The following is a 56,364-nucleotide window of genomic DNA, read 5'->3' on the forward strand; positions in this document are numbered from 1 at the left end:
GGCCTCCGGCGATCCGGCACTGCACGACAAGGTGCTGAAGCTGCTGAACCGCTGACCGGCCGCAATCTGGGCGGTCCTTTTTCTCAAGCCGCCGCTTCGTCGAGCCCCATGTAGGCGTCGAAGGCTGCCCAGAAACGAAGCCGGATTGAATCCGCCTCCTGCAGGATCTCGTGGCGTGCCGACGGCAGCAGAACATGCGTGCCAACCTTGAGGCCTACCGCGAAATCCTCGATGGCGCGCGACGAGACGATCTCGTCCTTGCCGGCCACGAACACCATCATCGGCACCCGCACGGACGCGGCGTAGCCGTCCGCCGATACGAGCCCCATGGACCTGTATGCCGCCCGCAGCCAGCCTATGGTGGGGGAGCCCAGCGCGAGGCTCGGGTCCGCATCCAGCACCGCCTTGTTGCGGAACCAGCGCTCACGATCGGAGGTCAGCTGGTTGCCTTCGAACGGTCCCTGCTCCACCACGTCGTCCGACCCGCCCTTGATGTAGCTGCGGCTGAAACCGAACAGGCAGCCAGCCTCGGCGTAGGCGCGTGCCAGCGTCTGCGGATAGCCGACCTTGGCGTCGGCAAAGGCGATCATGGGAGCGCAGAGGATCATCCTGTCGAACCAGGAGCCGGGGCGGGCCGCATTGCGCAGGAGGATGTTGGCGCCCATGGAATGGCCGAGCGCCATGAACGGCGGCGGACAATCCGGCAGCACGACCTCCTTCATGAAGAGCGTGAGGTCGCTGTCGTACTCGCTGAAGGAGTGGACATGGCCTTTGCGGGGATTGGCGAGAGGACGCGAGGACCCGCCCTGGCCGCGCCAGTCCATCGTCGCAACGGCAAAGCCGCGACGGCGCAGGTCCGCGACCACCTCGAAATACTTTTCCGCGAACTCACCGCGGCCGCCGAACAGACAGACCGTTCCACGCCGGGGACCACGCGTCGCCTCCCAGCGCACGAATCTCAGCCGCGCGCCGTCCCGCGTTTTAAGCTCTCCCGGTACAGCGCCGCCGGGCACGGGATTCTTGGCCAGCGCAACAAGCTTCATGAGAGACCCCGCTTCGCAAATCACCGGTGCGAACAATAGCACGGAGCGGCGTCGGTCGAGCGCGCGACGGCAGGTGAAAGCCGGCAGTGCGGCAAGCGGGTGATCCGAAATCGCGCCCGCCTGCCGACTGCCGCCTTAAGGAAATCAGTAACCGCGCTGCACCCAGCGCCGCTCAGGCCAATATCTGTCGCGATGGGCGAAGGTCCTCAGATAGTGCGGACGTGCTGCCAGGATCTCGCCCGAGCAACGATCGACGCGCAGCATGAACACCCGCCCCGAGTCGACGCGGCGAGCCCGCACGCCGACCTCGCGGCCGTCACCACCGACTGGCTGCAGATCGACCCAGCCGTCGCGGCGCAACTGGCGCTTGATCTGCCAGCGCTCGAGGCAGGCATACCGGCCGGGGCGCACGTCGCCATAGCGCGGGGGCGGCATGGGAACAGGATAGCCATCCTTGATGGATCCGCGCGGCGGCTCGATTGGCGGAGCGCGGTCGTAGGGCGCTGAATACCGGTCAGGAGGAGGCGCCTCGCTGTAGCGGCCCGGAGGCGGAAGGTCCTCGTCATCGTAAGGCCCGGGATCGCGCTCTTCGGCGTATCCTCGCTCGTCGTATGGCGGCTCGCTACCGTAGCCGTCCCCATAAAGGTCCGCAGCGGACGCCGCGCGCGACCCGACAACGTGTGACGAGGCAAGGACGAGGGCCGTCATCAGGCTCGCCGTGATGAATGACGCTCTCATAAATCTACTCCCGTGTTGGCCCGACTGGCGCCGGGTTGCACAGGGTCCGCCTTCGAACATGAATGCGAGATGAAGGGCCGCTATTTTCTCTTTTGAGAGCAGAGTTTGGGCGAAACGCCTGTGGCGGATTTCTCACGTTCACTCGCCCCCTCTTGAAGCCGCCTGAAGCGCTCCTAAATGCTGGAGTGCGCACGCCACGGAGTGGGTGCGCGTCCGGGGCTCGGACATCCGCGCCCCGGGAAAGTGAGGCTTTCGGCCATCGCTTCTCGAAGCGTGGCCGGGAGTTGCAGCCGGAGATCCGGCCCATTGCGGGCGGGTCCCATCAGTCGCTTCTTATGGAGGACTTAAGTCATGCGACACTTCGATCTTACTCCCCTTTATCGTTCGACCGTCGGCTTCGATCGCCTCGCGCAGCTTCTCGACAGCGTGACCGGCGCGGAGGTCGATGCGCCCTATCCGCCCTATAACATCGAGCGTCTCGGCGAGAACGAGTACCGCATTACGATGGCGGTCGCCGGCTTTACCGCCGATGAAATCCACGTGGACGTGAAAGAGGCCACTCTCTCCGTTCGCGGCGAGAAGAAAGCCGAAGCGAATGAAGGCGAACGGCGTTTCCTGCATCGTGGAATTGCCGCACGCAGCTTCGAGCGCCGCTTCCAGCTCGCCGACCACGTGGAAGTGAAGGGCGCCGATCTCAAGGACGGCCTCCTCAACGTGGACCTCGTCCGTAACATCCCCGAGCGGATGCGGCCGCGTTCAATCCCGATCGGCACCGGCTCCGAGCCGAAGCAGATCGAGCAAGCTGCGTAACTCCTAGACCTTCCCAATCCCTCCCAACGGCGGCGGCGGCTTTCGGGCCGCCGCCTATTTTTTAGGCATATTCTCTGCGTCGCATTGTTATCTTTGAGAGCTTCTAATCGCACTTGTGTTGCAGGGGAAAATCTGCAACATTTGATCGAAAGGTCAGCATTGCTGTCCTTTATGTCCAGTCCTTGCTTCCGACGCTACGAAAGCGAGGATGGGTTTTTTTGGCTTGGCGGCAGCCGACTGCGCGAGGATCGCGGGTCTGCTACTGTCGGCGGAGATCAATTGCGGTGGTCGCAAAGCTGTCACGTCTCGTGAGTGGGTGCCCCCCGGATGCCGGGGCGGCTTGCTTTGCGCAGGCTCTCGTTCAGCGCCGCTAAGTTCGGCGCGGGCGCACACGACCCGAAAGCATCGCCTACACGCTTATTGCGGCCCACGGCCCTGAGGCGATGCGTTACGATGCCGGCATTGCGATGCCGGTCCGGCGTTGACACCCGAGGACCAATTCCATGACCAACGACACGCCATTTCATGGCAGCTATGAGCGTCCCCAAGCGCAGGGTCTGTTCGACCCCAGCTTCGAGCGTGACGCCTGCGGCGTCGGGTTCATCGCGAATCTCAAAGGCGAAAAATCGCATCGCGTCATCTCCGACGCGCTCAAGATGCTGTGCAATCTGGAGCATCGCGGCGCGGTCGGCGCCGATCCGCACGCCGGCGACGGCGCGGGCATCCTGATCCAGATTCCGCACGACTTCTTCAAGGAGGACTGCGCGAAGTTGGGCTTCAAGCTTCCGGATCCGCGTTTCTATGCCGTGGGGCAGCTGTTCCTGCCGCAGGACGAGCGCCTTGCTGCGCATTGCGAGCGCGTGTGGGAACGCATCCTGCGCGAGGAAAAGCTAGACCTCATCGGCTGGCGCAGCGTTCCGGTGGACAGCTCGTGCCTTTCCGAGCTCGTCCGGGCGACGGAGCCCGTGCAGCGGCAGGTGTTCATCGCCCGACCCAAGGGCATGAGCGAGGACGACTTCGAGCGCCGCCTGTTCCTGGTGCGCAAGATCGTCTCGAACGCAATTCACAACGCCTACAAGGGGCGCGACATCGGCCACTACACCGTGAGCCTCTCGTCGCGCACCGTGGTCTACAAGGGGATGTTCCTCTCCTATCAGGTGGGCGACTACTACAAGGATCTCTCCGATCCGCGCACCGTGTCGGCGATGGCGCTCGTTCACCAGCGCTTCTCGACCAACACCTTCCCTTCGTGGAAGCTCGCCCATCCCTATCGCATGGTCGCGCACAACGGCGAGATCAACACGCTGCGCGGCAACGTGAACTGGATGGCGGCCCGTCAGGCTTCTGTCTCGTCTCCGCTGTTCGGCGGCGACATCGAGAAGCTGTGGCCCATCTCTTATGAGGGCCAGTCGGACACGGCCTGCTTCGACAACGCGCTCGAATTCCTGACCATGGGCGGATACAGCCTGGCGCACGCCGCCATGATGCTGATCCCCGAAGCGTGGGCCGGCAATCCGCAGATGGATGCGAAGCGGCGCGCGTTCTACGAATATCACGCCTGTCTCATGGAGCCGTGGGACGGCCCAGCCGCCATGGCCTTCACGGACGGGCGCCAGATCGGCGCCACGCTCGACCGCAATGGCCTGAGGCCGGCGCGCTATATCGTGACCAAGGACGGCATGGTGATCATGAGCTCCGAGGCCGGCGTGCTGGTCGTGCCGGAGGAGAACATCGTCAAGAAGTGGCGTCTCCAGCCCGGCAAGATGCTGCTCATCGATCTCGAGAAGGGCTGCATCATCTCCGACGAGGAGCTCAAGGCGGAAATCAGCGCAAAGAACCCTTACGAGACGTGGGTCAAGCGCACGCAGATCATGGTTTCGGACCTGCCGCTTTCCAAGAAGAAGGCGGAAGCGCGCCGGAGCAACGTGTCGCTGCTCGATCTGCAGCAGACGTTCGGCTACACGCAGGAGAGCCTCAAGTTTCTCATGACGCCGATGGGCGCCAGAGGCGAGGAGGCCGTCGGCTCCATGGGCAACGACACCCCGCTGTCTGCGCTCTCGTCCAAGCCCAAGCTGCTCCACACCTACTTCAAGCAGAACTTCGCCCAGGTCACCAACCCGCCGATCGACAGCATCCGCGAGGAGCTGGTGATGAGCCTCGTCTCGTTCATCGGGCCGCGGCCGAATATCCTGGATCTCGAAGGCACGTCGAAGGTGAAGCGGCTCGAGGTGTCTCAGCCCATCCTCACCAACGAGGACCTGGAGCGCATCCGCCAGATCGGCGAGGTGCCCGACAATCACTTCGCGTCGATCACGATCGACATCACCTTCCCTGTCGATGCAGGCCCGTCTGGCATGGCGTCCGCGGTGGACGTGGTGTGCGCGGAGGCCGAGGAGGCCGTGCGCTCGAAGGAATACAACATCATCATCCTTTCCGACCGGCGCACGGGTCCAGACCGGATTCCGATCCCGTCGCTGCTCGCGACGTCGGCGGTTCACCATCACCTGATCCGCCAGGGCCTGCGCACGTCGGTCGGTCTCGTGGTGGAGACGGGCGAAGCGCACGAGGTGCATCAGTTCTGCACGCTCGCAGGCTACGGCGCGGAGGCGATCAACCCTTACCTTGCGTTCGACACGCTCGCCGGAATGGCCCCGCAGCTCGGCGCCGGGCTCACGGCAGAGGACGTCACCAAGAAGTACATCAAGGCCGTGGGCAAGGCGCTGCTCAAGGTCATGGCCAAGATGGGCATCTCGACCTACCAGTCCTATTGCGGCGCGCAGATCTTCGACGCGGTTGGCCTGCGCTCGACGTTCGTCAAGAAGTACTTCACGGGCACGCACACGCCGGTGGAAGGCGTCGGACTGCGCGAGATCTCGCGTGAGACGTTCGATCGCCATGCGGCTGCTTTCGGCGATGCGCCGGTGCTGGCCAATGCGCTGGACGTGGGCGGCGAGTATGCCTATCGCGTGCGCGGCGAAGCCCATGTCTGGCGGCCCAACGTGGTGGCGGACCTGCAGCATGCCGTGCGCGCCACCGAGAACGCGGACGCGATGAGCGGCAAGATCCCGCAGAAGTATCGCGACTTCGCGAAGGCGATCAACGAACAGTCCGAGCAGCTTCTCACGCTGCGCGGCATGTTCCGCATCCGCTCGGCCGAGGGCATGGGGCGCAAGCCGGTGCCGCTCGATGAGGTGGAGCCCGCCGCCGAGATCGTGAAGCGCTTCTCGACCGGTGCGATGAGCTTCGGATCGATCTCGCGCGAAGCCCACACCACGCTCGCCATTGCCATGAACCGCATCGGCGGCAAGTCGAACACGGGCGAGGGCGGCGAGGAGGCGGATCGCTTCAAGCCGCTTCCCAACGGCGACAGCATGCGCTCGGCGATCAAGCAGATCGCCTCGGGCCGCTTCGGCGTGACGACGGAGTACCTCGTCAACTCCGACATGATGCAGATCAAGATGGCGCAGGGCGCCAAGCCCGGCGAAGGCGGCCAGCTTCCCGGCCACAAGGTGGATGCCACCATTGCGAAGGTGCGCCACTCGACGCCGGGCGTGGGCCTGATCTCGCCGCCTCCGCATCACGACATCTACTCGATCGAGGATCTCGCCCAGCTCATCTTCGACCTCAAGAACACCAATCCCGAGGGCAAGGTCTCGGTGAAGCTGGTGTCGGAGGTCGGCGTCGGCACGGTGGCCGCGGGCGTCGCCAAGGCGCGCGCCGATCACGTGACGATCTCGGGCTACGAGGGCGGCACGGGTGCTTCGCCGCTGACGTCGCTCAAGCACGCAGGCAGCCCGTGGGAATTCGGCCTCGCCGAGACGCACCAGACACTGGTGATCAACAGACTGCGCGGACGCATTGCCGTGCAGGTGGACGGTGGCCTGCGCACAGGCCGTGACGTGGTGGTGGGCGCGCTGCTGGGTGCCGACGAGTTCGGCTTCGCGACGGCGCCTCTCATCGCGGCTGGCTGCATCATGATGCGCAAGTGCCATCTCAACACCTGCCCCGTGGGCGTCGCCACGCAGGACCCTGTTTTGCGCGCGCGCTTCACCGGCAAGCCCGAGCACGTCATCAACTACTTCTTCTTCGTGGCCGAGGAAGTGCGCGAGTACATGGCGCAGATGGGCTACCGCACCTTCGGCGAGATGGTCGGCCAGACCGAATGGCTCGACAAGGACCGCGCCATCAACCACTGGAAGGCACGCGGGCTCGATTTCTCGAAGGTGTTCCACGTGCCGCACGTTCCCAAGGGCGTCGCGATCCACCATTGCGAAGAGCAGGATCACGGCCTCGAAAAGGTGCTCGACAACCAGCTCATCAAGGTTGCGCTGCCTGCGCTCGAGTCCAAGAAGCCCGTCAAGCACGAGGTCTCGATCAAGAACACGGATCGCACCGCGGGCACGATGCTCTCGGGCCAGATCGCCAAGCGCTATGGCCACGCGGGCCTGCCCGAGGACAGCATCTGGATCACGTTCAAGGGCACGGCGGGCCAGAGCTTCGGCGCGTGGGCTGCGCGCGGTCTCACGCTCGATCTCGTGGGCGAGGGTAACGACTACGTCGGCAAGGGTCTCTCGGGCGGCAAGATCATCGTCCGTCCGAACGCGGTCTCCGGCATCGTGCCGGAGGAGAGCATCATCGTCGGCAACACGGTGATGTACGGCGCGATCACGGGCGAGTGCTACTTCCGGGGCGTCGCGGGCGAACGCTTTGCGGTGCGCAACTCCGGCGCCTACGCGGTGGTGGAAGGCACGGGCGATCACGGCTGCGAGTACATGACGGGCGGCTGCGTGGTGGTGCTCGGACGCACGGGGCGCAACTTCGCGGCTGGCATGTCGGGCGGTGTCGCCTACGTGCTCGACGAGGCCGGTGATCTCGAGATCCGTCTCAACAAGGAGATGGTGGAGATCGAGCCGCTCACGGGCGATGCCGCGCTGATCGAGAAGCTCGCCAAGGGCAACGGCGAGACGACGCGTCAACTCGCCGAAGTGATGCTCGACATGCGCGAGCAGGATCTCGAGCGGCTGCATGCGCTGATCGTGCGTCATGCGCACTACACCAACTCGACCAAGGCGAAGGCCATCCTCGCCGATTGGGCGAACACCGTGCCGAAGTTCAAGAAGGTGATGCCGACCGAATACCGGCGCGCCCTCACGGAGCTGGCGAAGGCGAAAGCGGCCGCCGCGGCTGTCGGTGCGCAGGCGTAAGCCACCTCAACTCATGCTCGCCCCGTCATTGCGAAGCGCAAACTTCTCGATGACGGGCGGGCGACGAAACCACGAGGCAGCGAGGGGCTGCCCTTTACCCTGACCCCTCCTCTGTCGGAGCGACGGAGAGGGAAGCAAGATGGAAAGAAGAGTCCACGATGGGAAAGCCGACGGGATTTCTTGAGTTCGAGCGCGCAGACCGCAAGTACGAGCCGGTCGAGACACGCATCAAACATTGGCACGAGTTCGTCGTGCCGCTGTCGGAGCCCGACGTCAAAACGCAGGCTTCGCGCTGCATGGACTGCGGCATCCCCTATTGTCACAACGGCTGCCCGGTCAACAACCAGATCCCGGACTGGAACGACCTCGTCTATCAGGGCGACTGGAAGACGGCAGCGGAGAACCTGCACTCGACCAACAATTTCCCCGAGGTCACGGGGCGTGTGTGCCCGGCGCCGTGCGAAGCCTCGTGCACGCTCAACATCGACGACGTGCCGGTGACCATCAAGACCATCGAGTGCACGATCGCCGACAAGGCTTTCGAGGCCGGATGGATCACGCCGAAGCCTGCCGAGACCAAGACCGGCAAGAAGGTCGCGATCGTGGGCTCAGGACCCGCCGGCCTCGCCGCGGCCCAGCAGCTCGCGCGCGCGGGTCATGAGGTTCACGTCTACGAGAAGAACGCGCGTCCGGGCGGCTTGCTCGTGTACGGCATTCCCGACTTCAAGATGGAGAAGAGCATCATCGCGCGCCGCCAGGCGCAGATGGAAGCCGAGGGCGTCGTGTTCCATTGCAACGTGAAGGTCGGCACGGACGTGTCGCCGCGCGATCTCGAGGAGAAGCACGACGCCGTGCTGCTGGCGATGGGCTCCGAAACTCCGTTCGACTTCTTCGCAACCTCGCCGGGGCGCGATCTCGACGGCATCCACTACGCCATGGATTTCCTGACGCAGCAGAACCGCCGCGTCGCGGGCGAGGCGCAGCTTCCAGGCACGAAGGAGATCTCCGCCAAGGGCAAGCACGTGATCGTCATCGGCGGCGGCGACACCGGCTCCGACTGCATCGGCACCTCGATCCGGCAGGGCGCGAAGTCCGTGACGCAGTTCGAGATCATGCCGAAGCCGCCTGTGAAAGAGGACAAGGCACTCTCGTGGCCGAACTGGCCGCTGAAGCTCCGGATCTCGTCCTCGCAGGCCGAAGGCGCGCAGGTCGAGTACTCGGTTTCCACCACCGGCTTCTCCGGCGAGGGCGGCAAGGTAAAGAAGCTGCATTACGTGCACGTCGATCAGAAGCTCGCACCGGTTCCCGGCTCGGATACGACGCTCGATGCCGATCTCGTGCTGTTCGCCATGGGCTTCTCCGGCCCGAGCGACAACGGCGTGCTCACCGGTCTCGGGCTCGACGCCGTTGCACGCGGCCGCTTCAAGGGACTCAACGCGACCGAGCGTGACTACCGCCTGCCCGGCAACGGCAAGCTGTTCGCTGCAGGCGACGTGCGGCGCGGACAGTCGCTCGTGGTGTGGGCGATCCGCGAAGGCCGCCAGGCTGCCTCCTCGATCGACAAGTTCCTGATGGGGAAGACCACCCTGCCGCGCTGAGCGCGCAGACGGCGCTTTCTAAACACCGCTTTCGGGCGATGAGACTTTTAAGGGCGTGCCGGATGGCGCGCCCTTTTTCTGTCTCCGGCATCGGCAAGGCTTCCCTAGGGGCAAGGCGGGAGGTTTTGCGTGACGCTGGACTTGGCATTTGAGTTGGATCAGCTTGGTATCGGGTCGAAGCGCCTACCCTTGACCCGGGACCTCACGATCCCCAGCTCCTTGAATGGGGGCCTAGAAACTAAACAACTTGGCTAACCAACTGGGAAATCAAATGAACACACCGCTCGAGATCTCGTTCAAAGGGCTCGATAAAAGCCCGGTCATCGAAGCAAAAATTTCGGAGCGGGCCGCCAAGCTCGAGAAGCATTTCGATCGCATGACCCACTGCCGGGTCGTGGTGGCCGCGCCGCATAAGCATTCTCACAAGGGGAAGACTTACGAGATCAAGATCGACATCGGAATCCCGGGAGCCGCGCCGCTGATCGTCACGCATGAGTCTGCGGTTGGTCAGGCGCAGGAAGATCTGAAGATTGCGCTCAGGGATGCGTTCGATGCCGCGGACCGTCGCCTGGACGAGCTGATCGACAAGAAGAACGGCGCGGCCCGCGCGGAGCGCTCGCGGCGCCGTCCGGCTCGCACCTCCGACGAGGAATAATCGTAAACCCGGGCGTTCGAGCCGAAAGCGGTTCGGGCGCCCGGAGTCCGTCAGGCTGCAGAATTGCCGGATCCGCGCGGCCGATCTACTCGCGCGATTTACGCCGGTCCGAGTTCGCCGGCTGGCGCGGCGCGTCGGGCTTGGACGTGGTGCCGGTCTCGACCGGATCGGCCTCGGCCGGAAGGTAGGCTGCTTCCGGCGGCGGCGCGGGGCGCGGCCATGAGGCATCATCCGCCCTGCCCGGTTTCGGCGGCAGGCGCTCGCCCTTGAACAGGACCCTGAAGTACGGGGCTTGCGAGGGCGAGAGGCGGCGTCGTCCTCCGCCCGCCTGACCGCTGCCCGTGGCCAACGCCACCGTGCTCATGACGGTGAGCCCGCCGGAGATCTGATCGATGATGGCCTCGCCGAGCTGCGAGGGCCGATCCGGGCTTTCACGCCGCGTGACCAGCGCAATGACAGACGCCGGGATCGCCGGACGCACGATGTCGAGGGCCACCACTTCCTCGCGGCCTCCCTCGCTCACGATACGCAGGTTGATCTTGCCGTTGTCGGCCTTCTGGTCGCCCGCGCCATCGGTCTCAGCGTTCTTCGCCTTGGCAGCATTGGCAGCCGTGTCCGCGCTCTTGGCGGCAGGCCCTGCCGTGCCGCCCGCGGCGGGCGGCGAGAATTTCACGCTTTCCGGATTGATCTTCGCCTGCTCGGCCTCGCTGCCGTCCAGGGGTATAGCGCGATCGGCCTTGGCTTGCGTGATGTCGCGGCGCAGCTCGCGATCGACGAAGTAGGCGAGCTTGCGGTTGCCTTCCGCCGTGAAGTAGACGCCGTCGCCCGCGCGCAGCAGGCGGATTTTGCCGGTCACGTCCGGACCATAGGCGCTATAGCCGCCGTTCTCGTCGGCGAAGCCCGCGTAGGTATCGATGTACTTGGCGCCGTTCAGGTACACGCGCTCGCGCAGGATGTTGTTCATCATCTGCACGTCCTCGTTGGCGTCGTAGCGGCGCACGTTGGGGAGGCCGAGCCAGTAGACGGCGATGTTGCGCTTCTTCAAGAGCTTCAGCAGGCGGTCCGCGCGGGAGGCGTACTCTCGGCGCCAGCCCTCGGTGCCGACCAGCACGCGTTTGCCGGATTCGTCGCGCACGGATACGCGATCCCACGCGCCCAGCATGACGATGGCGATCTGCGGCGCCGCCGCCTTCAGCTCCTCGTCGAGCTCAACCATGCGCTGGTGGTACTCGTTGCGCATGAGCCCGCCGACGGAGATGTGGGTGTTGCGGATGATGACGCGCGGATCCTTCTGGAAGATCTCGAGCGCTCCGCCCAGAAGTCCTTCGGCGAGATCGTCGCCGATCATCACCAGGTTGTAGGTGTCGCCCGGGGGGAAGGGCGTGATGAAGCTCGTGCCGCCGGTATCCTCCTGCGCAAAGCCCGGCGCGGCCGCAGCGAAGAGGGCTGCGAGCAAAGCGATGAGCGGCAGAGTGAAACGAGCGTGCATGCCTTCCCGGCTCATGTGTTTCGACTTCGGCCGCCAGACGATCGGAAATCCGGATCCTATCGCGTGCCGGCTTTGCGTATGTGCTCAAGAACGGTATCGGACGGCCAGCAGTCAACCTTCAGCTTGTTGGCTCTCTCATAGAGACCAATCACCTTGCGGGTGTTCGAGCCGACCTTGCCGTCGATCTTCTCGACATCATAGCCCAAGGCCCTGAGTCGTTCCTGGATTTCCTCGATGTTCCGCGTCTTCTGCGGACCGGTGCCGCCCCACGGCGTCACGAAATCGCCGCCGCCTGCGATGCGATCGGCGAGATTGCCGACAAAGACCGCATAGAGATCCGACATGTTGTAGCGGCGGATCACCTTGTAGTTCTCGAGCACCAGGAACGATGGGCCGTAACCGCCGGCCGGGCTCATGAGATAGGCGCTGAGGCCGAGTTGCGCGTCCGTCCATGGGCGTCCGTTGGCCCGTTTCAGGCCGAGCTTGGCCCATTCCGAGATGGGGCGCTCCTGAGTGGGGCCTTCGTAGCCGCAGTCGGCCTTGCTGGTGAGGATCACCTCGTAACCCCAGGTCTGGCCCGCAACCCAGCCCTTGCCCTTGAGCTGGCTCGCCGCGGAGGCCAGCGCGTCGGGGATCGAGTTCCAGATGTCGGTCTTGCCGTCGCCGTCGAGATCGTGGGCGTGCTTGAAGTATTCGCTCGGCATGAACTGCGTGAGGCCCATGGCGCCCGCCCAGGACGCGCGCATCAGGCTGCGCGGCACGCCGGATTCGAGCATCTTCAACGCCGCGATCAGCTCCGTGCGGAAAAGCTCCTTGCGGCGGCCGAGATAGGCTTGTGTGGCGACGACATTGATTGCGTCGTGGGGGAGCTTGTGATGACCGAAGGCGGTCTCGCGGCCCCAGATGGCCAGCACCGAGTAGCGGTCCACGCCCAGCTCGCGCTCGATCTTCTCGAGGGTGGCCTTGTGCTTGGCGGCCAGTTCCTTGCCGGTGGTGGCGAGGCGGATGAGATAGGCGCGATCCAGGTATTCGGCCGGTGCGCGGGTGAACTCGGCCTGGCCGGTCGAATCGTTGGAGGGGCGGCCGGGCAGATCGAGATCAGGGAGCTTGAGGTTCGGAGTGAAGTCCTTGAGCGCCTTGTCGAAGGTCGCCCGGGAGACGCCGGCCGCCTCTGCTTCCGGCCAGAGGCCCTCGATCCACGCATCGAGCTTGGCGTCGGCGGCCGCAGTGCCCGGCAGAGCCACGAGCCACGCCGCCATGGCCGTCATGCAGGCGAGAAACAGCGCAACTTTGCGAAAGGGCATCATTGGAGGCCGGGCGTAGACGGTTGGTTCATACGGTAACTTCACGCCCACCCCGAAACTCCAGTACCTCGCGCCTCGGCCGGACCGGACCGCCAAGCGGGGGGCGGTGCTATCCACCCATTAACCGATCCCGGAGAATATCGCTCCTTCCCGTGTCTGCGATTCGGGGCTTTTTTACGACCCCTGTGCTCATTCTTCGCCGCTTTCCGGGGAACACTTTGGCTCCCCGCTCATTGTCCCGTCGCAATCGCACGGCACCCCTAGCAGGGCACGCCCGTGCGCGCTCCGCGATCGGCTATAATCGCGGTTCATCTTCTCGCCTTCCCTCCGGCTTATCCGGCCGGCCTCTCCACAATCATCGGTGTCCTGATGTCGAAACCCAACCGCATTCGCAAAGCCGTCTTCCCTGTGGCCGGACTCGGAACCCGTTTCCTGCCGGCCACCAAGGCCGTTCCCAAGGAAATGCTGACGGTCGTCGACCGGCCGGTCATCCAGCATGTTGTGAACGAGGCGCGGGCGGCGGGCATCGAGCATTTCGTGTTCGTCACTGGCCGCGGCAAGGCCTGCATCGAGGATCACTTCGATCATCAGTTCGAGCTGGAAGCGACGCTCTCCTCCAAGAAGAAGACGCGCGAGCTCGAAGACCTGCTTTCCGAGCTGCCCGACGCGGGGCGGACGAGCTTCACGCGCCAGCAGGCTCCGCGCGGGCTCGGACATGCCGTCTGGTGCGCCCGTGACATCGTCGGCGACGAGCCGTTCGCGCTGCTGCTGCCGGACATGCTCCACCACGGAAAGACGCCGTGCCTCGCCGAGATGATCGAGGCCTACGACAAGACCGGCGGCGGTAACTTCGTGGCTGTGTCCCCCGTGCCGGAGGACCAGACGCATCAGTACGGCATCGTGGGCGTCGAGGATGCGAAAGCGAAGGTGAGCCGCATCACGCAGATGGTGGAAAAGCCGCCGAAGGGCACCGCGCCTTCGAACCTCCACATCACCGGGCGCTACATTCTCGAACCTGAAATCTTCCCGCTGCTCGCGCGGCAGGAAGCCGGTGCGGGTGGGGAAATTCAGCTTACGGACGCCATGATCACCCTGAGCAAGGATGCCGGCCATCCTTTCCATGCCGTGCGCTTCGACGGCGAGATCTACGACACCGGCTCCAAGATCGGGTTTCTTGTAGCCAACATCGCCTACGGCCTCGAACGCGAGGACCTCGCACCCCAGCTCAGGGCTGCCATCAAGGACCTTCTCTAATGACGGCTGGCGCACAAAGCGCCGCCCTTCCACCCGCCTAAAAAAGGCCCCATTCCCCGAGCTTTGGCATCATGTTGCCGGTTTCCGGTGGCATGGCGTTCCGCTATGGTCGGGCGCGCGACGCTGCGCGCACGATCGACAGTGCATGGCCGGAGACTTTTGGAATGGCACGTAAGCGACCCGACCCGACCTCCGCCTCAGTGCACAAGTCACTGACGCCGCCCGGCGTTTTTCTGATCCGCATGCTCGTGTTCCTGACGCTGGTCGCCTTTCTCGCGGCGATCCTTCACGAGCAGCTTCTGGTCTCGCTGATGACGAACCCGGGCCTCAACGGCCTCATCATCGGCGTTCTGTGTCTCGGCATCATCTACGCCTTCCGCCAAGTCATCCGGCTCTACCCCGAGATCCGCTTCGTGAACGCGTTCCGCATTTCCGATCCGGGCCTCGTCGGCGCGCATCAACCCGTGCTGCTGGCCCCGATGGCGACCATGCTGCGCGACCGCACCGGCGCGCTTTCTCTCTCTACCGTCTCGATGCGGACGATCATGGACAGCATCGGCTCGCGCCTCGACGAAGCGCGCGACACGGGACGCTACATGGTGGGTCTGCTGGTGTTCCTGGGCCTGCTCGGCACCTTCTGGGGCTTGCTCGAAACCATTCAATCGGTGGGTCTCGCCATCAACACGCTCAACACGTCCGGCGAGACGGTCGCGGTGTTCGACGAGCTTAAGCAGGGCCTCGCAGCACCCCTCAAGGGCATGGGCACGGCGTTCTCGTCCTCGCTGCTCGGCCTTTCCGGCTCGCTGGTTCTCGGCTTCCTCGAGCTGCAGGCGAGCCACGCACATAGCCGTTTCTACAACGAGCTCGAGGAATGGCTCTCCGGCATCACCGAGCTTACGCCGGGCTCCTCAAGCGCCACCGAGCAGGCGAGCCGCCAGCTCATTTCCGCCGTCTACGAGATGCAGCGCGCCGTCGAGGAGCTTTCAGGGCGGCTGAAGGCCGGAGGCAGCGCACCGTTTCTTCCCGCCTCGCCCCCGGGGGGTGCGGGGGGCGAGGACACCGTTCGCGATCTCGCACGCGGCGTGAACCAGCTCGTCACCCAAATGCGCGCCGAGCAAAAGGTGGTGCGCGAGTGGGTGGACGAGCAGGCCTCACAGCAGTCGGAAGTGACGAACGCACTCCGCGAGCTTGCTCAGACCATGCTCAAGAAAGGCGGCTAGCATGGCGCGTGGGCGTTCGCGGCGCGGCGGCGAATACGGCGAGTTCTGGCCGGGCTACGTGGACGTTCTGTCCACGCTGCTGCTCGTCGTGACGTTCCTGATGTCGATCTTCATGATCTCGCAGTATTTCGCGACGCAGGAGGCCAGCGGCAAAGATACCGCGCTGAAGCGCCTGACGCGTCAGATCTCAGAGCTCACCAATCTTCTCTCGCTCGAAAAGGGCAAAGCGCGCTCGGCTGCCGACGAGCTTGCCTCGCTGCAATCCACGCTCGCAGATCTCAAGGCGGAGCACAGCAAGCTTTCGGGCTTCGCACTCTCGGGCGATGAAAAGGCCAAAGCGGCCGAGGGCAAGATCCAATCTCTCACCGCGGACCTCGAGGCGCAGAAGAACATTTCCAACGAAGCCCTCGCCAAGGTCGATTTGCTGAACCAGCAGATGCTGGCGTTGCGCCGTCAGCTCGCCGCGCTGAACGAGGCGCTGGAAGCTTCCGAGAAGAAAGACAAGGACAGCCAGGATCGCATCAAAGACCTAGGCCAGCGCCTCAACGCGGCACTCGCCCGGCAGGTGCAGGAATTGCAACGCTATCGCTCCGACTTTTTCGGACGGCTTCGCGAGCTCTTGAAAGACCGCAAGGATATCCGCGTCGTCGGCGATCGTTTCGTATTCGAGTCCGAGGTGCTGTTTCCCTCCGGCCAGGCGACGCTGACGCCTGAAGGCCTCGCCGCTATGGATCAGCTCGCCATCGCCATCGTGGACCTCGCCAAGACCATTCCGCCCGAGATCAAATGGGCGCTTCAGGTGGACGGCCATACGGATATCCGTCCGATCGCGAGCGCGCAGTTTCCTTCCAACTGGGAGCTTTCGACAGCGCGCGCGGTTTCCGTGGTGAAGTATCTCGTCTCGCGTGGCGTGCCGGCCGACAATCTCGTCGCCGCTGGCCATGGTGAGTTCCAGCCGCTGGAATCGGGCGTGGACGAAGAAAGCCTGCGCAAGAACCGGCGCATCGAGCTCAAGCTGACGAACCGGTAGGGAAGAAAGGCAGCGGGCAGCCGGCAACGGGCAGCCCCCGCCAGACTGCGTGACGGAAGGCGGCGAGGGCGGATCAGCCGCCAGCGCGCGGGCGTGAGGTCGGGGCGAAATCTTCGGGCGCGGCTCCGAACAGCTCGTAAGGCAGCTTCCGCTGCTGCCGCCACCAGTCCCAGGCCACATCTGTCGGGCCGATGGCATGCTCGACCAGCGTCCAGCCGTTGGGGCCTTCCTGCAGCAGGAACAGATTGTGCTCCGTCTCGAGCATGCCCTGCGCGAGATCCTCGGCGAACTTCGTCTTCCTCCAGTTGATCGGCTGGCCGCCGGGGCGTTGCAGCTTCACGTCTCCGTAGGCCCACTGCCCCCAGACGTTGAGAGTGCTCACCACGAACTCGATCGGGCCGCCGATCTCCTGCTCGAAGGTGGGCCGAGCCACGTTCAGGAGTGTCGTGCGCAAGGGAGACCCCTTCGGCGGGCTTTCGATGTCGGCCGCCCACAAGGGGTTGGCGCCCGCACCCGATACCAGAGTGGCGAGGCATAAGGCGAGAAGGGCGACGGCGCGCATACGGCTCTCTCCGCAAGGTTTAGGACGAGGAGCACTGTGCCTCTGTTCCCGCGCGGCGTCGACTGCCGCCGTCCAGGCGGGTCACCTCCCGGCGCGAGGCATGGGCCACGGATTATGGCTTGGCATCCGGTAGCGTGTGCGCCGGATCGACGGGATCGCAGTCTACCCTCGGACCACATGCCGAAGGCACGACGGTGTAAAACTGAAACGTGTTTCAAAATATTAGCTGAACAACGAGAATGGCGCGCGCCATATTCAAAGGATGAGAAAATAGAAACGCATCTTCGCGGCTTACTTTTGCGAGCAGCCCCCCCCCAAAGGCCAAACCCACGCTTTCTGAAATGATATAACACGGCGAAGTCGGGGAGCCGGGGAGAAGGAACGGCCTCGCTTCGCGGCGTAACACCCAGATCAGATCTTAGCGTAACGGCCGGCCGGACGGCATGACCAGCGCTTCGCGACCCAGTTCGGATGCCCCTCGGTCCACTTCGCGATTTCAGCCTGGCTCTGCATCATGCACTGCATGGGCGTGACGCTCTCGGCCAAGTAGACCAAGCTTACATCCTTGCATCTTGTCGGATTGTCCACGAGGCAGACAGAGACGATGAGCTCTAGCATTTGCAAACCCCAGATCGAGTTATCCGCTTTCGGCGGTTCATAACCCTCGGGGCGCGTCGTCCCTTTTTCTTTTCTTCTTGCTGTAACGGTAGGCGGCGAATCAACGCCACACAAGAAACAATCCTAAGCAGCAAATGCTAATGTTTTTAGCTGAGACGTTTGCGCATCAATCGCGGCCAACTGAATTGGCCCGGTAAATTCACGGGGGGAACAAGGCATTTTCAGCGCCCAGACCGGTGCGATCTCCATTTCCGTCAGCTCATTTTTTGAGCATGGGGCGAGTTGTCTCATCGGAGACGTGACTTTCCGGTTCGCCCGAAAGCGTTTTCAGGAATGCCACCAGGGCGGCCTTTTCCTCTGCCGTCAGTTCCAGGTCGCGGACCACGGTTGCCGCGAGGGATGGGCGCTTGATCAAGTTGCCGGTGTAGTGGGCCACGACATCCTCCAGCGTCGCCAGGGAGCCGTCATGCATGTAAGGCGCAGTGCGCGCGACCTCCCTCAATGAGGGTGTCTTGAACTGCGGCAGGCCCTTCGCGCTGGCCACGAGAGCGCCGCGGCCGAGATCCTGGCTCGCCAAGCCGATGTCGTGGAAGTTGTCGTCGGTGAAGCGCCAGCCACCGTGACAGGATACGCATCCGCCTTTACCGACGAAGATGTCGAAGCCCTGAAGCTCGGTTTCGGTGAGCGCCGCGCCGTCCCCCGCGATCCAGCGATCGAAGCGGCTTTCGGCCGAGACGAGCGATCGCTCGTAGGCGGCAAGCGCATCCAGGATGGCACTCTCCGTCACGCCCGGAGCCTCCGGGAAAGCCGTGGCGAAGTGGGCCTTCACCGCCGGGTCGGCGGAGAGGCGTTGCGCGATGGTGGTGAAGTCACCGGCCAGCTCATCCTCGGCAAGGATGGGAAAGCGGGCTTGGGCGGCGAGCGTAGGCGCGCGTCCGTCCCAGAAGAAGGACACCGCCCAGGCGAGGTTGTAGAGCGCGGGGGCGTTGCGGGGGAGAACAGCCCCTCCCGGGCCAACGGCCGTGCGGCGTCCGTCGGTGAAGGCGTGGTCCGGATCGTGGCAACTGGTGCACGCGGCCTTGCCGGAGCCGGAGAGGCGCGGATCGCGGAAGAGATCCCGCCCCAGCTCGATCTGCGCCGCGGTGTCTCCGACGGCGCTGGCGGACACGCCATGCGGACGGGCAAAAATCGCGCGCCAGACAGCTTCGCGGCTGATCTCCGCGACGGGGGCATCGCGGGTTTCGCTGGAGGTCTCGGCCAGTACCGGGCCCGCCCATGCGAGCGCGCCCAACAGGGCTGCGGCAGCCCATTTCCTGGCGTGGCCAAAAGCTGATTTCTTCATGGGGTCATTATAGGCAGCTTGCCCAAGGCCTGCCCTCTGGCATGTGGGCGCGCCGCGCCTGACCTGCGGGCGGAGGTGCAACTTCCGGTGTCATTGTCCCCTTTTTTTGCGTGTCTGGCCTCGCCGCCGTGAAAAAACCGGGAACCGCAGCCACAACAACCGTGGCTCGCGCAGCACGCCCATCCGCCTGAAAGCAGGCTTCGCCAAACGCCCCCTTGACCCAGGGGGCAACCTCTTTCATCCAAGATGGGATAAATGTTCAATAGGGCCTGCCGGACATTCCGGTGGGCGCCGGTTCGGGAGCCGGAGGCGGCTGGATCATACTCTCCAGCCGTGTTTTGGGGGAAGTTCATGGCAATCAGTGTCGAGGATGCACAGTCAGTGCAGCGGACCTCTGTGCGGCCTGTGACTGTAAGGTGGTTTCTCAAGCGCACCCTCATCGGGATCGCGATCTTGATGGTTGCCATGGGCGGATTGGCCTGGCTCACCTATGCCTCGATCGATCCAGATCTCGACGGCGATTTGGCACCCAAGGCTGCCAAAGCCGTTCGCGGCACCGCGCAGAATATGGTTCCCGTCGAGCTTTGAGCTTGCCAGGTTGCGCAACCCGCATCCTGTGATTTAGGCTTGCAGCCAAGACCTTAAACTCCGGCCTCAGTGACCGGGGCAGCTCGCGCATTTCCGGATACCGCCATGTCCGCCTATGATCTCGTGCTCATCGTCCTCGTTGCCGGCGGCGCCTTTTTCGCAGGCTATCAGATCGGACGCTTCAAGGCGCTGAGCGAACGAGGCTCCGCGGCCCCCTCCGGCGCCGATCAGCCGCTTCCCGGCCCGAACCTCGACGGCCCGTTCTCCGATCGCTCCGAGGCCCCGTCACGGCCGCGCGGGCCCGCGCCGCCCGCCTCCGCCGGAAACGACGGCGGCTCATGGTCCGGCTCGGATGCGCCGGCTTCGGGCGGGCGCGGCCCGGTTCGCCGCTCGACGACGCCTCCGCCCGCAGCGGCCGGACTAATGAGCAAAGGCTCTGCGGACAAGCCGGACAAGGGACAAAAATAAAACTCAATTGCCCGGCGAGGTCCCCGCGATCCGCTGCTCCCATCTACCAGAGCGGGTTCATAGTTTTCGCGCCCAGCCCTCCCGGAGTGACCGGATCGAAGGCGTCGCTCGCAACAGGCTCCTCCCATGCGTCTCGTCATGCTGGCCCGCAATCCGGGCCTCTACTCGCACAAGCGCCTGATCGAGGCGGCGGAGGCGCGCGGGCACACGCTCGACGTGATCAATACGCTGCACGTGCACATGAACATCACGTCGAACCGGCCGGTGCTGCGGTTCGGCGGCAAGTCGCTTCCTCTCTATGACGCGGTGATCCCGCGCATCGGGGCCTCGATCACCCACTACGGCCTCGCGGTGCTCAGGCAGTTCGAGATGCAGGGTGTGTTCCCGCTTAACGAAAGCGTCGCGATCGGGCGCTCGCGCGACAAGCTCAGGGCGCTCCAGTTGCTTGCGCGCGCAGGCATTGGCCTTCCCGTGACCGCGTTCGCGCACGGCCCGAGAAAGGCCGAGGATGTCATCAAGGAGGTCGGCGGCGCTCCCGTCGTTATCAAGCTGGTGGAAGGGACGCAGGGGATGGGCGTGATCCTCGCCGAAACCGAAGCCTCCGCGAAATCCATCATCGAGGCTTTCAGCGCGGCCAACGCGAACATTCTGGTGCAGGAGTACATCGCAGAAGCCGAGGGCAGCGACGTGCGGGCGCTGGTGGTCGGCGGAAAGGTGGTGGCGGCCATGCAGCGGGTCGGTAAGACCGGAGAATTCCGCTCCAACCTGCATCGCGGCGGCATCGCGCAGGAGGCCCACATTACCGACGAGGAGCGGGCGACGGCGGAACGCGCCGCGGCTGTCCTCGGCCTCAATGTGGCGGGCGTCGACATGCTCCGCTCCAACCGGGGGCCGATGGTGCTGGAGGTCAACTCCTCGCCCGGGCTCAAGGGTATCGAGCGGGCAACCAACGTGGACGTGGCTGGAGAGATCATCGCCTTCATCGAGGCCTCGGCCGCACCTGGGCAGACCGCGACCAAGGGCGCCAAGGGCTAGCACGCCCGATTTTAAGGCTGCTGCTGTGTTGCAGCGCGGATTTATCGCTGATGCTTGATCGAGGCCGCGAAGCTCGACTATCCTTCGTGACCGGCAGCCTCTTACCTGTCCGCCCGACTAACGAGTGCGCGTTTCGGGGTGATACCGCCACTCCGCCATGATGTCCGGCGATGCTCGGACCTGCGGCGCCGGCGGCAAGGATTTTATCGGATGACGGAACAGCAGAAGCACTTTCCGGAATTCTACGTCACCACTCCGCAGCCTTGTCCGTATCTTCCGGGCAAACTCGAGCGCAAGCTCTTCACGCACCTGACGCACGACAAGCCGCTCGCGCTCGTCGACAACCTGCTCAAAGGCGGCTTCAGGCGAAGCCAGAACATCGCCTACATGCCCTACTGCGAGGGCTGCCACGCCTGCGTATCGGTGCGCATTCTGGTCGACGAGTTCAAGCCCGGCCGCACCATGCGCCGGACGCTCGAGCGCAACCGCGATCTCGTGAGCCGTCGCGTCTCGGCGGTGCCGACGTCGGAGCAGTTCTGCCTGTTCCGCAGCTATATCGACGCGCGCCATTCCGACGGCGGCATGGCGGACATGAGCGTGCTCGACTATGCGATGATGGTGGAGGACAGCGTGGTGCGCACCTTCCTCACCGAGTATCGGGCCAAGCCCGAGAATCCGCTCGACCGGCACATGGACACCTGGCCGCTCGCGGGCGTCGCGCTTTGCGACCGGCTCTCGGACGGCATCTCCATGGTGTACAGCTTCTACGAGCCGCTCGAGGAGGAGCGCAGTCTCGGCACCTACATGATCCTCGAGCACGTGGACTATGCGCGCCGGCTCGGCCTGCCCTACCTCTATCTCGGCTACTGGATCGATGGCTCACGCAAGATGAGCTACAAGACGCGGTATCAGCCGCAGGAGCGGCTGGGGCCAAACGGCTGGGTGCGCGCGCCGGAGCGGTGAGATTGCCCGTCTGCGGACTGCAGCGGCGCTACTTCGCGAGCTCGTCGTCCAGCTTCTTGAACATGTAGGCCCACTTCGAGCCCTGGGTCTCGATCAGCACGCCCATGAGGCCGCGCAGCTCCTGCAGCACGGCGCAGTTGGGCTCCTTGGCGTTGGCGCCTTCCTGGCCCATGGACGAGATCGACGCCAGAAGCTCGTTCGACTTGTCGTCGAACACGGTGATCTGGTCGTCCTTCACGAAGGGCGCGGCCTCCTTCATGAACTGGTCGTTGCTCCAGCCCCGCTTTTCCTTCAACTGGCGCAGCTTGACCTGGAACTCGGGGCGGTTGCGGTTGTTGAGTTCGCGCAGCTTCTCGGCGGCCTCGTCCACGGCGCTCTCGAACTGCGACTTGGCGCATGAAGCCTGATCGGGGGCGGGAGCAGGCGTCTCCTGCGCGGCTGCTGAGCCCGCAAAGCCGGGCGCGACCGCGGAAGCGGCGAGCGCCACGACGAGACCCAGGAAATATGCCGCCCCTAAACGCAACTGCCTCATCCTAGGGTGTTTTCGCTTCCCACTGAACCGCTGCAACACCCTAGCCCTTCACTCGACGAGCGCGCCTCTCCCAGTCGGATAAGCGCGCCACCCCTCCATGTCTCTTGTCCTACCGGGGCTCATCACCCGACGCAAGGCTCGCCCTCGCGCCCGAGACTTAACCCCTGAGTTTTTGAGCAAAAGTGCCTTGTCAGCGGAAGGCCGGCCCGAACTTGTTGGAGCGCGGGAAGCCCTTGGGCGCAATCTTGCCGGACTGCGAGCGCTGGCCTACCCACTCCTTCACCTCGGCCCACGGCAGCGTGAAGGTGCGGCTGGCTGCATCGAGCCAGGTCAGACCTTCCTTCTTGTGGAACACGACGGCGTCGGCCAGGGCGCCTTCCTTGAAGCGCTGGAGGATGGTTCCCTTGCCGCGGGTCATCTCGTTGACCTCATCGAGCGGGAACACGAGCATCTTGCGGTTCTCGCCGATGGTCGCGACGTAGTCGCCATCGACGGGCACGCAGACGCGCGCCTCCTCGTCCACACCGACGTTGAGCACCTGCTTGCCCTTGCGCGTTGCGGCGACGACCTCGTCCTCGGGCACGATGAAGCCGTTGCCGGCCGTGCTCGCCACCAGAAGCTTGCGCCCCGGCTCGTAGACGAAGCATTCGGCGAAGTCCTGGTTCTCCTCCAGGTCGACGATGAGGCGCACCGGCTCGCCGTGACCGCGGCCGCCGGGAAGCTGGCTCGCTTCCAGCGTGAAGAACTTTCCGTTGGTGGCGAATAGGATCAGCTTGTCGGTGGTCTGCGCTTTGATGGCGCGCTTCAGGCTATCGCCCTGCTTGAAGTCGAGCTTCGAGAGATCGTCCTGGTGGCCCTTGAGCGCGCGGATCCATCCCTTGTCGGACAGGATGATGGTGATCGGCTCCTTCTCGACGAGAGCGGCTTCGAGATCGAGATCGACCTCGGGCGCGTCGGCAAAGCTCGTGCGGCGGCGGCCAAGCTCGGTCTTCTTCGAGTAGCGCTCGCGCGTCGCGCGTACCTCCTCGGAGATGCGCTCCCACTGAAGCTCGTCCGACTTCAGGAGCTGCTTCAGCTCACGGCGCTCCTTGGAGAGCTTGTCGTGCTCGGCCTTGATCTCGACCTCTTCGAGCCTCGAGAGCGATTTCAGGCGGAGGTTCAGGATGGCGTCCGCCTGCACTTCCGAAAGCTTGAATCGCTCGATGAGCTTGGCCTTCGGATCGTCCTCGAAGCGGACGATGCGGATCACCTCGTCGATGTTGAGGTAGGCGATCAGATAGCCGTCGAGCACCTCGAGCCGGTGCTCGATCTTCTTCAGGCGATACTCCGAGCGGCGCACGAGCACATCGATGCGGTGCTCCAGCCACTGGCGCAGCACATCGCGCAGCGAGAGCACGTTCGGGATCTGACCGCCGGACAGCACGTTCATGTTGAGGCCGAAACGGACCTCGAGCTCCGTCAGACGGAACAGGCTCTCCATAAGCAGCACGGCATCGACGGTGCGGGTCTTCGGCTCCAGCACGAGGCGCACCTGCTCGGCGGACTCGTCGCGGATGTCGCCGAGCAGCGGCAGCTTCTTCTCCGTCATCAGCTCGGCGATCTTCTCGACGAGCTTGGCCTTCTGCACCTGATAGGGGATCTCGGTGACGACGATCTGGTAACCGCCGCGCCCCGTCTCCTCCTTCTCCCAGCGCGCCCGCAGGCGGAATCCGCCGCGGCCGGTGCGATAGGCTTCGAGAATGGATTCGCGCGGCTCGACCATCACGCCGCCGGTCGGGAAATCAGGCCCCGGGATCATCTCCACGAGCTTCTCGATGGTGGCGCCGGGATGCTTGATGAGATGCAAGAGCGCCGCGCACAGCTCGTCCACGTTGTGGGGCGGAATGTTGGTGGCCATGCCGACGGCGATGCCGGCAGCACCGTTGGCCAGCAGGTTCGGGAAGGCCGCAGGCAGAACGGTCGGCTCCTGCTCGCGCCCGTCGTAGTTGGGGCGGAAGGCAACCGTATCCTCGTCAATGCCGTCGAGAAGCTCCGCGGCAACGCTGGTCAGGCGGGCTTCCGTGTACCGGTCGGCGGCCGGGTTGTCGCCGTCGATGTTGCCGAAGTTGCCCTGGCCGTCCACCAGCGGATAGCGGACTGCGAAGTCCTGCGCGAGGCGCGCGAGGGCGTCGTAGATCGCCTGGTTGCCGTGCGGATGGTAGTTGCCCATCGTCTCGCCGACGATCTTGGCGCACTTGCGGTAGCCCTTGTCGGGATCGAGGCCCAGCTCGCGCATGGCGTAGAGAATGCGCCGGTGCACGGGCTTCAAGCCGTCGCGGACGTCCGGCAGCGCACGGTGCATGATGGTGGAGAGAGCATACGCAAGATAGCGCTCCTCGAGCGCATCCTTGAGCGTGACCGGCTCGATGGGTCCGGCTCCCGGCAGAATCGGTTTGTCTGTCATGGCGTCTGGTTACTGCTCCCGGCGGCGGCTCTCAAGTGCAGCCGCGCCACAAGGCTCTTTCAAGTTGCAACAACACACAAATCTCTGTTCGGGGCAACCTAAGGCGCCGATTTCCACAGCGGGCGCGCCATTTTGCGCAGCCATTTTCGTGTGGGCTTTCCCGGACCGCCGCCTTGTGTTCGCCGCTGTCGCGGACGATTTTGAGCAGGATCGTCATAACCCGCAGCGAGCCATGCCCGCCGTTCTTCCCGATACGCCGACCGTCGAAGCCGCAATCATCGAAATGACAAACGCCTATCGCGGGCGCCAGCAGCTCGGCTCGCTCCGGCAGAGCCCGGCGCTTACCCGCGCCGCGCGTGCCTATGCGGCCTATCTCGCGAAAAACGGGCAATTCTCGCATACCGCCGACGGCCGCCAGGCCGGCGACCGCATCACCTCGGCGGGCTACGACTGGTGCCAGATCGGCGAGAACCTCGCCCTCAACGAGGACAGCCGGGGCTTCGAGCCGCGGGCACTCGCGCAGCGCTCCGTCGAAGGCTGGATCAATTCGCCGGGCCACCGCGCGAACATGGTGGCGCCCAACGTCACCGAGATCGGCGTAGGCGTTGTGAGCGCGCCGGGCAAGTATCCGAAGTTCATCTCCGTGCAGCTCTTCGCGCGGCCGAAATCGCTCGAATACGAGTTCCAGGTTTCGAACACGACACGCCAGAGCATCGGCTACACGTTCAACGGCGAGGCGCACGAGATCAAGCCGTCGTATGCGGTCACGCACTCCTCATGCAATCCGAGCGAGATCTCGTTCGACAGCTACGGCGAGGGTTTCAGCGCCCAGCGGCTTTCCATGCGCTACGAGGCGCTGGACGGGCTTGTCTACATGCTCAAACCCGACCCAGCCAACGGCGTGCGCGTCGAGATCGCGCCGCGCGAGCGCATCCGGTAGCGGCGTCTCTGTCCGAGTGACACGTCGGCAGGCCCGACAGCAACCCCTGCTTCCGGCGTGTCTGGATCCCGATCTTCATTGGGATGACGTCGAAGGTGGGTATATGGCGCAAACAAACAACATCGTCACCTCGACGGAGGTCGGGTTCCAGACACGTGTGCAGAAGGATCGGACTTCTCGCCCATCTCGTAGCAGCGCCGACACGAAATGAAGGCCTCCAAGCCTTCGACAGAAACTCTGCTTCCGGCGCGTCTGGATCCCGATCTTCATTGGGATGACGTTGAAGGTGGGTATATGGCGCAGACAAATAACATCGTCACCCGACGGAGGTCGGGGTCCAGACACGTGTGCAGAAGGATCGGGCTTCTCGCCCATCTCGTAGCAGCGCCGACACGAAATGAAGGCCTCCAAAGCCTTCGACAGAAACTCTGCTTCCGGCGCGTCTGGATCCCGATCTTCATCGGGATGACGTCGAAGGTGGGCATGCGGCGCAGACAAACAACCTCGTCTCCCCGACGGAGGTCGGGGTCCAGACACGTGTGCAGAAGGATCGGACTTCTCGCCCATCTCGTAGCAGCGCCGACACGAAATGAAGGCCTCCAAGCCTTCGACAGAAACTCTGCTTCCGGCGCGTCTGGATCCCGATCTTCATCGGGATGACGTCGAAGGTGGGCATGCGGCGCAGACAAACAACATCGTCTCCCCGACGGAGGTCGGGGTCCAGACACGTGTGCAGAAGGATCGGACTTCTCGCCCATCTCGTAGCAGCGCCGACACGAAATGAAGGCCTCCAAGACTTCGACAGAAACTCTGCTTCCGGCGCGTCTGGATCCCGATCTTCATCGGGATGACGTCGAAAGTGGGCATGCGGCGCAGACAAATAACATCGTCACCTCGACGGCGGTCGGGGTCCAGACACGTATGCGGAATAGGATCGGGCCACAGTGCGCCATTCGGGAACGGCTTGCGGAGGCCGAGGGATGTGGCCTTCGGCAGGTTAGCAGTCTCACCGCGTGCCGTGGGGCTCGGCGAGGCGTTTCAGCAGCGCGAGCATACGGCTTCGGGCTTCCGGCATCTCCTCGTCTCTCTGGCGAAAGACGCGCGTTTCCAGGAAGTGGCCCGTCAGCGCGAACCCGCCTTCGATATCGCCCGGCCCGAGCGCCGACTGCCGGCCGGGGCGCAAAAACTGCGGGAGAGGCAGGAGCTTGTCGCGGTAGGGCTCTCCGGCGGACGCAGACACCGCGCGGCCGGTTTTGGGAGACACATAGATCAGATCGTCGTTGATGCCGGTTGCGGCGCATTGCGTGAGATCGAGGCCGAAGCCCAATTCGTCCAGCAGCGCCAGCTCCCAGCGCGCGAGCAGCGCCGGCCAGACGCTCACGTCATCCAGGTAGGCGAGCACGAACAGCGTCACCTCGTAGAGATTGGGATGCGGATCGCGTTCGGGCAGCAGGCGCGCCAACGCGCAAAGCGACGTGAGCCCGGCGAGGGCTGCCGCATCGTCCATGGCGGAGGCGGCATAGCCGCGGATCAGCTCGACGTTCATGTGGCCCAGATGATCGGCAAGGCGCGCTTTCCAGGCGACATCCACGTGATTGCCGATCTGGAGCACGGGGCGTGTGCGACGCGAGCGCCCGCCGTGCACAAGACCCAGATGGCGGCCGTGCGCGCGCGTCAGGATCTCGACCACCGCCGCGGTCTCGCCATGGGCGCGGACTGAGAGAATCACACCTTCATCGGACCAGTTCATAGGCGGGTTATAGCCGACTTACCCCGTTTCGCAGCATTTCGCGCGTGGCGGCGGGCTCGCTCAGATGCCGATACGGTTCTTGCGCAGCTCGCGGCGATCGGGCGCCTGCTCGATGGTGCAAGGGGCGGCGCGGGCCAGGCACTCGAAGGACCCATCGCTCCGCGGCAGACAGGCCAGCGTCTTCTCCGCCGCAAGCCGCCAGCTGCCATATTCCTCGCCGTGGGCGAGCGCCTTCGATTTCCAGACCGCCAGCGCTGCCGCCCGCGCGGTGTCCTCGGAGGTTCCGGTCACGAGCCCGCTCGAAACATGCGGCTCGCAAATGCGGACGGCCGCGCCCGCCTTCCGCGTGCCCGACACACCAGCCGCCGCCGTGATGAGCGCCAGGCCGAAAAGCGGCACGGTGCCCGGGCGGGGCGGCATCAATCCTCCTTCGGGAATTCGAGCCCCATCTCGCGGTACCGCTCAGGATCGCGATCCCAGCCTTCGCGCACTTTCACGAACAGAAAGAGATGGACCGGCTCGCCAACGATCTCGGTCAGCTCCGTGCGGGAGGCTTGCGAGATCTTCTTGATGGTCTGGCCACCCTTGCCGAGCACGATGCTCTTCTGGCTGTCGCGCTCGACGTAGATCACCTGCTCCACGCGGACGGACTTGTCGCGCAGCGTCTTCCAGGACTCGGTCTCGACCGTGATCTGGTAAGGCAGCTCGTCGTGCAGGTAGTTGTAGATCTTCTCGCGCGTGACCTCGGCCGCGAGCTGGCGCACGGGAATGTCCGACAGCTCGTCCTCGGGATAGAGCCAGGGTCCTTCCGGCACCTGCTGTGCCAGATAGCGCTTGAGCTCTGCGACGCCATCGCCGTTCAAGGCCGCAATCATGAACACGCGCTCGAACGGGAGGCGGCCCGAGAGATCCTGCACCAGGGCGAGCAGCTTCCCCTTGTCTTCCACGCGGTCGATCTTGTTGAGGACAAGAATGGCCTTTTTCCGCGTCTCGGCAGCCAGCCTGGAGACCAACTGCTCCACGTCCTCGTCGATCCCTTTCGCGGCATCGACCAGAACAAGCACCTGATCGGCATCGGCCGCGCCGGCCCAAGCGCTCGCGACCATCGCTTTGTCGAGGCGGCGCTTCGGCGCGAAGATACCTGGCGTATCGATGAGCACGAGCTGGCTCGCGCCTTCCATGGCGATGCCACGGATCTGGATCCGGGTCGTTTGCACCTTGCGTGAGATGATCGTGACCTTGGCGCCGACCAGCGCGTTGACGAGGGTCGACTTGCCCGCATTGGGCGCACCGATGATGGCGATCACGCCGCAGCGGTGCGGCTCATCCGTTTGCGGGGGCGCCGCGGCTTTGGGGGCATCAGCCAAGAGGACGTTTCTCCATCACACCTTCGCGCTCCAGTAGCGCAGTCGCGGCTGCCTGCTCGGCTGCCCGTTTAGAGGCGCCTTCGCCGCGGGCTGGCGCCTTGCCCTTGATGCGCACCTCGGCGGTGAAGCGCGGCGCGTGATCGGGCCCGGTCCGCTCCACCTCGACGTAGTTCGGAAGCTGCAGCCCCTGCCCCTGCGCCCACTCCTGCAACGCAGACTTGGGATCGGCGGCGGCATGGCCGAACGAGACTTCCTCATTCTCCCACAGACGGCGAACCACGTCGCGCGCCTTGTTGAAACCGGCTTCGAGAAAGATGGCGCCGAGGACGGCCTCGACGGCGTCGGCAAGGATGGTGCCCTTAAGTCGTCCGCCGCTCCCCGCCTCGCTTTCCGAGAGCATGAGATAGTCGCCGAGCCCAAGTGCGCGTCCGACGTTCGCACAGGTTTCGCCGCGGACAAGGCGATTGAGATGGCGGGCAAGCTCGCCTTCCGTCGCGGCCGGATAGGCGGCCTCCAGCATCTCGACGATGGCGAGGCCCAGCACGCGGTCGCCTACGAATTCGAGCCGCTCATTGTCCTCGCGCACCTTCTTCGCGCCGCGCAGGCTCGCATGCGTGAGAGCGCGCTCGAGCAGCGCTTCGTTCTTGAAGCGGTAGCCGAGCTTTTTCTCGAGATCCTTGTACTTGCGGGCTTTGAACATCGAGCCGGTATCCTGGCTCAGATCTCCGAGCCGAGCCTTCAAAAATCAGCGAACGAGATTAAAAAAGCGGCTCCAGCGGATGTCGAACGGCCACGTCCAAGGGGAGAGCCAGCGCATGGCGTCGGGCTCGTCCACGGCGGCCGAGAAGAAGATGATCTCGGCACGTCCGATCAAATTCTCGAACGGCACATAGCCCACGGACGCGCGGCTGTCGGCGGAGTTGTCGCGGTTGTCGCCCATCATGAAGTAATGACCGGGCGGCACCTTGAAGACTTCGGTGTTGTCGAAATCGCCGGCCGGCTCGAGATCGAGCACGGTGTACTTCAGACCTTCGGGGAGGGTCTCCTCGAAGCGCTTGTAGACCACGCGGCGGCAGTGACGGAAATACGGGTCGCACTCGGTGTTGGCGAATTCGTCCTTGTACACCTTCGGCACCGGAGTGCCGTTGATGTAGAGGATGCCGCTCTTCATCTGGATCTCGTCGCCCGGAAGGCCGATCACGCGCTTGATGTAGTCGAGGCTCTCGTCCTGCGGCAGGCGGAAGACGACCACGTCGCCGCGCTTGGGCTCGGCGGCGAAGATGCGGCCCGAGAACAGGTGCGGGCTGAAGGGGAACGAGAAACGGCTATAGCCGTACGACAACTTCGAGACGAAGAGATAGTCGCCGATCAGCAGCGTTGACTTCATCGAGCCGGACGGAATGTTGAACGGCTGGAAGAAGAACACGCGCACGACCATCGCAATGGCGAGGGCCTGTACGACGATTTTCGCGGTCTCAGCCCAGCCGGATCCCGCGCTGGCCTTGGAGTTCGTTTCCAGGCTCATCTCCTGCTCCCAAGAGCGCGATCATTTTTGATCGAAGCGATCAAACATGGTCGCGCTCTACATCAAAAGTTCCGGCCCCGGTTCACACATCGGAGTGATCGATCCGACGTGGCCCCAGTCTCGCCTTGCCAGCCACGCAGCAGGCGCCCGCAAAAGCCCTGCTCGCTATAGCGATTAAGCGAGCTCCGTGCAAACAGGGGTGCGGCGTGGTGACGCCCAGCCCCCAAGGACATCCCTGCTTCGCCCCCGAATGTCAGCCCGCCGTGTGGCTAAATCCAGCCGGGAGCGCAGATATGATGACGACGGCTTCCGCGAGCGGAAAATCGTCCGTTAGTGTCAGGTCGATCCGCGCGATGAATCCCGAGGGCGTAATACTGGCCAATTGCTGCGCTGCACCACCCGTCAGCGCCAGGGTCGGACGCCCAGACGGCAGATTGATGACACCCATGTCGCGCCAGTAGACGCCGTTATGGAATCCGGTGCCGAGGGCCTTGGCGCAGGCTTCCTTCGCGGCAAAGCGCTTGGCATAGGACGCTGCGCGGGTGGCGCGGCGGTCGGACTTGGCCCGTTCGATATCGGTGAAGACGCGCTCGAGGAAGCGCTCGCCGAAACGCTCCAGGGTGGACTCGATGCGACGAATGTCGACGATATCGTTGCCGAGTCCGATGATCACGCGCTGACCTGGCCCGAGACCTTGAGCCTCGCCTCGTCCATCAGAGAGCGCATACGCTTCACCGCGGCGTGCAGACCGCCGAAGATGGCTTCGCCGATGAGAAAATGGCCGATGTTCAGCTCGACCACCTCGGGCATACGGGCAAGGGGCGCCACGGTATTGAAGGTGAGGCCATGGCCGGCATGCACCTCAAGGCCCAGGGCCGCGGCGCCGGTCGCCGCTTTCGACAGGCGCTCGATCTCGGCGGCCACGCCCTTCGCGTCGTCGGCGGCCGCGTGCTCGCAATAGGTGCCCGTGTGCAGTTCCACGATGTCGGCGCCGAGGGCCGCGGAGGTCTCGATCGCGCGCATGTCGGGCTCGATGAACAGGGAGACGCGAATGCCCGCCGCCTTCAAGTCGCCGATGATGGGGGCGAGCGACGCCTTCTGGCCGACCACGTCCAGGCCGCCTTCCGTGGTGCGCTCCTCGCGCCGCTCGGGCACGAGGCAGCAGGCGTTCGGCACGTGGCGGAGCGCGATGGCGAGCATCTCGGGCGTTGCGGCCATCTCGAGATTGAGCGGGCGCGTCAGCTCCGATTTGAGGCGCGCGATGTCCGTATCCGAGATGTGGCGGCGGTCCTCACGCAGATGTGCCGTGATGCCATCGGCGCCTGCCTCCACCGCAAGATGGGCGGCGCGGAGCGGATCGGGATGACGGCCCCCGCGCGCGTTGCGGATGGTGGCCACGTGGTCGATGTTCACACCCAGACGTAGAACGTTATACGGACTCCGCGTCATAGCCCCTTCATCCTGGCTCTAGCTTCTCTCGCTCGTGGCGCATTCCACGGCCCTCCGGCGGGCCGGGGGCGCATTATTCAAACACACGTTCAACCTTGCTGACCACCGCTTTTGCCTTGAGGCCGTTGATGATCTGGTTCAAGTGCGCCAGATCCCAGACCTCGAGACCGATACGGAGCTCGGTGAAATCCGATGCCCGGCGGATCATTTTAAGGTTGTCGATGTTGCCGCCGGACTGGCCGATGACGTCGGCGATCTCGGCAAGCGTGCCGGGCCGGTTGGGAGCCGTCACGCTGATCAATGCCGGGAAACGCTCGGGATTTTCGGGGTCGATGTCCCAGGCCACGTCGATCCAGCGCTCGTGCTCGAACTCCTGGAGGCGGGGCGAGTGGATCTGGAACACGCGGATGCCCTCGCCCGGCGCCAGAACGCCCACGATGCGGTCGCCCGGCACCGCGCCACCGGCCTCGAACAGCACGGGCATGTCGTTCCTCACGCCGCGGATCGGAATGCCGCGGACCCGGCCGGTCGGTGCCGTGCCGGTATCAGAATCGGAGGAGCCGCCGAGGCGCAGCTTGTTGGTGGCGGCACGCGTGAGGCTGAGCCAGCCCTTCGCGGATTTCGAGGTGTCTTCCGCACGCGGCGGCGCCGCAAGCGCAGCGGCGGCGAGCTCCGGCGCGATAGCCCGCAGCACGTCTTCGATCTTCACCTCGTTGCGCGCCACGGCGGCCAAGGCATCCTCGAGACTTTTCTGGGAGAGGCGCGGCAGCGCCTTCTTCAGGCGCTCATCCGAGTAGGCCTCTCCGATGCGTTCGAAGGCGGAGATCAGAAGCCTGCGACCAAGCTCTGCGTACTGGCGGCGAATGGCGTCGCGTGCGGCGCGGCGGATGGCGGAACGCGCGCGCCCGGTGACCGCCAGGCTTTCCCAGGCGGCAGGGGGCGTGTGGGTCTTCGAGGTTTGGATCTCGACCTCATCGCCGTTGCGCAGCCGCGTGTCGATCGGCACGTGGCGGCCGTTGACGTAGGCGCCGACGGCGGCGTTGCCCACGTCGGTGTGGACGGCGTAGGCGAAATCGAGCGGTGTCGCGCCACGCGGCAACGCGATGAGGCGGCCCTTGGGCGAAAAGCAGAAGACCTGATCCTGGAAAAGCTCGAGCTTGGTGTGCTCCAGGAACTCCTCGGGGTTCGATCCTTCGAGCAGTGTTTCAACGAGATGGCGCAGCCACTGATACGGCCCGCTCTCCTTGTCGGAGAATGCGAGGGTCGCGGTGTTGCCGCCGTTCATCTTCTGCGCGTCCTTGTAGACGGCATGGGCCGCCACGCCGTACTCGGCCACGTTGTGCATGGCGCGGGTGCGGATCTGAAGCTCGACGCGCTGATGGCGGGGGCCGACCACGGTGGTGTGGATCGACTGGTAGTTGTTCTGTTTCGGCGTCGAGATGTAGTCCTTGAAGCGGCCCGGCACGGTGCGCCAGGTCGTGTGGGCGACGCCCAGAACGCGGTAACAGTCGTCGATGGTGCCGACGACGACGCGGAAGGCGTAGATGTCCGAGAGCTGCTCCAGGCTGATCTGCTTGTTCGCCATCTTGCTCCAGACGGAGTAAGGCTTCTTCTCGCGCCCCGACACCTCCGCATCGATGCCGACGTCGGCGAGCCGCTTCTGGAGCGCGTTGGCGATGTCCTCGACCAGCCCTTCGTTCTTGGCGCGCAGCTCCTCGAGCTTCTCCGTCACCGTCTTGTAGGCTTCGGGGTGCAGCCAGCGGAAGGCGTGCTCCTCGAGCTCCTCGCGAAGTGCCTGCATACCCATGCGGCCGGCGAGCGGCGCATAGATCTCGAGCGTCTCCTCGGAGTTGCGCTTGCGGCTCTCGGGCTTCATGTGCTCGAGCGTGCGCATGTTGTGCAGGCGATCGGCGAGCTTCACCAGAAGCACGCGGATGTCGCTCGAAATCGCGATCAGGAGCTTGCGGAAATTCTCGGCCTGCTCGGCCTTCTTCGAGACCAGATCGAGCCGCTTGATCTTGGTGAGCCCATCAACGAGGGCGCCGATCTCGGGCCCGAAGAGCTGATCGATCTCGGCGCGGGTCGCGTCGGTGTCCTCGATCACGTCGTGCAGCAGCGCGGTGACGATGGTGGCGTCATCGAGCTTGAGATCCGTCAGGATCGCAGCCACTTCGAGGGGATGGGAGAAATAGGGCGCGCCGGAAGCGCGCTTCTGGGATCCATGCGCGCGCATCGCATAAACGTAGGCACGGTTGAGGAGCGCCTCGTCTGCAGTCGGGTCGTATTTCTGTACTCGCTCGACGAGCTCGTACTGACGCATCATGGGCCGCACACACTCCCGGCGTCGAAGAGGGCGCCCTCAGGTCCGTCGAACCGGACCCGGGCGCCCTGAAGAGAGCCACTCACATCGGTGGTCGAGCGATATGCCCGCGATGCGGTTTTAGCGGCCGCGCTCGCGGGGACCGCCGCTGCCGCCGTTGGAGGACGGCTCGGACGGGGTCATGCTTTCAAGGCCGCGCAGAAGCTGCTCCTCGGTGAGCACGTCGACCTGGGTATCCGCGGACTGGTCGTCGCGGCCAAGGATCGGGCTGCGGCGCTCCTGCGGCAGAACGGGTGCCGCGGCCGCTTCCGGCTCGTCGACCTCGACGTTCTTCTGGATCGAGTGGATCAGAGACTCGCGCATGTCCTCCGGCGGAATAGTCCGCTCGGCGATCTCGCGAAGCGCCACCACCGGGTTCTTGTCGTTGTCGGGGTCGACGGTGATTGCGCTGCCGTTGGCAATCGACCGGGCCCGATGAGCCGCCAGAAGAACCAGCTCAAACCGGTTCGGAACCTTGTCGACGCAATCCTCGACTGTGACGCGTGCCATTCGCTAGCACCCCTCTCTCGTCTTGCTCATGATGCGGAATGAAATCCGATAGCTGCCAGGATCCTTAACAGGGTCCGGCGCGCCGCTCCAGCCCGCTTAAGTGACATGAAATCGGCAGGCTCGCAAGTCGGCGGCCAGAGATACGGACCGCGAACGCCCTTTGCGGATACAAAATGCGAATTAATCAATTGCAAACGCGCGCACGCACCCCATCTAGAAGTAGCATAAAGAAACTAAACACTGTGCGCGAACTTGGCGCGGCAGGTGTTCGTCGGGTGGGGCAATTTTTTCCGCCTGCCCAATGTCATTCGTGACAGATTGCGCTTAGTCTTCCGATCGTCGATGATGATCCGCTCTCGTGAGCTAGACTGGATGGCGCAGTCTCGCTTTTGCCGGCGCGCAGCGGACGCTGTGGGCGCCTGGTCCGTTCAAGGAACATAAGAAATGCACTTTTATCAAGGCGAACGCGTTGCTCTTTTCATTGATGGGGCCAATCTTTACGCCACTTCCAAAGCCTTGGGATTCGACGTCGACTACAAGCGCCTGCTCGCGCTCTTCCGTCAGAAGGCCCACTTGGTGAGAGCACTCTATTATACCGCCCTGTCGGAGGATCAGGAGTACTCCTCGATTCGTCCTCTGATCGATTGGCTCGACTACAACGGCTTCACCATGGTCACGAAGCCGACGAAGGAGTTCACCGACGCCTCGGGCCGCCGCAAGGTGAAGGGCAACATGGACATCGAGCTGGCCGTGGACGCCATGCGGCTCGCCGATACGCTTGACCACATCGTTCTGTTCTCGGGCGACGGCGATTTCCGCGGCCTGGTGGCGGCTCTTCAGCAGAAGGGCAAGCGGGTCAGCGTCGTTTCGACGCTGCAGACCCAGCCGGCCATGGTCGCCGACGAGTTGCGGCGCCAAGCAGACCAGTTCATCGACCTTGCCGACCTCGAACAGCTCATCGGGCGGGACGCGTCCGCGCGTGTGAGCCGCGAATCGCGCTCATCCTCGGGCCGTGGCCTGGGGCAGAGCCATCGCGAGACCCACGCCTATCACGACAACGACGACGTTTCGCAGGAAGAGGTCTAACCGGCAGCGGGTATCCGGCATACGGCGAGCGGAGAGCCACAGGCTTCCGCTCGCCGCGTGCTTCCTGCCAGCCATCCAGGGCCACTCAGCTCGTTACTCCGGCACTCACGAACCCGGCCATGGCCCGCCCCTCTTCTCCCACGCTCCCCGACTATACTCCCGAGGCGCCCCGCGACTGTCCGCGGTGCCCGAGGCTCGTGGCGTTCCGCAACGAGGCCGCCCAGGCGCAGCCCTCGTGGTTCAACGGCGCGGTGCCCTCGTTCGGCAACGCTGACGCACGTCTGCTGGTCGTCGGTCTCGCGCCGGGGCTGCGGGGGGCCAATCGCACCGGACGCCCCTTCACCGGGGACTATGCAGGCGATCTTCTTTATTCGACGCTTCTCGCCTTCGGCTTCGCGCGCGGCACCTATCGGGCCGATCCCAACGACGGGCTTCGCCTCGTCGATTGCATGATCACGAACGCGGTGCGCTGCGTGCCGCCTGGGAACAAGCCGCTGCCGGAGGAAATCCACACCTGCCGCGGCTACTTCTCTGCCCGGCTCGCCGCACTTCCGAAGCTCAAAGCGCTGGTGGTGCTCGGCCGGGTCGCCCACGACCAGACCCTTTCCACGCTTGGCCTCCGCAAATCGCAGTTCGCGTTTCGGCACGGCGCACGCCATCAGGCGGGTACGCTGACCATCTTCGACAGCCTCCACTGCTCGCGGCTCAATACCAACACGGGCCGGCTCACCACCGAGATGTTCCACGCCGTCTTCCGGGACGTGCGACATTTTCTCGACGAGCTTCCGTAGCTGCCGCGGCCGCTTTCCTGCGCGTCTCCCCCTTCAACGCCGGGCGCTCAACGCTTATCATCGCGCCGGTCACATGCGGAGAGACCGGGAGACACGCTCTATGGCAGCCAAAGCATCGCTTGAAATTGCACCCGAGAAGGTGGCGCACGTCATCATCAAGGCACGCGAGCTGGATGCCAAAGTGGGGGCCTGGAACGCCTCCACCGAAGAGGGCGATGCCGACGAGGACCCGAGCGCCATTCTCGAAGATTTCGCATCTGATCCCACTCTCGCGGAGTTTGCGGGCTTCATCGATGCGCTGAACGACGACGAGCAGGCGAACCTGGTGGCGCTGGCCTGGATCGGGCGCGGCACGTTCGAGGCGGAAGAGCTGGAAGAGGCCGTCGAGACCGCGCGGGCCGAGAAGGTGAATTCGACGGCGAGCTATCTGCTCGGGCTGCCTTTGCTTTCGGATTATCTCGAAGAGGGCCTCGAGAAGCTCGGCTTCTCGGCAGGCGATATCGAAAGCGACGTGCTTTAGAGGCAGTAGGCAGTAGGGGATGCGAGTTTCGCTCGCTGAAGCGCAACAAGCCCCTCTCGTCCGCCGCTACCGGACGTCCAGCACCGCGAGCAGGTCACCGGCGTGTGTATGTGGCGGGTGCACGGGATAGATCGTGCGCTCGATCCTTCCGTCGCGCAGGACAAGCGTGAGCCGCTTCAAGTAGGTCACGCCACCCGTCTCGAACACCGGCAGACGAAGCGCCTCGCGCAGTGCGCCGGATGCATCCGACAGCAAGGGAAACGGCAGGCCCACGCGCGCCGCGAACTCCTGCTGATCGGCTGTCGTCTGTCCGCTGAGGCCCAGCACTCCAAAACCGGCGGAACGGAAATCCTGCCAACAATCACGGAACCCCTCGGCTTCCGGCGTCGAGCCGTGAGCACCCTTGATGTCGTCCCAGTGAGGCGGATTAGGGAGGCCGGGACGGCCGGTCCAGGGATAGACGAACAGGACAGTGCGCCCGCCGAGCTGTGCGAGATCGACGGCCGTTCCGTCAGTCGCGGGCAGCGGCAGGCTCGGCAGCGCGAGACCGGCTGCGAGATGGCGGGCGCCCTCATCGCCGTCGGGCGCGGGATAGGGCCAGGGTGCCGTCATTTCGGGTTGGCCGCGAGCCAGGCGAGAACGTCGCCCGCGTTCCGGTCCGGCGGGAATACGGGGTAGAACACGCGCGAAATGACGCCGTCATCGACGATCAGAGACATGCGCCGGATCATCGCTTTGCCTTCGACCTCCATTGTCGGGAGCATCATGGCACGCGTCAGCGCCAGCGCGTCGTCCGAGAGCAGCGGGAACGGAAGATGCAGGCGCTCGGCCGCCTCTTTCTGCTCGGCCACGGTCTGGGTGGACAGGCCGAACACGGCGGAGGCGCCCGCGCGTTTCAGCTCCTCGTGCAGATCGCGAAAGGCACAGGCCTGCGGGGTGCATCCGCGCGCGCCCGGAATGCCGTCCCAGCCGTCGGGAAGCGGGACGCCCGGTGTCGCCGTCATGGGATAGGCAAAGACGACTGTTCGCCCCGCCATGTCGGCAAGAGTGATCTCGCCGCCGGATGTCGATGGAAGCGCGACGCGCGCGAGGCGGGCTCCGGCGAGATGGCTGGCCCCACCGTCGTCCACCGGAGGCGGCAGCTTGGACCAATCGATGCCTGGCAAGCCTGCGGCCTCAGCCATCAGCCCTTTTCCCGCATGATGCGGGCCTTCTGCCGGTTCCAATCACGCTTGGCGGCGGTCTCGCGCTTGTCGTGCAGCTTCTTGCCCTCGGCGAGCGCGAGCTTCAGCTTCGCACGGCCGCGTGCGTTGAAATAGAGCTCCAGGGGAACGATGGTCATCCCCTTGCGGTCGACGGCGTTGAGCAGCTTCGCGAGCTCGCTCTTGTGCAGGAGAAGCCGGCGCTTGCGGCGCGGCTCATGCTGAAAGAAGCGGCCCGCGTCCTGATACTCGGGGATGTACGCGTTGATCAGGCAGAAGCTGCCGTCGTCCTCGAAGGACGCGTAGCTTTCCGCAATGTTGGCCTGGCCCGAACGCAGGCTCTTCACCTCGGTGCCCTTCAGCTCGATGCCGGCCTCGTAGGAATCGGAGATGAAATACTCGTGGCGGGCCTTCCGGTTCTCTGCCACGAGCCGGCGGCCGTCGTCCTTCTTGGCCGACATTGTTCTTTCCTGCGCTCGGCTATTCGGCGGCGGCGGCCTGCAGCAAACCGACCTTGATCAGCACCGCATCCACTGCCTTCTTCGTCTGCTCCGAGACCGGCGTCAGGGGCAGGCGCATCTCGGCCGAGCAGATGCCCAGGCGCGAGGCCGCATACTTCACCGGACCCGGGTTGGTCTCGACGAACATCACGTCGAACAGCGGCATCAGCCGGTCCTGCATCTTCAGGGCGCCCACGAAATCGCCCTTCATCAGCATGTTCTGGAACTCGGCGCAGAGGCGCGGCGCGATGTTCGAGGCAACCGAAATGCAGCCATGGCCGCCGTGCGCGGTGAAGGCCAGCGCGGTCGCGTCCTCGCCGGAAAGCTGGTTGAACTCGGGACCCATTGCGGCACGCTGCTGGGAGACGCGCGCGAGGTTGGCGGTGGCATCCTTCACGCCGACGACGTTCTTCAGCTCGTACACGCGCGCCATAGTCGATACCGACATGTCGACGTTGGTGCGGCCGGGAATGTTGTAGATCACGATCGGAATGCCGACGCGATCGTTGATGGCCTTGAAGTGCTGGTAGAGGCCTTCCTGCGTGGGCTTGTTGTAGTAGGGGTTCACGATCAGGATCGCATCCGCACCTGCCTTCTCGGCGTGGGTGGACAATTCGATCGCCTCGTCCGTCGAGTTCGAGCCCGTGCCCGCGATCACCGGGACGCGTCCGCGCGCCGCCTCGATGGTGATATCGATCACCCTCTTATGCTCGTCGAAATTCAAAGTGGGGCTCTCACCGGTGGTTCCCGTCGGGACCAAGCCGTGCGTACCCTCGGTAATCTGCCAATCGACAAAGCGGCGCAGAGCCTCCTCGTCTACAAGGCCGTTCTTGAACGGCGTGATCAACGCCGTGATGGAGCCCTTGAACATGCGCTCTCTCGATGTCCTTCGCTAGCAACGGTCGCGGCAGGCGCGCCGATCGCGTTCGTATTGGTCTTGCCGCAGCCGTACGCCCCTGTGCGAAGCGGGGGATACCTTGAACGCACGCGCTCGAATTTGTACCCTCTCCCCGGATCGCCCGTCTCGGCCACGGCCCCTTGCGGCTGGGATGGTGGACATTATGCGCTCAGGCGGCAGCCTGCAAGCCAAGTGGCGTCCGGTTGGTGGTGGGGCCGCGTTCGCTATACTAATGCCATGAACGGGCCAAAAAGGGGCTGCAACTGCCTATCACTCTTGGATTGAACCGGCGCATTTCCCGCGCCGCGGCGAGGATAAGCGTGACGGGACGAACCTCAAACTGGATATCCGGGCTCAAATACCTGGGGGGCGGCACGGGCACAGCGATGGCCGGGCTTCCGCTCCTTCTTGCATTGAGCCTGACGGCCGCCACGGCCCCCGTGCAGGCCGACCCCAAAACGGCCGCGGCCACACCGGCCGCCGCTCATCCGGAGATGCCGAAGCCCGCCAAGCCCTCTAAGCCGGAGCGGGAGCACACGGCGCGGCTCGATGCGGCTATCGCGCCGCTCCGCTCCTACACGCTGAGCGCTGCGGATGCCCAGAGCCTGCGCGAGGCCGTAAAGGCAATTGCCGCCGGCCAGGGTGACGCCGACAAGGCCAACGCGATCAAGGGACAGATCGAGGATCCGGTGGCGCGGAAGCTGGTGGACTGGTTCCGCCTGCGCAAAGGCCTCGGACGGCCGGAAGAGTATCGCGCCTTCCTGGAAGCCAATCCGGCCTGGCCCGACCGCACCACCCTCAACCAGAAGCTCGAAGAGATCCTCTTCACCCACGGCGGCAGCTCGGGCGAGATCAAATCCTACTTCAACGGACGGGAGCCTCAGAGCGGCGTCGGCTTCGCGGCGCTGGCCTCCGCCTATCTGGCCGAAGGCAACAGCGACGAGGCCCGCCGGCTCGCAGCGAAGGCTTGGCGCGAGAAGATGCTGCCCGCGAGCCTCGAAGCCGGATTTCTGACGCGCTTCGGCGCCTTGCTCACGGTCGCCGATCACAAATGGCGCCTCGACCGGCTGTTGATGGACGACATGCGGTGGGCGAGCGAGAAGACCGCGCGCGCTGCCATCGTGCGCCGGGTCATTCCGCTGCTGCCGGCGGGCGAGCAAAAGAAAGCGGAAGCACGGCTCGCCGTCTTCCTCGGCTCGAACGGCGCGAAAAAGGGGATCGAGGGCCTGCCGGCCGAGCGGGTGCCGGATTGGGGACTCGTGTTCCATCGCATCCAGGCGCTGCGCCGGTCGGGCAACAGCGAGGAAGCTTCGAAGGTTCTGCTCGGCGCACCGACGGAGGAAGCGCTGATCGTCTCGCCCGACGACTGGTGGCTCGAACGGCGCGCCAATGCCTACGAGGCGCTGAAGGCAAACAAGCCGAAGCTCGCTTACGAGCTCGTCCGCGAAGCGGGGCCGCTGAGCGCAAACCCGCTCAAGGACCAGTCGTTCATGGCGGGCTGGCTGGCGCTGCGCTACCTCAAGGACCCAAAGACGGCCGAGCGTCATTTCCAGGTGATGAACAAGGCGGCGGATGGCCCGCTGAGCCGCGCGAAAGCGCGCTACTGGCTGGGGCGCGCGGCGGAAGCCCGGGGCGACAAGGCGGCCGCGGACGAATACTACCGCCAGGCGCTCGCGGATCCCGACACCTTCCACGCCCTGCTCGCGCGACAGAAGCTCGAGCCGGGGCGGCTCGCGATCACCACCTCGCCGCCCGCCGAGCCGGCCGCCGATCAGATCAACGCGTTCGTCAATCTCGACGCTGCGAAGGCTGTCGTGATCGCCAAGAACGCCGGGCTCGATGTCAGCATCCCGCGCCTGTTCATCGTGCAGCTTCGCCAATACGTGAAGACGGAGGCCGAGAGCGCAATGGTCGCGCATCTGGCGGAGGCAATCGGCGACACGCAGTCGGCGGTGCGCGCGGCGAAGGCCGCAATCGCGCGCGGCCAGAATCTCTACTACTACGCCTACCCGGTTCATCCCTTCCCGGCCTACAAGCCACTCAGGAAACCGCCGGAGACGGCGTTCCTGCTGGGCCTTGCGCGGCAGGAGACCGAATTCAACACGCTGATCGTCTCGGGCGCCGGCGCCAAGGGCCTGTTGCAGGTGATGACCGTGACCGCGAAGCACGTTTGCCGCGACTACAAGATCAAGTGCGACATCAACCGGCTTCTCTCCGACCCCTCCTACAATGCGATGCTGGCCTCGGCCTATGTGGGCGATCGCATGGAGGAGTTTTCGGGGTCCTATATCCTGACGCTCGCGGGCTATAACGCGGGGCCGGGACGCGCCCGGCAGTGGATCCGCGAGTTCGGCGATCCGCGCAATCCGAAGGTCGATCCCATCGACTGGATCGAGCGCATTCCGATCCAGGAGACGCGCGAATACGTGGCGAAGGTTCTGGCCAACATCCAGATCTATCGCGCGCGCCTTGGCGAGGAGAAGGCGGCACTAAGGCTGGAGGAGGATCTGAACCGGGCCCGCATGGCGGCGCGGCAACCGGGCTCTCCGAGCGGGGGACGTTCGGACGGCTAGCAACACGACGCGAGTTCTTTTCATTCTCCACCGGGCTGGGCGGCCCGGCCGGAAATTTTCAGCGGGGTAAGTGGCATGACGCGTACAGCGCCGGCGTTTCGAGACATTTATTTCACGGCCCGCGACGGGCTCAGGCTCTACGGCCGGCACTATCCAGCCGCTTTCCATGATGGCGTCGTGCGCCGCCCCGTACTCTGCCTCGCGGGCCTCACCCGCAATTGCCGCGATTTCAACGTGATCGCCGAAGAGCTTTCGCAACGGCATGACGGGCCGCGCGACGTCTACACGTTCGACTACCGCGGGCGCGGGCTTTCGGAAGCCGATCCGGACTGGCGCAACTACGCCGTGCCGATCGAAGCGCTCGACGTGCTCGATTTCATGATCGTCACGGGCGTGAAGACGGCGTCCGTCATCGGCACCTCGCGCGGCGGTCTGATCGCCATGGCGATCGCCGCCATACAGCCCCGCGCGCTCGGCGCGGTCGTGCTGAACGACATCGGCCCGGTGATCGAGCAGAAGGGCCTCGGCCGCATCTCGGCCTATGTGGGGCGCATTCCCCTTCCGGGCACATGGGCGGAAGCAGGCGCGCTGGTGCACGATATGAGCCGCCGCGCATTTCCGGCCGTGCCGCCCGAGGACTGGGTCGAAGTAGCGAAGCAATGGTTCAACGAGCACAAGGGGCGCCCGGCACCCGGCTACGATCCCGAGCTTTCCAACGCGCTCTCCGTGCTCGATGGGCCCATTCCGGCGCTGTGGCCGCAATTCGAAGCGCTGAAACGGGTTCCGGTGATGGTGCTGCGCGGAGAAAAGTCCGACATCCTCTCGGCCGAGACCGTGGAAGAGATGCGGCGGCGCCATCCCGCTTTCACCTCGTTCGTCGTTCCCGGCCAAGGCCACGCGCCGCTTTTGAGAGATGCGGAAAGCATCGATCAAATCGCGGGCTTCCTCGGTGCCGCGGAAGCCTCCGAGTGGCAGCCCCGGCTCGCTTACGGCTGAGCGTCACCCGCTTCACTCCGGCGGCGGCGCGAAGGTGTCACCGCGCTCACGAGCAGCAGAGCGAGAAGACCGGCAGGCACGCCGAACACGGCGGAGGATGCGCGATCGACTCCCGCCCAGTTGGCGAGCCCCTCGCGCGAGGGGGTTCCGCCGATCAGATCCTGCAACGCCTTTGCCGCGATCTCCCTGGCCTCGTCATTCTCGCCCTCGCGCGCTTCCGTCTCGAGGGTCGAGAACTCCTCGATCGCTGCTTCTCCCGCATTCGAAAGCTGCGGCCAGGTCGCGTAGAACGTTGCGGGAAAGAACGTCGTCGCCACGATGTAATAGCCCGTCGTACCAGCCCCGGCGATCATCGCTGCGACCACGCCCGCAGCCGTCGCCCGGCGCCAGGAAAGTCCCACCGATAACGCCGGGAACAATCCAGCGGCTGCAATGGCGAACACGCAAACGACAAGCGTGACCAGATCCTCACGCCGTAGCAAGGCCACGCCGACAGCGGCCGCAACCACCACCAGTGCCAGCAACGGATGTGAACGGCTTTTCTCCCCGCTCGGCGCGGCGAAGCCGAGGTCCGAAACGCTCCGGGCGAGGCTTGCTGCCATCACGACACCGGCGCATACGGCAGCAGCCGCAAAAAGGAGCGAGATCTCCGCCGGGTGCTCTGTCAGGGCGGGTATGGCGAACACCAGCCCGAGTGGCTCGATAACGAGCGCTGCCTGGGTGAGCGCTGCCGTCTCGTTTCCGGCCGCCGCGCTGGCCGCGGGGAGAACGCTCGTGAGGTAAATGGTCCACGAAGACGCCGAAGGCTCTGCGACGAGCGTGCGCGCGGACGCCACCATCGCCTGCTGAATCTGAGGATCGAGTGCCTGCCAACGGCCGAGCGCTTGCGTATCGGCGGAGAAAGCGCCCGCAATGGCATCCGCATTCTCGCTGCCCGCGCGCACGGCGTCCGTCACCTGATCGAGCAGATGCAGGGAGGTTCCGTAGAGATGCACGAAGCCCGAGCGCAGCGGAGCTTCGAGCCAGGCGGGTAGCTCCGCGAGGGGTGTCGCCTTTGCAACGAGCCCGTAGATCTCAAGCTTCACGAAGGCCACGAGGGCAGGAACGGTGACGAGGAGGAGCATCACGAAAAGTGCGGTCCAGGCGCCGGCGAGCCGTGTGACGGCGGGGCGCTTCCGCGTCGCGAGGGCAGCGAGAAGCTGGGGTAGCACCGCAACGCCGAGTGCGAGCGTCACGACGAGCGCAAACACGTCGAGCTGCGAGAGGCGGATGAAGGGTGCCGTGTGGGCGCTGAAGGTGTCGAAATCGACGACGCCCGCTTCGAGAAGCTGGTCCTCAATGCCGTGCAAGTCGGCCAGGGCGTGACCGAACGCGAAGTGCGGAAACACCAGGCCCTGTGCTTTTACCGCGATCAGGCAGAGGGGCACGATGAGGCTTGCCGCGAGCAGGAGATATGCGATCGCAGAGAGCACGCGGAGCGGCGCCTCCCCCAACGCGACCGTAGCTAGCGCGATGAGAAGCGCCATGCCGAGTACGGCCCAGGTCTCTGGAACGGCAACGGCGTTGGCCGCAACGCGCGCGATGAACGACACTTCCGCCCCGATGACCGGAATGGTGGTGAGGAGCAGGATGAGAGCCGCGACGGCTGCGGCGGTGCGTCCATGCCTCTCACGCAACGCCCCCGCCGCGCTCGAGGCACCCAGCGCGCTGAGCTTCGGCGCGATCAACAAGCCCGCCAGCACCACGCCCGCCAGAATGCCGAGGCCGTAAGCCAAATGATCGTAGCCCGCGAAATAGACGAGGCCGGGAAGTGCTGCGAGAAGCGAAACGGGAACCGCCCGTCCCGCCGCCGACAAGCCTGCGAGCGACAGCGGCGTCGATCTCTCCGCGACGGGATGGGCCGCGATGTCACTCATTGCCCGCCCCCTCCGCATCGATGCGGTTCTGCCGGCCGGCCCAGACAAACGCCAGAATGACGAGACCGATCAGACCGCCTTGGGCGGCGAGATAATAGCCGACGGGAAATCCTTCGAGGCGCAGCAGGTTGAAGGGCTCGGCGGCAAGCGGCAATCCCACCGCGAGGCTTGCTGCGCCGAGAAACGCCGCAGCCGTGAGGCGTGCGCTCCGGATGGTGTGGCGACGCTCGTGATGGCGCTGCATGGCCCTGCGGGAGAGGCCAGCCGCGATCAACAGTATGCCGAGAGCCAGGATGAACCCGGTGCCGCCATAGCCGAGCAACGGAAAAAAATCGATGTTCGAGAGACCGAGCGTATCTCCAGCACCCGTGAGGATGATGAACGCGCCAGCGACCAGCAGAAGCCCCAGAACGATCTCGATCATGCAGCACTCCCTACGACGCTGACGCCGACTATCCTCGCAGAAGCAGGCTCGCCGCAATCGCTATCGAGACGATCACGACGAGAGGGCGGATCAGGGGCGCGCCGCGCAGCATCGCGGTGCGGGCCCCGGCCCGGGAGCCCACGACCTGCCCGAGCGCCATCACCAATCCCACCGTGTAATCGACGTTGCCCGCCGCGGCAAAGACGGCGAGAGCGACGGCGTTCGACGTCAGATTGAGGAGTTTGGTGCCCGCTGTCCCCTTCAAGAGGTCGGTGCCGAGCAGGGCAACGAAACCCATCAGGTACATAGAGCCGGCGCCCGGCCCCAGGAAACCGTCATAGGCGCCAATGGGCCCGGCAACGCCGAGCGCGAAGGAAAGCGGCCCGAGACGGGCCTTGCGCGGGCCCGCGCCCAGATGCGGCGCGAGAGCGAAATATCCGGCCACGACCAACAGAATGGCAGGCACCGCGAGGCGCAGCCTGTCGGGATCGATCCACTGCACGGCGGCGCTGCCGAGCAGCGCGCCTGCGGCGACCGCCGCGATGGCGGGCGCGAGCGCACGCACGTCGATGTGGCCCGCGCGCCAGAAGGCGAAGCTCGACGCGGCAACGCCGAACGTTCCCTGCAGCTTGTTGGTGGCGATGGCCTGCACGGGCGGCATTCCCGCCATCAGCAGAGCGGGCAACGTGATCAGGCCGCCGCCGCCCGCGATGGCGTCGACAAATCCGGCGCACGCGGCTACGGCGACGAGCAGACCAAGGATCTCGAGTTCCAACGGAGCTTTTCCCTGCTCAGTCCCCGCACGATTTTCGCCCTGCCCTGCATACGGGAAGGGCGCAGCAAATCGGGGCGGCGCCCGTGGCACCACCCCGATGTCTTCTCCCTAGACTTGGGCCCTATTTTGCTTGTTCCGGCGCGGCTTGGCCCCTCCTCGCCCCGATAGTGCGCACAATGAAAGTACCGCTCCGGCCTGTCAAGGCGAAGCGATCATGCAACGGGCTTCTCTGCCCTGGTAATTCTTTCGATGAGACTTGCCCGGCGGTCCGTTTTCTTGGGCGCTTCTCCGTTGGGAGCGCCCGCGGCCGACGCGGCGCCGTTAGCAGGCTCCGGGTTGCCGTTCGCCGTTGCGACCTGAGTGCCCGAGACGCCATCGAGGGCACGAAGGAAGCCGCTTACCCGCGCCTGATCGTTGCCATCCCGGCGCGCAGCGGAAGCGGCTGCCCCGACGGCGGGTTGAACGGGGCGGGGCGGACGCGGCGCATTGATGCGCTCGACGAGCGGTTGCGGGCGGCCTGTCGTCTCGCGGCGGGCGCCTGCCGTGGGAAGGGTTCCCGCGCCGAGGCGGCGCATCTCGTCCATGAAGTGGGCAGCCTGACGCGCGAGCTTCTCGTTCGCGGCCGCGATCTCGGCCCGGAGCCGCTGGATCGTGCCGCTCTGTTCCTCGGCCTGGGCCTGCAGCGCACTGACACGCGCGCGCATCGCCACCTTGCTGTCCTTCATCGTGCGGTCGTCGGCGTCCTCCGCCTCGTAGGTGGCGAGCGCCGCCTTGAGACGCGCGACCTCAGCCGACTGATCCTGGTTGGCCGAGGTGAGCGCGCGAATCTCGGCTTCGAGCGCAGCCTGGCCGGCATGGCCCGCCTCGGCCATGCCACGCGCGGAGCGCAAGGCGTTCTCGGCGTCGGCAAGATCCTTGCGCAGGCGGGCAAGCTCCTCGGTGTGGTCGATGGCCGACTCGGAGGCGGGCGCCGGTTGAGCCGGTGCCTTCGGCGCGCTGGCGGCGGCCTGCGTCGCGGTTCCCGCATTCGACAACGCGCTTTGGAGACGGCTGATGACAGCCGACTGATCGCGCGTCTTGGTGCGCAACGCCTCGATCTCGGCCCGCAGCGCAACCTCGCCGTCGAAGCGCGGATCGGCCAGCGTCTCGCGGTTGCGCGCCGCGCGGGCGGCGAGCGTGGCGTTCAGGCGATGTATCTCGTCGCGCTGCTGAGCGTTGATCTGCGTCGCCTCCTCGAGCGCATGCGTCTGGCGCTGCGAGGACTGCGTGAGGCTGCCGATCTCCCGATCGCGGTTGAACAGGAGCTTCTTGGCTTCGTTGAGACGGAACTCCACCTTGGGCATGCGCTCCGCGATGGTCTGCTCCAGAACCCGGCGGGCGTTCTCGTGCTCCTCAAGCGCGCCTCTCAGGCGCTCGACCTCACCTTCGAGCTCGCTGATGCCAGCGTCGCGGCGATTGAGCTCGACGCGCTGGCGGGCGGCGAGATACGCGGCCTTCTCCACCTTCTGCTCGAGCTTGTGAATCGTAAGGGCGTAGGTCGCGCGCAGGCGGTCCTTGTCGGCAGCGATCTCGGCAGACGACAGCGGCATCGTCGCGCGCAGCGCCTCGGTCGCGAGGCGCGCGGAACGCCGGCCGTAAAGCGGCGCCAGCAGAAAGCCGATGAGGCCTGCCGTGAAAAACCCGAGCGCCACCAGCATGGCGGATTGGATCGTGATCACCGGCGCATCCCCCGGGCCACTCCTCTCATGTCCATCCCCGCAGACGAAACAACACAACGTGGGCGACTAAAGCCGCCCCCGCTGTCCGGCGCAAGCGGATTGCTCCGGTCCGGATTCATCACCCACTTATAAAGGATTCCAAGTCGGTGTGCGGGTATACTTGAGGTATCCCACGTTGGCGCCCAAGCGCACGCCGACGCCGGAGCGGATCACGGCGAGTGTCACGTCTCCGTATTTCTGGAACTGCACGCTCAAGCCGCCCACGAGATAGGCAGCTCCCTGAACGCCTCCAAATCTATTATAGATTTCCGAAGGATCGCGGAGATTGTACACGAGCACCATTGCCTTCGAGCCTTCGGCGCCGGCATCGTAGCCGACGGAAGGCCCCTGCCAGAACACTTTGTGGTCACCCGCGTCTTTCGTGTAGAGGCGGCCCTCGCCGTAACGCAACCCAACGACGAAAGCGCCACCGGCGTCTTCGCCCAGGATGTAGCCGTTCGGACGTCCCTGGCTCTTGAAAGCGTATTCCACAGCCTGCGCGAGGTTCTGGCTGATGGCGCCGAAGAACCCGTGCCCTGCGGCGATGATCTCGTTCTGCTCGTAAGTCGAGCCGCCGCCTTGCGCGGGAGCCGCTTCGCGGTAGGGCTGGCCGGTGTCACCGGGGGGAGGCGCATAGGGCTCACCGTAGCCACCACTGTCCGCCGGTTGACCCGGGTCTGTGTAGCTGTCGCTGCGTCCCTGACGGCTCGGCGAATAGACGTCGCCGCCCCCGCCTCCGGAATAGGTGTCCTGGCGTGGCGGCGGAGCGTAGGCGTCGTTGCCTCCGCCATAGCCGCCCCGGCTCGGGGAGTACGCGTCTCCATTCACGCCGTATCCGCCGGAGTTGCCCCCCTGCGGATAGGCGCCACCGCCCTGGGAGTAACCGTTGCCGCTCTGGGGGTAGTTGCCTTGCGAATAGGTGTCGTTCGAGCGGGCGTAGGGATCGGCGCGCCCGTTCGAGCCGTAGCTCCCCGAATTGTAGTTCCCGGAATTGGTATTGCCCGAATAGTTCGATGTGCTGCCGCCGCTGCGGTAGCTGTCGACCGAGAACTCGCCGGACGGCGCTCTCCACGGCTGACTGTCCTGGGCACTGGCGGGGAGGGTCGCGAGAATAAGAAGCGCGGCTCCCGCGAAATGAGGCAGGCGGCGCAAGAGAGAAAAGGCGGTCATTGGTTTCCGACGTCCTCGGGGTTTCCGAAATCCTTGGATCTCGCGCATGAAGCGACGACGACGCAGATGCACGCAGACCGTACCGAACCCCCAAAGATACTTCGCTTAAAGTGTTACCAAAGTGTGGCCGCTTGGCCCGCATCGGAAGTCCGTCGCGGAGCTCATGCGAGCAAGCCTCCGGGATGACTCACGAATCCGCCGCGATCACAAATTGCGGGTATCGCGTGCTTCGTGGGACGGTTAGTCCTCGGCGCGCGGCGGGATCGGCTCCCGGCCCCAGGCGACGAAATTGGGATTGAGGTAGCCGTCGTCGGCATTGCCGCAGGTCAAGGGATGTCCGGCGAGCGTGGTGACCATGCCGCCCGCTGCTTCCAGAATGGCTTGGCCCGCCGCGGTATCCCACTCCTTCGTCGGTCCCAGGCGCACGTAGAAGTCGGCATCGCCTCGGGCGATCTGGCAGAACTTGAGCGACGAGCCGGCGCGCTTTACTTCCGTGATGGCGTAGCGTGACAGGAACGCCTCGATCTGCGGCGTGCGGTGGGAGCGGCTTTCGAGAACCGTCAGCGCATTGACGTTGGGCGTGCGCGTTCTGAGCTCCCGAAGCGGATAGCTCGCCAGCGGCTCGGCCTTGGCGGTGACGGGAATGTGCGTGCCGACCGACCTTCCCGGACCGAGCGTGACATAGAGCTCACCCAGAGCGGGCGCGTAGATCATTCCGAAAACCGGCGACTTTCCGACCACGAGCCCGATATTGACGGTGAACTCGCCGCAATGGTTCACGAATTCGCGCGTGCCGTCGAGAGGATCGACGAGGAAGAATGCGGTTCCCCTTGGCGGGGCCTCGCCCAGCGACACGCTCTCCTCGGCCACCACCGGAACACCGCGCGCGGCATGCCAGAGGCCGTCCAGCAGGAGCGCTTCCGCCTCGCGATCGGCAGCGGTGACGGGGGACGAATCGGGCTTCTGCTCGACCAGCACGCCGCATTCATAAAGGTGCATCTGGGCTGCGCCCGCCGCGAGAACAGCGGGCAACAGCTTGTCGGCCAATGCTGGGAAATCGAATGTTCTCATCAGAGCGTCCCGAATCGCCCGTTATTTCCCTTGGCCACAGCTCCACTCCAATCCGGCGTGGCCGTCGAGACTCATTCATAGCCCAAAATGGGCGTGCGTCCCGCTTGCCGACCGGCCAGCCTTTGCAGATCCACAGGTGGCGTGTATCAGAGCAGACAAGGTGTTTGCGAAGCAAGATCAACTGCGCGATCCGGCAGAAGACAAGGCGACCGGCAGGCAGACTACTGCGGGACATGGCCGCTGCCTAAAAACCGATCGCTCGTTAGGGGGCAAATTTCCATGACCGAGGCTACTCAGCGCGTCCATCCGACGGATCTCGAACTTGCCGCTCTGATCTCGAGCAAGATCTGCCATGACGTGATCGGCCCCGTGGGCGCCATCTACAACGGGCTCGAGATCCTGAGCGAGGACGACGACGCGGAGGCGAAGACCTATGCGCTGAGCGTCATCCGCAATGTCACGGAACAAGCCTCTGCGCGCCTTCAGTTCGCGCGCTTCGCATTTGGCGCGGCAGGCTCTGCCGGCTCGCTGATCGACCTCGGCACGGCCGAGCAGATTTCCCGCGGCTTCATCGGCCAAGGCAAACACAAGCTCGGCTGGCAGGGCTTGGGCGGCCACATGGCGAAGGACAAGGTCAAGCTGCTGTTGAACCTCATCGCGGTCGCGGTCACCGCGCTGCCGCGCGGCGGCGAGATCACGGTCCTGATGTCGGGAACGAACGAGGCGCCCAATTTCGTTCTGCGCTGCCAGGGCACCGGGGCGCGCCCGCCCCAGCATCTTGGCGAGTTCATCTCAGGGGAAGGCCTCCCCGCGCTCGATGCCATGACCATCCAGGCCTACTACACGTGGCGGCTTTCGCTGGCCGCGGGCATGACGCTCTCAATCGTGAAGGACGGGCCGGACATTCTTCTTTCCGCGCTCGGTTAACTCGATCCGCCGACCCCCTTTTACTTTTCGCCCCGCAGGCCGCGGCGCGGGTTCCGGCGTTATCGCGCATCAATTCCAAGGCTTCCAGCGCGGACACGCGTGCCGCCGACGCGCGTTCCTCAACCAGTCGTTAACTCCTTTAAAGCACAAATGACTTTGGAGACGCCCGCGCAGGTTGCGTGTCGTCTGCAACGAAAGTCGCGTGAGCGGATTTCACTGGTGCTACTCAATAGATAGGTCGGAGCCACGACATCCATGAAGCGGTGCCTGATTGCCGATCAATCCGAGGTCATTCGCAAGGTCGCGCGGCACTACCTCGAAAAGATGCAGTTCGAGGTGCTGGAGGCCGATTCCGCAGACCCTGCCCTGCTGCTCTGCCGCGACAAGGGCGTGGACGCCGTCATTCTCGACGCGCGCCTTCCCGGCAAGACCACCATCGAGTTCCTGTCCGCGCTGCGGTTTGCGGGCAGCGCCCAGCGGCCGCTGATCATCTATGCGACGACCGAAAACGATCCCGCTGACATCTCGCGCGCTTTCGCAGCCGGCGCCGACACCTACATGATGAAGCCGTTCGACCATAACGCGTTCGTCGAAACGATCACCAACACCGGCCTCGCCAGCTAACTCGGCCCCCGCGCTGACAGCGTCCCGGGAGGGGCAGCGCGCCCGGCGATCCGCCCCCTTTCCGCAAATTCCGTTTTCAGTTCGATGAAAGCGCTCTATGCGTCCCTATCCGGCGCGTGCATGCGCGCGTGATTCTTCTTTTCCGGGCCCTTCCCCGGCGTGCGGATTTCGGCTGACGGTAGAGACCTGTCTTGCTTCGCGTTGAACATCTCAGAATAGGCGCCCTGCCGCCCCTTTCCTTTGCAGTCGCGGACGGCGAATGCCTTGCGATCGAAGGGCCGTCGGGCTCCGGCAAGACGCGCATCCTGCGCGCGATCGCCGATCTCGATCCGGTCGAGGGACAACTCTTCCTGGACGGCACCGAGCGGCGCGAGATGCCCGCCACCGAGTGGCGGAGGCTTGCACGGTATGCTGCGGCCGAGCCAGGCTGGTGGGCCGACACGCCACGCGGGACGTTGCCGGCGGCCGCTGCGGTGCAGGCGCGCATCGTCCGCCTGCTCGCTGCCGTCGGCCTCGACGAAGATGTGCTGGACCGGCCGGTGAGCCTTCTTTCGACAGGCGAGCGGCAGAGAATTGCGCTCGTTCGCGCGCTCGTCGACGAGCCCCGGGTGCTGCTGCTCGACGAGCCGACAGGCGCGCTCGACATCGGCTCGACGGCGCTCGTTGAGGAGTTGATCCGGTTCCAGCTTCTCGCGGGACGCAGCGTGCTGATCGCGAGCCATGACACGGCGCTGATCGGCCGGCTCGCGCACGCGCGCCTTCAGCTTGCGCCTTCAGCCAGAACTCCGAAGACAGCCAGGATGCCGCCGCCATGAGCTATGTCGAGCTTTCGTTCTGGGATCTGGCGCTCGCCGCGTTGCTCCTGATCGCCAACGGCGTGGTGTCGGTCTGGTTCCGGCTCGGTCTCGAGCGCACGCTCGCGGTCTCGGCACTGCGCATGGTGATCCAGCTTTCCATCGTGGCGCTCGCGCTCAAGTTCATCTTCACGCTCGATGCGCCGATCTGGACCATTCTGTTCGGCCTGTTCATGACGGCCGCAGCGGCATTCGAGGTGGTCTCGCGGCAAGAACGGCGGATCATGGGGCCGCTCGCCCTGGCGCTCGGCGCAGGCGCGCCGTTCTTCGCGGGGCTCCTCGCCACGATGTTCGCCGCGATCGCGGTAATCGGTCCCGAGCCGTGGTATGCGCCGCGCTACGTGCTGCCGATCTTCGGCATGATGCTCGGCAACGCACTCTCCGGAACGACGCTGGTGCTCGACGCGATGACCTCGGCCGTGGTTCGCGAGCGGCCGGCGATCGAAGCGCGGCTTGCGCTCGGAGCGGGGCGCTACGAGGCGCTCGATGCCATCCTTCGGCGCGCGCTGACGACAGGGCTCATGCCGATCCTGACGGCGATGGCGGCAACCGGCGTCGTGTCGCTCCCCGGCATGATGACGGGACAGATCCTCGCCGGCATCGACCCCGTCTCGGCGGCCAAATACCAGGTGATGATCATGTTCCTGATCGCGGGATCAACCGGGATCGCAGTGGTCGGCGCCGGGCTCGGGTCCGTGCTGCTGCTCACGGACGAGCGCCACAGGTTGCGGCTGGACCGGCTGGCGAAGGCGTAAAAGGAACGGCCTCCAAAAGAGAAAACGCCGGACGGAGAAGCTCCATCCGGCGTTCTTGTTTTGCGTGCCTCTCGCCCGATGATCAGGGCGTCGGCGTGACCGGTGCGACCGGAGCGGTTGCCGCCGTGGCCGGAGGCGTCGCGGCAGCCGGAGGCGTTGCCTCGGCGGCAGGAGCCGGAGCCGCGGCTGGTGCGGGACGCTCGGCAAGAGCGGCAGCGGCCCGCTCGGCGGCCTGGGCAGCGCGTTCGGCAGCGGCGGCGGCACGCTCGGCGGCGGCGGCAGCGGCCTCGGCAGCGGCCGTTGCCTTGCTGTTGGCTTCGGCGTCGGCAGCAGCATCGACCTTCGCGGGTTCGACGGCGGCTGCCGGAACGCCAGCGGCCTCAGCCGTTGCGGCAGCGGCAGGCGCCACCGGGATCGTGCCCGTCTCGACAGGAGCCGGAGCGGCTGCCGGGGTTTCCGGCGGCGTCGAGTCCGGCTTCTCCTGACGCGGCGAAGCCTCAGCCGACTTCTGCTCTACGGCAGGGGTGGTGGCGGGAGCTTCAGCGGGCTTGGTCTCAGCCGACTTCTTCTCCTCGGGCTTGCTTGACCCGGACTTGTCAGCCTCGGTCTTGGCCGGCTCGGACTTCTCCGCCGTCTTCGAAGACGACTTGCCCTCGGAAGACGACTTGCTTTCGGACGACGTGTCGGCCGCCGCTTCCTTCTTCGCAGGAGACGACTTCGTGGACTTGGCGTCCTGCTGCTTCTGGATGTCGCCACCCCAGCAGACTGTCGCCGACGCGGTGCAGGTGTGCTCGTCGAAGACGATCAGGTTGAGGTAGAGCTCGCAGCTCACATCCTTCTTGCCGACGCTGTACTTCTCGATGCCCTGCTCGGCGGCCCAGGTCGAGATGTGCTTGTCGAGCAGCTCCTGAGCGTCCTTGGTCGGGCCATCCTTGCCGTAGTCGTTGACCGTGAAGCCCATGCGCTTGCAGCCCGCCAGCGCCGGATGAGCGAAGGCAAGGGCACCGGTCAGCGCGGTGGCAAGGGCTAGCTTGGACACGAAACTCATCAAGTTTCTCCGTAACGGCCGAAAATCATTTGGTCTTCGTGCTGCTATAGCGGTGTCCAGCCAGCATGCCTAGACCGCTTGGCAACATTATGCGCAGCTTTACTAATAGAGCAAAAGTGACGCTGGTCAGGCCTGCAGCCCTGCGACCTGGTAAATTCCCCCGCGAGATCAGCCCAGAAGACGCGCATGTTCATGTCATGTCCCCGTGTCACAATAAGCGCGCATCGGGCAAAAAATCACCGCGCCCTTCAGTAAAGGACGCGGTGTTGAACTCCGTCGGTCTTTCGTCTGCTTGATCAGAGCTTGCAGATCGTGGCCGAGCCGCGGCAGGTCCAGCCCCAAGATCCGCCCTGCTTGCAGCTATAGGTGCGCGGACCGTAGGTGTAGCCCGGCAGGTTCGCCGCGGCGCCGACCTTGTTGTTCGATCCCATCCACGCAGCCCAGGCGCCCCAATCGACAGCCTGCAGCAGCGCTTCGTCGACCTGCAGCTTGGCATCCTGCTGGCTGCCCGCTTCGCCAATCGCACCCTTGCGCACACAGGTCTTGGCCTCGGCCGTGGTGGCCGTGACTGCGAGGCCCGCGACCGCCGCAAGCGCCATCACTGAACGCAGAGCTTTCATTGATTTTCTCCCTGGAAGAATGAACGCAGTTCCTGCGCGTAGCGGAACTGGAGGGACTCTGCCCCACTTGATGGACGCTCACCATCCGTCATTCACAGGAAAGCGAGAGCCCGATACGTTTTTCGGTTTCTCGTGGCGCGGGCACAACTCGCGCTTTCGCGCGATCGCAAACGGGCTGTGAAGCTTCTCCAGACGAGCGCAAATCACATCGCTCTAAGAAGACGTTATGCGCTCGCCCGTAAGCCATTCCACACGGCTTTCCGCACCCTTTGCCCGGGCTAGAACACGCGTGAGATAAGGAAGAAGCGTTCTAAGCTTGGCCTCGAGCGTGAACGGCGGGTTGAGAATCAGGAGCCCCGTGCCAGACAGCTCGCCTTCGCTGAACGGCGTGCGAACGAAGAGCTCCACCGACAGCATCTTGGGTATTGCGAGCGCCGCTGCATCACGCAGGAACGCGCGAACGGCGCGGGTGTCCTTCACTGGATACCAGACGATGACGGTTCCCGTGGCGAAGCGGCGATGCGCAGCGGAAAGCCCCTCGACGATACGGCGAAACTCTCCCGGCTCCTCAAACGGCGGATCGATCAGCACGAGGCCGCGACGCTCCTTCGGAGGCAGCACGGCCTTGAGTGCCGTCCATCCGTCGATCGCGAGCGTCTTGGTGGCAGCGTCCTTCGCGAACAGCGCCTTGAGGCGTGCGGCATCCTCCGGATGGGCTTCGTTGACGACGAGCGCATCGCCGGGACGCATGAGACGGCGTGCGACGCGCGGACTTCCGGGATAGCGCACGATCTCGTTGCGCCCTTCGTTCTCAGCGCGCACCACGTCGAGATAAGGTGCAAGGATTTCGGCGACCTCGGCCGGGGGCGTATCGGCGAGAATGCGACCGATGCCGTCGCGCCATTCTCCAGTCTTCTGCGCCTCCTCACTCGCGAGATCGTAGAGGCCGATGCCGGCGTGGGTGTCGACGATGCGGAACGGCTGCTCCTTGAGCTTCAGGTGCTCGACGACGAGAGCGAGAACGGCGTGCTTCAGGACGTCCGCGAAATTGCCGGCGTGAT

53 protein-coding genes (2 of these 53 running past the window's edge) are annotated in these 56,364 nt (G+C 64.9%); 22 read left to right on the forward strand and 31 right to left on the reverse strand.

The window, feature by feature from the left end; genetic code table 11:
- A protein-coding gene (gene hisN, locus PE058_RS17445) for a histidinol-phosphatase (protein WP_020085219.1) crosses the window boundary here: on the forward strand, positions 1 to 55 show its end. It extends 752 nt beyond the left edge of the window; 55 of the gene's 807 nt are visible here — the last part of the coding sequence; the start codon falls outside the window, past its left edge; the stop codon is at positions 53 to 55.
- Positions 56 to 83: 28 nt separating this feature from the next.
- On the opposite strand, the gene PE058_RS17450 is transcribed toward hisN, so the two are convergent.
- Both PE058_RS17450 and PE058_RS17455 read right to left on the reverse strand, forming a co-directional pair.
- Complete coding sequence (locus PE058_RS17450) at positions 84 to 1,043, reverse strand: alpha/beta fold hydrolase (protein ID WP_020085218.1); 960 nt, start codon at positions 1,041 to 1,043, stop codon at positions 84 to 86.
- A 144-nt stretch (positions 1,044 to 1,187) separates the two neighbouring features.
- Positions 1,188 to 1,781 (reverse strand): hypothetical protein, encoded by a 594-nt coding sequence (locus PE058_RS17455; RefSeq protein WP_271028973.1) that lies wholly within the window; start codon positions 1,779 to 1,781, stop codon positions 1,188 to 1,190.
- 351 nt (positions 1,782 to 2,132) lie between these two features.
- On the opposite strand from PE058_RS17455, the gene PE058_RS17460 reads away from it, so the two are divergent.
- From PE058_RS17460 to PE058_RS17475, 4 genes are all read left to right on the forward strand, one after another.
- Complete coding sequence (locus tag PE058_RS17460) at positions 2,133 to 2,591, forward strand: Hsp20 family protein (protein ID WP_020085217.1); 459 nt, start codon at positions 2,133 to 2,135, stop codon at positions 2,589 to 2,591.
- Between the two features lie 503 nt (positions 2,592 to 3,094).
- Complete coding sequence (gene gltB / locus PE058_RS17465) at positions 3,095 to 7,795, forward strand: glutamate synthase large subunit (protein WP_020085216.1); 4,701 nt, start codon at positions 3,095 to 3,097, stop codon at positions 7,793 to 7,795.
- A 158-nt stretch (positions 7,796 to 7,953) separates the two neighbouring features.
- Positions 7,954 to 9,393: a glutamate synthase subunit beta gene (locus PE058_RS17470; RefSeq protein WP_271028974.1), complete on the forward strand. Its 1,440-nt coding sequence runs from the start codon at positions 7,954 to 7,956 to the stop codon at positions 9,391 to 9,393.
- A gap of 271 nt (positions 9,394 to 9,664) precedes the next feature.
- Positions 9,665 to 10,048 (forward strand): HPF/RaiA family ribosome-associated protein, encoded by a 384-nt coding sequence (locus PE058_RS17475; protein ID WP_020085214.1) that lies wholly within the window; start codon positions 9,665 to 9,667, stop codon positions 10,046 to 10,048.
- 85 nt (positions 10,049 to 10,133) lie between these two features.
- Here PE058_RS17475 and PE058_RS17480 read toward each other — a convergent pair whose 3' ends face one another.
- A complete protein-coding gene (locus tag PE058_RS17480; protein WP_271028975.1) occupies positions 10,134 to 11,537 on the reverse strand; it encodes an SGNH/GDSL hydrolase family protein in 1,404 nt (467 codons plus the stop codon).
- A 56-nt stretch (positions 11,538 to 11,593) separates the two neighbouring features.
- Positions 11,594 to 12,844 carry a lytic murein transglycosylase gene (locus PE058_RS17485; RefSeq protein ID WP_020085212.1) on the reverse strand — a complete coding sequence of 417 codons (1,251 nt, stop codon included), beginning with the start codon at positions 12,842 to 12,844 and terminating at the stop codon, positions 11,594 to 11,596.
- Between the two features lie 366 nt (positions 12,845 to 13,210).
- Here PE058_RS17485 and PE058_RS17490 point away from each other — a divergent pair, with 366 nt between their 5' ends.
- The 3 genes from PE058_RS17490 to PE058_RS17500 all read left to right on the forward strand — a co-directional run bounded on the left by PE058_RS17490 (position 13,211) and on the right by PE058_RS17500 (position 16,345).
- On the forward strand, positions 13,211 to 14,095 hold the full coding sequence (locus PE058_RS17490; RefSeq protein ID WP_271028977.1) for a UTP--glucose-1-phosphate uridylyltransferase: 885 nt from the start codon (positions 13,211 to 13,213) through the stop codon (positions 14,093 to 14,095).
- A 164-nt stretch (positions 14,096 to 14,259) separates the two neighbouring features.
- Positions 14,260 to 15,315 (forward strand): hypothetical protein, encoded by a 1,056-nt coding sequence (locus PE058_RS17495; protein ID WP_026867906.1) that lies wholly within the window; start codon positions 14,260 to 14,262, stop codon positions 15,313 to 15,315.
- A 1-nt stretch (position 15,316) separates the two neighbouring features.
- Positions 15,317 to 16,345 (forward strand): peptidoglycan -binding protein, encoded by a 1,029-nt coding sequence (locus PE058_RS17500; RefSeq protein WP_020085209.1) that lies wholly within the window; start codon positions 15,317 to 15,319, stop codon positions 16,343 to 16,345.
- A 73-nt stretch (positions 16,346 to 16,418) separates the two neighbouring features.
- Here the strand turns inward: PE058_RS17500 and PE058_RS17505 are convergent, their stop codons facing one another.
- The 3 genes from PE058_RS17505 to PE058_RS17515 all read right to left on the reverse strand — a co-directional run bounded on the left by PE058_RS17505 (position 16,419) and on the right by PE058_RS17515 (position 18,867).
- Positions 16,419 to 16,907: a hypothetical protein gene (locus tag PE058_RS17505; RefSeq protein ID WP_271028978.1), complete on the reverse strand. Its 489-nt coding sequence runs from the start codon at positions 16,905 to 16,907 to the stop codon at positions 16,419 to 16,421.
- 411 nt (positions 16,908 to 17,318) lie between these two features.
- A complete protein-coding gene (locus PE058_RS17510) occupies positions 17,319 to 17,525 on the reverse strand; it encodes a hypothetical protein (RefSeq protein WP_020085207.1) in 207 nt (68 codons plus the stop codon).
- A 259-nt stretch (positions 17,526 to 17,784) separates the two neighbouring features.
- Positions 17,785 to 18,867, reverse strand: a complete 1,083-nt coding sequence (locus PE058_RS17515) for a cytochrome-c peroxidase (protein ID WP_083929102.1) — start codon at positions 18,865 to 18,867, stop codon at positions 17,785 to 17,787.
- A 351-nt stretch (positions 18,868 to 19,218) separates the two neighbouring features.
- On the opposite strand from PE058_RS17515, the gene PE058_RS17520 reads away from it, so the two are divergent.
- From PE058_RS17520 to PE058_RS17535, 4 genes are all read left to right on the forward strand, one after another.
- Positions 19,219 to 19,455: a hypothetical protein gene (locus tag PE058_RS17520; protein ID WP_156827289.1), complete on the forward strand. Its 237-nt coding sequence runs from the start codon at positions 19,219 to 19,221 to the stop codon at positions 19,453 to 19,455.
- 105 nt (positions 19,456 to 19,560) lie between these two features.
- Positions 19,561 to 19,923 carry a hypothetical protein gene (locus PE058_RS17525; RefSeq protein WP_020085204.1) on the forward strand — a complete coding sequence of 121 codons (363 nt, stop codon included), beginning with the start codon at positions 19,561 to 19,563 and terminating at the stop codon, positions 19,921 to 19,923.
- 126 nt (positions 19,924 to 20,049) lie between these two features.
- Positions 20,050 to 20,958: a 30S ribosomal protein S6--L-glutamate ligase gene (gene rimK, locus PE058_RS17530; RefSeq protein ID WP_020085203.1), complete on the forward strand. Its 909-nt coding sequence runs from the start codon at positions 20,050 to 20,052 to the stop codon at positions 20,956 to 20,958.
- A 210-nt stretch (positions 20,959 to 21,168) separates the two neighbouring features.
- Positions 21,169 to 21,921, forward strand: coding sequence for an arginyltransferase (locus PE058_RS17535; RefSeq protein WP_020085202.1), 753 nt, complete (start codon positions 21,169 to 21,171; stop codon positions 21,919 to 21,921).
- A gap of 28 nt (positions 21,922 to 21,949) precedes the next feature.
- Here the strand turns inward: PE058_RS17535 and PE058_RS17540 are convergent, their stop codons facing one another.
- Together PE058_RS17540 and parC are read right to left on the reverse strand one after the other, a co-directional pair.
- Complete coding sequence (locus PE058_RS17540; protein ID WP_020085201.1) at positions 21,950 to 22,453, reverse strand: hypothetical protein; 504 nt, start codon at positions 22,451 to 22,453, stop codon at positions 21,950 to 21,952.
- 190 nt (positions 22,454 to 22,643) lie between these two features.
- Positions 22,644 to 24,896, reverse strand: coding sequence for a DNA topoisomerase IV subunit A (parC, locus tag PE058_RS17545; RefSeq protein WP_020085200.1), 2,253 nt, complete (start codon positions 24,894 to 24,896; stop codon positions 22,644 to 22,646).
- 148 nt (positions 24,897 to 25,044) lie between these two features.
- On the opposite strand from parC, the gene PE058_RS17550 reads away from it, so the two are divergent.
- On the forward strand, positions 25,045 to 25,836 hold the full coding sequence (locus PE058_RS17550) for a CAP domain-containing protein (RefSeq protein ID WP_271028979.1): 792 nt from the start codon (positions 25,045 to 25,047) through the stop codon (positions 25,834 to 25,836).
- A 1,006-nt stretch (positions 25,837 to 26,842) separates the two neighbouring features.
- On the opposite strand, the gene recO is transcribed toward PE058_RS17550, so the two are convergent.
- The 9 genes from recO to rpoZ all read right to left on the reverse strand — a co-directional run bounded on the left by recO (position 26,843) and on the right by rpoZ (position 34,796).
- A complete protein-coding gene (recO, locus tag PE058_RS17555; RefSeq protein ID WP_020085198.1) occupies positions 26,843 to 27,586 on the reverse strand; it encodes a DNA repair protein RecO in 744 nt (247 codons plus the stop codon).
- Positions 27,587 to 27,646: 60 nt separating this feature from the next.
- Positions 27,647 to 28,006 carry a hypothetical protein gene (locus tag PE058_RS17560; protein ID WP_020085197.1) on the reverse strand — a complete coding sequence of 120 codons (360 nt, stop codon included), beginning with the start codon at positions 28,004 to 28,006 and terminating at the stop codon, positions 27,647 to 27,649.
- Positions 28,006 to 28,953 (reverse strand): GTPase Era, encoded by a 948-nt coding sequence (era, locus tag PE058_RS17565; protein ID WP_020085196.1) that lies wholly within the window; start codon positions 28,951 to 28,953, stop codon positions 28,006 to 28,008. Before era ends, PE058_RS17560 begins: the two co-directional genes overlap by 1 nt.
- On the reverse strand, positions 28,946 to 29,653 hold the full coding sequence (gene rnc, locus PE058_RS17570; RefSeq protein ID WP_026867905.1) for a ribonuclease III: 708 nt from the start codon (positions 29,651 to 29,653) through the stop codon (positions 28,946 to 28,948). The genes era and rnc overlap by 8 nt, the downstream gene beginning before the upstream one ends.
- Positions 29,654 to 29,698: 45 nt before the next feature.
- Entirely contained in the window at positions 29,699 to 30,478 is a 780-nt protein-coding gene (gene lepB, locus PE058_RS17575) for a signal peptidase I (RefSeq protein WP_020085194.1), read from the reverse strand.
- A gap of 253 nt (positions 30,479 to 30,731) precedes the next feature.
- Positions 30,732 to 31,151, reverse strand: a complete 420-nt coding sequence (gene acpS, locus PE058_RS17580) for a holo-ACP synthase (protein ID WP_020085193.1) — start codon at positions 31,149 to 31,151, stop codon at positions 30,732 to 30,734.
- Positions 31,148 to 31,927 (reverse strand): pyridoxine 5'-phosphate synthase, encoded by a 780-nt coding sequence (locus tag PE058_RS17585; RefSeq protein ID WP_020085192.1) that lies wholly within the window; start codon positions 31,925 to 31,927, stop codon positions 31,148 to 31,150. The genes acpS and PE058_RS17585 overlap by 4 nt, the downstream gene beginning before the upstream one ends.
- A gap of 73 nt (positions 31,928 to 32,000) precedes the next feature.
- Positions 32,001 to 34,250, reverse strand: a complete 2,250-nt coding sequence (locus PE058_RS17590; RefSeq protein WP_020085191.1) for a RelA/SpoT family protein — start codon at positions 34,248 to 34,250, stop codon at positions 32,001 to 32,003.
- Between the two features lie 117 nt (positions 34,251 to 34,367).
- Positions 34,368 to 34,796 (reverse strand): DNA-directed RNA polymerase subunit omega, encoded by a 429-nt coding sequence (gene rpoZ / locus PE058_RS17595; protein WP_020085190.1) that lies wholly within the window; start codon positions 34,794 to 34,796, stop codon positions 34,368 to 34,370.
- Positions 34,797 to 35,240: 444 nt separating this feature from the next.
- On the opposite strand from rpoZ, the gene PE058_RS17600 reads away from it, so the two are divergent.
- The 3 genes from PE058_RS17600 to PE058_RS17610 all read left to right on the forward strand — a co-directional run bounded on the left by PE058_RS17600 (position 35,241) and on the right by PE058_RS17610 (position 37,193).
- Positions 35,241 to 35,882, forward strand: coding sequence for a LabA-like NYN domain-containing protein (locus tag PE058_RS17600; protein WP_271028980.1), 642 nt, complete (start codon positions 35,241 to 35,243; stop codon positions 35,880 to 35,882).
- Between the two features lie 119 nt (positions 35,883 to 36,001).
- Positions 36,002 to 36,673 (forward strand): uracil-DNA glycosylase, encoded by a 672-nt coding sequence (locus PE058_RS17605; RefSeq protein ID WP_026867904.1) that lies wholly within the window; start codon positions 36,002 to 36,004, stop codon positions 36,671 to 36,673.
- Between the two features lie 100 nt (positions 36,674 to 36,773).
- Positions 36,774 to 37,193 (forward strand): DUF3775 domain-containing protein, encoded by a 420-nt coding sequence (locus PE058_RS17610; RefSeq protein WP_020085187.1) that lies wholly within the window; start codon positions 36,774 to 36,776, stop codon positions 37,191 to 37,193.
- A 66-nt stretch (positions 37,194 to 37,259) separates the two neighbouring features.
- Here the strand turns inward: PE058_RS17610 and PE058_RS17615 are convergent, their stop codons facing one another.
- From PE058_RS17615 to dapA, 4 genes are read right to left on the reverse strand one after another with little or no spacing between them, the layout of a single operon-like run.
- Positions 37,260 to 37,805: a peroxiredoxin gene (locus tag PE058_RS17615; RefSeq protein ID WP_020085186.1), complete on the reverse strand. Its 546-nt coding sequence runs from the start codon at positions 37,803 to 37,805 to the stop codon at positions 37,260 to 37,262.
- Positions 37,802 to 38,377, reverse strand: a complete 576-nt coding sequence (locus PE058_RS17620) for a peroxiredoxin (protein WP_020085185.1) — start codon at positions 38,375 to 38,377, stop codon at positions 37,802 to 37,804. The genes PE058_RS17615 and PE058_RS17620 overlap by 4 nt, the downstream gene beginning before the upstream one ends.
- Positions 38,377 to 38,856 carry an SsrA-binding protein SmpB gene (gene smpB, locus PE058_RS17625; RefSeq protein WP_020085184.1) on the reverse strand — a complete coding sequence of 160 codons (480 nt, stop codon included), beginning with the start codon at positions 38,854 to 38,856 and terminating at the stop codon, positions 38,377 to 38,379. Before smpB ends, PE058_RS17620 begins: the two co-directional genes overlap by 1 nt.
- A 19-nt stretch (positions 38,857 to 38,875) precedes the next feature.
- Positions 38,876 to 39,766 (reverse strand): 4-hydroxy-tetrahydrodipicolinate synthase, encoded by an 891-nt coding sequence (dapA, locus tag PE058_RS17630; protein WP_271028981.1) that lies wholly within the window; start codon positions 39,764 to 39,766, stop codon positions 38,876 to 38,878.
- A gap of 347 nt (positions 39,767 to 40,113) precedes the next feature.
- Here dapA and PE058_RS17635 point away from each other — a divergent pair, with 347 nt between their 5' ends.
- Both PE058_RS17635 and PE058_RS17640 read left to right on the forward strand, forming a co-directional pair.
- Entirely contained in the window at positions 40,114 to 42,366 is a 2,253-nt protein-coding gene (locus tag PE058_RS17635; protein WP_271028982.1) for a transglycosylase SLT domain-containing protein, read from the forward strand.
- A gap of 75 nt (positions 42,367 to 42,441) precedes the next feature.
- Positions 42,442 to 43,362, forward strand: coding sequence for an alpha/beta fold hydrolase (locus PE058_RS17640; protein WP_271028983.1), 921 nt, complete (start codon positions 42,442 to 42,444; stop codon positions 43,360 to 43,362).
- Here the strand turns inward: PE058_RS17640 and PE058_RS17645 are convergent.
- The 6 genes from PE058_RS17645 to cysQ form a co-directional block, all read right to left on the reverse strand.
- Positions 43,353 to 45,278 carry a sodium:solute symporter family transporter gene (locus PE058_RS17645; protein WP_271028984.1) on the reverse strand — a complete coding sequence of 642 codons (1,926 nt, stop codon included), beginning with the start codon at positions 45,276 to 45,278 and terminating at the stop codon, positions 43,353 to 43,355. The genes PE058_RS17640 and PE058_RS17645 overlap by 10 nt on opposite strands.
- Positions 45,271 to 45,702, reverse strand: a complete 432-nt coding sequence (locus tag PE058_RS17650) for a DUF4212 domain-containing protein (protein WP_020085179.1) — start codon at positions 45,700 to 45,702, stop codon at positions 45,271 to 45,273. The genes PE058_RS17645 and PE058_RS17650 overlap by 8 nt, the downstream gene beginning before the upstream one ends.
- A gap of 28 nt (positions 45,703 to 45,730) precedes the next feature.
- Complete coding sequence (locus tag PE058_RS17655; protein WP_271028985.1) at positions 45,731 to 46,477, reverse strand: TSUP family transporter; 747 nt, start codon at positions 46,475 to 46,477, stop codon at positions 45,731 to 45,733.
- Positions 46,478 to 46,689: 212 nt separating this feature from the next.
- Positions 46,690 to 48,195 (reverse strand): hypothetical protein, encoded by a 1,506-nt coding sequence (locus tag PE058_RS17660; protein ID WP_020085177.1) that lies wholly within the window; start codon positions 48,193 to 48,195, stop codon positions 46,690 to 46,692.
- A 126-nt stretch (positions 48,196 to 48,321) separates the two neighbouring features.
- Positions 48,322 to 49,404, reverse strand: a complete 1,083-nt coding sequence (locus PE058_RS17665; protein ID WP_020085176.1) for a DUF1134 domain-containing protein — start codon at positions 49,402 to 49,404, stop codon at positions 48,322 to 48,324.
- A 240-nt stretch (positions 49,405 to 49,644) separates the two neighbouring features.
- Entirely contained in the window at positions 49,645 to 50,475 is an 831-nt protein-coding gene (cysQ, locus tag PE058_RS17670) for a 3'(2'),5'-bisphosphate nucleotidase CysQ (protein WP_040497929.1), read from the reverse strand.
- A 279-nt stretch (positions 50,476 to 50,754) separates the two neighbouring features.
- Here cysQ and PE058_RS17675 point away from each other — a divergent pair, with 279 nt between their 5' ends.
- The 4 genes from PE058_RS17675 (at position 50,755) to PE058_RS17690 (ending at position 53,635) form a co-directional block, all read left to right on the forward strand.
- On the forward strand, positions 50,755 to 51,402 hold the full coding sequence (locus PE058_RS17675; RefSeq protein ID WP_020085174.1) for a histidine phosphotransferase family protein: 648 nt from the start codon (positions 50,755 to 50,757) through the stop codon (positions 51,400 to 51,402).
- A 255-nt stretch (positions 51,403 to 51,657) separates the two neighbouring features.
- Positions 51,658 to 52,026, forward strand: a complete 369-nt coding sequence (locus tag PE058_RS17680; protein WP_020085173.1) for a response regulator — start codon at positions 51,658 to 51,660, stop codon at positions 52,024 to 52,026.
- Between the two features lie 191 nt (positions 52,027 to 52,217).
- Entirely contained in the window at positions 52,218 to 52,841 is a 624-nt protein-coding gene (locus tag PE058_RS17685) for an ABC transporter ATP-binding protein (RefSeq protein WP_271028986.1), read from the forward strand.
- Positions 52,838 to 53,635: an ABC transporter permease gene (locus PE058_RS17690; protein ID WP_271028987.1), complete on the forward strand. Its 798-nt coding sequence runs from the start codon at positions 52,838 to 52,840 to the stop codon at positions 53,633 to 53,635. The genes PE058_RS17685 and PE058_RS17690 overlap by 4 nt, the downstream gene beginning before the upstream one ends.
- An 82-nt stretch (positions 53,636 to 53,717) precedes the next feature.
- Here the strand turns inward: PE058_RS17690 and PE058_RS17695 are convergent, their stop codons facing one another.
- From PE058_RS17695 to PE058_RS17705, 3 genes are all read right to left on the reverse strand, one after another.
- On the reverse strand, positions 53,718 to 54,683 hold the full coding sequence (locus PE058_RS17695; protein ID WP_020085170.1) for a hypothetical protein: 966 nt from the start codon (positions 54,681 to 54,683) through the stop codon (positions 53,718 to 53,720).
- A 296-nt stretch (positions 54,684 to 54,979) separates the two neighbouring features.
- A complete protein-coding gene (locus PE058_RS17700) occupies positions 54,980 to 55,303 on the reverse strand; it encodes a hypothetical protein (RefSeq protein WP_026867902.1) in 324 nt (107 codons plus the stop codon).
- A gap of 213 nt (positions 55,304 to 55,516) precedes the next feature.
- A protein-coding gene (locus PE058_RS17705; RefSeq protein WP_020085168.1) for a 23S rRNA (adenine(2030)-N(6))-methyltransferase RlmJ crosses the window boundary here: on the reverse strand, positions 55,517 to 56,364 show its 3' portion. Its footprint extends 19 nt past the window's final position; only the last 848 of its 867 coding nucleotides appear in the window; the start codon falls outside the window, past its right edge; it ends in the stop codon at positions 55,517 to 55,519.

The sequence above is a fragment of the Hyphomicrobium sp. DMF-1 genome, from assembly GCF_027886585.1.
Taxonomy (GTDB): domain Bacteria; phylum Pseudomonadota; class Alphaproteobacteria; order Rhizobiales; family Hyphomicrobiaceae; genus Hyphomicrobium_C; species Hyphomicrobium_C zavarzinii.

Coding starts and splice junctions, on each gene's coding strand:
- PE058_RS17450 (WP_020085218.1), bottom strand. CDS start 1,043: ATGAAGCTTGTTGCGCTGGCCAAGAATCCCGTGCCCGGCGGCGCTGTA.
- PE058_RS17455 (WP_271028973.1), bottom strand. CDS start 1,781: ATGAGAGCGTCATTCATCACGGCGAGCCTGATGACGGCCCTCGTCCTT.
- PE058_RS17460 (WP_020085217.1), top strand. CDS start 2,133: ATGCGACACTTCGATCTTACTCCCCTTTATCGTTCGACCGTCGGCTTC.
- gltB (WP_020085216.1), top strand. CDS start 3,095: ATGACCAACGACACGCCATTTCATGGCAGCTATGAGCGTCCCCAAGCG.
- PE058_RS17470 (WP_271028974.1), top strand. CDS start 7,954: ATGGGAAAGCCGACGGGATTTCTTGAGTTCGAGCGCGCAGACCGCAAG.
- PE058_RS17475 (WP_020085214.1), top strand. CDS start 9,665: ATGAACACACCGCTCGAGATCTCGTTCAAAGGGCTCGATAAAAGCCCG.
- PE058_RS17480 (WP_271028975.1), bottom strand. CDS start 11,537: ATGCACGCTCGTTTCACTCTGCCGCTCATCGCTTTGCTCGCAGCCCTC.
- PE058_RS17485 (WP_020085212.1), bottom strand. CDS start 12,844: ATGATGCCCTTTCGCAAAGTTGCGCTGTTTCTCGCCTGCATGACGGCC.
- PE058_RS17490 (WP_271028977.1), top strand. CDS start 13,211: ATGTCGAAACCCAACCGCATTCGCAAAGCCGTCTTCCCTGTGGCCGGA.
- PE058_RS17495 (WP_026867906.1), top strand. CDS start 14,260: ATGGCACGTAAGCGACCCGACCCGACCTCCGCCTCAGTGCACAAGTCA.
- PE058_RS17500 (WP_020085209.1), top strand. CDS start 15,317: ATGGCGCGTGGGCGTTCGCGGCGCGGCGGCGAATACGGCGAGTTCTGG.
- PE058_RS17505 (WP_271028978.1), bottom strand. CDS start 16,907: ATGCGCGCCGTCGCCCTTCTCGCCTTATGCCTCGCCACTCTGGTATCG.
- PE058_RS17510 (WP_020085207.1), bottom strand. CDS start 17,525: ATGCTAGAGCTCATCGTCTCTGTCTGCCTCGTGGACAATCCGACAAGA.
- PE058_RS17515 (WP_083929102.1), bottom strand. CDS start 18,867: ATGAAGAAATCAGCTTTTGGCCACGCCAGGAAATGGGCTGCCGCAGCC.
- PE058_RS17520 (WP_156827289.1), top strand. CDS start 19,219: ATGGCAATCAGTGTCGAGGATGCACAGTCAGTGCAGCGGACCTCTGTG.
- PE058_RS17525 (WP_020085204.1), top strand. CDS start 19,561: ATGTCCGCCTATGATCTCGTGCTCATCGTCCTCGTTGCCGGCGGCGCC.
- rimK (WP_020085203.1), top strand. CDS start 20,050: ATGCGTCTCGTCATGCTGGCCCGCAATCCGGGCCTCTACTCGCACAAG.
- PE058_RS17535 (WP_020085202.1), top strand. CDS start 21,169: ATGACGGAACAGCAGAAGCACTTTCCGGAATTCTACGTCACCACTCCG.
- PE058_RS17540 (WP_020085201.1), bottom strand. CDS start 22,453: ATGAGGCAGTTGCGTTTAGGGGCGGCATATTTCCTGGGTCTCGTCGTG.
- parC (WP_020085200.1), bottom strand. CDS start 24,896: ATGACAGACAAACCGATTCTGCCGGGAGCCGGACCCATCGAGCCGGTC.
- recO (WP_020085198.1), bottom strand. CDS start 27,586: ATGAACTGGTCCGATGAAGGTGTGATTCTCTCAGTCCGCGCCCATGGC.
- PE058_RS17560 (WP_020085197.1), bottom strand. CDS start 28,006: ATGCCGCCCCGCCCGGGCACCGTGCCGCTTTTCGGCCTGGCGCTCATC.
- rnc (WP_026867905.1), bottom strand. CDS start 29,653: ATGTTCAAAGCCCGCAAGTACAAGGATCTCGAGAAAAAGCTCGGCTAC.
- lepB (WP_020085194.1), bottom strand. CDS start 30,478: ATGAGCCTGGAAACGAACTCCAAGGCCAGCGCGGGATCCGGCTGGGCT.
- PE058_RS17585 (WP_020085192.1), bottom strand. CDS start 31,927: ATGACGCGGAGTCCGTATAACGTTCTACGTCTGGGTGTGAACATCGAC.
- PE058_RS17590 (WP_020085191.1), bottom strand. CDS start 34,250: ATGATGCGTCAGTACGAGCTCGTCGAGCGAGTACAGAAATACGACCCG.
- rpoZ (WP_020085190.1), bottom strand. CDS start 34,796: ATGGCACGCGTCACAGTCGAGGATTGCGTCGACAAGGTTCCGAACCGG.
- PE058_RS17600 (WP_271028980.1), top strand. CDS start 35,241: ATGCACTTTTATCAAGGCGAACGCGTTGCTCTTTTCATTGATGGGGCC.
- PE058_RS17605 (WP_026867904.1), top strand. CDS start 36,002: ATGGCCCGCCCCTCTTCTCCCACGCTCCCCGACTATACTCCCGAGGCG.
- PE058_RS17610 (WP_020085187.1), top strand. CDS start 36,774: ATGGCAGCCAAAGCATCGCTTGAAATTGCACCCGAGAAGGTGGCGCAC.
- PE058_RS17615 (WP_020085186.1), bottom strand. CDS start 37,805: ATGACGGCACCCTGGCCCTATCCCGCGCCCGACGGCGATGAGGGCGCC.
- PE058_RS17620 (WP_020085185.1), bottom strand. CDS start 38,377: ATGGCTGAGGCCGCAGGCTTGCCAGGCATCGATTGGTCCAAGCTGCCG.
- smpB (WP_020085184.1), bottom strand. CDS start 38,856: ATGTCGGCCAAGAAGGACGACGGCCGCCGGCTCGTGGCAGAGAACCGG.
- dapA (WP_271028981.1), bottom strand. CDS start 39,766: ATGTTCAAGGGCTCCATCACGGCGTTGATCACGCCGTTCAAGAACGGC.
- PE058_RS17640 (WP_271028983.1), top strand. CDS start 42,442: ATGACGCGTACAGCGCCGGCGTTTCGAGACATTTATTTCACGGCCCGC.
- PE058_RS17645 (WP_271028984.1), bottom strand. CDS start 45,278: ATGAGTGACATCGCGGCCCATCCCGTCGCGGAGAGATCGACGCCGCTG.
- PE058_RS17650 (WP_020085179.1), bottom strand. CDS start 45,702: ATGATCGAGATCGTTCTGGGGCTTCTGCTGGTCGCTGGCGCGTTCATC.
- PE058_RS17665 (WP_020085176.1), bottom strand. CDS start 49,404: ATGACCGCCTTTTCTCTCTTGCGCCGCCTGCCTCATTTCGCGGGAGCC.
- cysQ (WP_040497929.1), bottom strand. CDS start 50,475: ATGAGAACATTCGATTTCCCAGCATTGGCCGACAAGCTGTTGCCCGCT.
- PE058_RS17675 (WP_020085174.1), top strand. CDS start 50,755: ATGACCGAGGCTACTCAGCGCGTCCATCCGACGGATCTCGAACTTGCC.
- PE058_RS17680 (WP_020085173.1), top strand. CDS start 51,658: ATGAAGCGGTGCCTGATTGCCGATCAATCCGAGGTCATTCGCAAGGTC.
- PE058_RS17690 (WP_271028987.1), top strand. CDS start 52,838: ATGAGCTATGTCGAGCTTTCGTTCTGGGATCTGGCGCTCGCCGCGTTG.
- PE058_RS17695 (WP_020085170.1), bottom strand. CDS start 54,683: ATGAGTTTCGTGTCCAAGCTAGCCCTTGCCACCGCGCTGACCGGTGCC.
- PE058_RS17700 (WP_026867902.1), bottom strand. CDS start 55,303: ATGAAAGCTCTGCGTTCAGTGATGGCGCTTGCGGCGGTCGCGGGCCTC.